This window comes from Streptomyces sp. NPDC090127, from assembly GCF_044746945.1.
In the GTDB taxonomy this organism is placed as follows: Bacteria; Actinomycetota; Actinomycetes; order Streptomycetales; family Streptomycetaceae; genus Streptomyces.
This window is the reverse complement of the sequence record NZ_JBIVDE010000002.1, coordinates 1042994-1098437: the sequence shown is the minus strand read 5'-3', so window position 1 is coordinate 1098437 and position 55444 is coordinate 1042994. Positions and strand designations below refer to the sequence as shown.

Genomic DNA, 55444 nt, shown 5'->3' with positions numbered 1-55444 from the left:
CGCAGCACGACGCCCGCGAGGTCGGAGCCGATCACGTGGTACGGCAGGTCGTGCCGCTTGCTGAGGTCGCTGAGCCGGCCGTAGCGCTCCAGGAAGCCGAAGGTCGACACCGGCTCGAAGATCGAGGTCCAGACCGAGTTGTAGTTCACGGAGCTGGCCATGACGGCGACCAGGGCCTCGCCCGGGCCGAGCTCGGGGAGCGGCACGTCGTCGAGGTGGAGCGACTTGCGCGGGTCCTTGTCGCGGCTCTCGAGCCCGGCGAAGATCTCCGTCTCGTCCTTGTGGACGGTCACGGCGCGGTACGACTCGGGGAGCTTGATGGCGGCGAAGTCCGAGGACGTGGAGTCCGGGGACTGGATCGCGTCCAGGATGTCCTTCACGGGGTGCCTCCGGCGGTGCGGTTATGTCAGGGGGAGATGCTGCGGTGGAGGTGTGCCGTCGGTTCGGCGGGTCGTGCGGTGGGGCCACGCCTGGTGGGCGTTGAGGTTGCCTGTGACGCAGGCGTCCGGGCGCACAATCACGATCGCTTGTGGGGACAGCCGGCGCACGAGGAGAACTCGGCGCGCCGGCCGCCCGGACACCTTCAACGTATGGCACCGCGTGTCACGTGACAAGGCACTGCGTGCCAACAATTTCACTCATATGCAATCTGCCGGTCACACATGAGCGATGATCGATCGAAGGGCGTCACAAAAGCGACAAAGGCCGCCCCCGTGTCGGGGGGCGGCCTTCGTCGTCCGTGGGTGGTGGTGCGGCCCTCAGCCCTTCAGGGCCTGCTGGATCGTCCGCATGACCTCGTCCAGCGGGGCGTCGGTGCGGGCCACGGCGATCACCACGTCGCCCTGGGCGGAGGCGATCGCCGGTGCCGCCGGGGCGGGTGCCTGGGCGGACGGCTGCGCGCCGCCCTGCGCGGCGGACGTGGCGGCCGAGGTGGCGGCCGACGCGGGCCGGGCGCCTATGCCGGACCCGAAGGTCTCCCGCACGATCGCGAAGGCGTGGTCGAGCTGCGCCTCCACGTCGCCCTGGCCGCCGGCCCGCAGCCAGCGCCGCAGCACGTGGTTGTGAGCCGTGACGACCGCCGAGGCCGCCACCTCGGCCAGCAGCGGGTCGTCGTTGCCGTCGTGGTGGTCCCGCTCGTCGAAGTGGCCCAGTAGGTAGCGGGTGAACAGCCGCTCGTAGCGGGCCACCGAGGCGATCTCGCGCTCCCGCAGGGTGGGTACCTCACGGGTGAGCCGGTAACGCTCCACCGAGACCGCGGGGGAGCCCGCGTACATCTTCATGACTTCCTTGATGCCCCGGCAGACGGTGTCCAGCGGGTGCTCGTGCGGCGGGGCGGCGTTCAGCACCGCCTCCGCCCGCACCAGGGTGTCGTCGTGGTCGGGGAAGATCGCCTCTTCCTTGGACCGGAAGTGGCGGAAGAAGGTCCTGCGGGCGACCCCGGCCGCCGCCGCGATCTCGTCGACCGTGGTGGCCTCGTACCCCTTGGTCGCGAAGAGCTCCATGGCCGCGGCCGCCAGCTCACGGCGCATCTTCAGGCGCTGCGCGGCCGCGCGCGTGCCTGCCGGGCTCTCCGTGTCGGAGGTGGACAGGGACGTGGCACGGGGTGACTTCGCGGCCTTGGACATGTCCTGAACGTACTGCATCAGTGCGGGAGTGTGCCCAGGTGGGGGAGGGTCGCCGGGGTCCGCGCCCGGGGTGCCGGAGGCGCTCCCGGGGCTCAGCAGCCCTCCCCAGCCCGCGGAGGGCTCAGCGTCGGGCATATTCGCGGAAGCCGCGCCCCGTCTTGCGGCCCAGGCAGCCCGCCGCCACCAGGTGCTCCAGCAGCGGCGCCGGGGCGAGGCCCGGGTCGCGGAACTCGCGGTGCAGCACCTGCTCGATCGCGAGCGAGACGTCCAGGCCGACGACGTCGAGGAGTTCGAACGGCCCCATCGGGTAGCCGCCGCCCAGCTTCATCGCCGCGTCGATGTCGTCCAGGGTCGCGTAGTGCTCCTGGACCATCTTGATCGCGTTGTTCAGGTACGGGAAGAGCAGCGCGTTCACGATGAAGCCGGCCCGGTCGCCGCAGTCCACCGGGTGCTTGCGGATCTTCGCTGTGACCTGGCGGACCGTGGCGTGCACGTCGTCGGCGGTCAGGACCGTACGGACGATCTCCACCAGCTTCATCGCGGGCGCCGGGTTGAAGAAGTGCATCCCGATCACGTCCTGCGGGCGCGAGGTCGCGCGGGCGCAGGCGACGACCGGCAGGGACGAGGTCGTGGTCGCGAGCACCGCCCCCGGCCTGCAGATCTTGTCGAGCCGGGCGAACAGCTCCTGCTTGACCCCCAGGTCCTCGGCGACCGCCTCCACGGCGAGGTCGACCTCGGCGAACGCGTCGAGCGAACCGGCCGTGGTGATCCGGGCCAGCGTCTCGTCCCGGGCCTCACCGGTCATCCGGCCCTTCTCGACCGAACGGGCGAGGGACTTCGCGATCCGGGTCTTCGCGGTGTCCGCCTTCTCCTGCGAGCGGGCGGCGAGCACGACCCCGTACCCGGCCTTGGCGAAGACCTCGGCGATCCCGGAGGCCATGGTGCCGGAGCCGGCCACGCCGACCGAGCGGACCTCGCGGACGGTGCGGCCCTCGGCGGTGTCGGCGCTCGCCGGCGGGGTCAGCGCGTCGCGGACGGTGGTGGCCGAGTCGGCCGCGTCGTACGTGTAGAAACCGCGCCCCGACTTGCGGCCGGTCAGGCCCGCCTCGCTGAGCTGCTTGAGGATCGGGGCCGGGGCGTGCAGCCGGTCGTGCGACTCGCTGTACATCGCCTCCAGGACCGTACGGGCGGTGTCGACGCCGATCAGGTCGAGCAGCTCCAGCGGGCCCATCGGCAGACCGCAGCCCAGCTTCATGGCGGCGTCGATGTCCTCGCGGGAGGCGTACTTCGCCTCGTACATGGCCGCGGCCTGGTTGAGGTAGCCGAAGAGCAGCCCGTCCGCGACGAAGCCGGGGCGGTCGCCGACGGCGACGGGCTCCTTGCCGAGGGCGTGCGCGAGATCGGTGACCGCCTCGACGGCCTGCGGCGCGGTGAGGACGCAGGAGACGACCTCGACCAGCTTCATGGCCTGGACGGGCGTGAAGAAGTGGAGTCCGAGCACGCGCTCCGGGTGCGCCGAGTCGGCCGCGAGGCGGGTCACGGACAGGGCGTTGGTGCCGGTGGCGATGATCGCGTCGGGCCGGACGATCGTGTCCAGGGCCCGGAAGACCTCCTGCTTGGCCTCGTACGACTCGGGCACGACCTCGATCACGAGGTCGGCGTCGGCCGCCGCCTGGAGGTCGGAGTAGGTACGGAAGCGGGCGAGGACGTCCCGCCGCTCCTCCTCGGTGATCCGCTCACGTTCCACCGCGCGGGCGGTGGACGCCTCCAGGGCGGCGACCGCCTGGCCGGCGGCGGCTTCGCTGATGTCGATACCGATGACCTCGCGGCCGGCCCGGGCGAGGACATCGGCGATGCCCTTGCCCATGGTGCCGAGACCGACGACGGCGATGGTGGAGAGAGGGGTGTCCATCAGGGGACTCCAGGAGGTGAAGAGTGACGACTGAAGGCGGCGATTGCGGGCGCGAAAGGCGGATCGCGAGAGCGAAACGGGTCGCGAGGGCGAAGCGGATCGCGGGAGCGAGAAACGGATCGCGTCCGAGCGAAGGGATCGCGTGCGGGCGAAACGGGTCGCGTGCGGGCGCGAAGGAGAACGCGCGAGAAAGGGCGACGGACTCTGTCCCGAAGTCACGTCTGAAACTGCCGAACCGACACACTCGAACTCACCACGGCTGCGTCACCAGGCCGTTGTGAGGGTGCGGGGGGTGACCCGCTCACCTGAGATTAACCGGCGGGTAACGAGCGCGCCAGTCCCGGGAAGTTCGGAAAATGTGATCTGGATCGCGGATACGCTCTGGGCCATGGATATCGCCCAGGATCCCGAATTCTGCTCGATGATCGATCGATTGCGGGACGAGATCCACGCCGACGGTGAAGCCGGTCGAAAGTCATTCGACGAACTCGTCGCCCTCGACGATCCCGAGGAGTTCGCCCGCGTCCTGACCGCGCCCGGCCGACCCCTCTGGGCGCGCGAGATCGCCGCCTTCCGGCTGGGCCTCGCGGGCGACCGGCGGGCCTTCGAGGCCCTGGTCCTGCTCCTCAACCACCGCGACCCCGAACGCTGCGTCTCCGCCGCGTACGCCCTGGCCCGGCTCGGCGACCCCCGCACGGCGCGGGCCGCCGCCGCCCTCGCCACCAACGAACTCCGCGTCGCCTACGCCCTCTTCCCGGTCCGGCTCCTGGCCGACCTGCGTGCCCCCGAGTCCGTACCGGCGCTCGTCGCCGTCCTCCAGCGGCGGCTGGCGGGCGACGACCCGCACTGGCGCGTGGGCCTCGCCTGTGTCGAGGGGCTCGGCACACTCGCCGACACCCGCGCCCGCCCGGCCCTGGAAGCCGCGCTGCCGCACCCCCGCCTCGGCCCCGCGGCCGCGGCGGCGCTCGCCCGGCTCCCCGGCTAGCGGGCGCCGTCCACCGCGAAGAGCCGCACCGGGGCGACGACCTCGGCCTCCTCGGTCTCCTCCTCCGGTACGAGCGCGAAGGCCTCGATCTCGATCAGCAGCTCGGGGCGGACCAGCGCGGCGACCTGGACCGCCGAGCTCGCCGGGAGCGGGGCCGGGCCGAAGGCCTCGTCCCGCGCCGCCCGGACGGCGCCGAGGTGGGCGACGTCCGTCAGGTAGTACGTCAGCTTCACCACGTCCGCGAAGCCCGCGCCCGCCGCGGCCAGGCAGCTGCGCAGGTTCGCGAAGACCTGACGGGCCTGGGCCGCCGGGTCGCCCGCCCCGACGACGGCCCCGGAGGCGTCGAGGGAGCACTGTCCGGATATCGCGACGAACCGGCCGGTGCCCCAGACGACGTGGCTGTACTGCGGGCTGGCGGCGACACCGTCGGGGGCGGACACGTGGGTCAGGTGCGAACTCATGACCGACATCCTCGCGCACCCCACTGACAGTCCGGGCCGGGCCCCCCGCGAGGGGCCCGGCCCGGTGCCGTCACCGCGCTCGCGCGCCCCTCAGCGCGCGTGGCCGAGGAGCGCGTGCAGCGCCGCGCCGCCCGTGGCGGGCGCCCCCGCCACCTCCGGCACGGCGCCGCTGCGCTGCTTGCCGCCCTGCGCCTCCACCTGCGCCGGTGCCGGCGCGGGCTTCAGCGTCTTGTGCGGCGTGGGGGCGGGTGCGGGGGTGGACGTCGGCTTCGGCGCCGGCTCGGCCGACTGCTTGGTCGACTCCTTCGCCGTCTGCTTCTTCGGCGCCGCCTTCGGCTCGGGGAGCGCCGCGCAGACCGCGTCGGCCTCCGCCTGGCCGTCGCCGCGCGGCACGGTCCCGGTGGCGAGGTAGGTCGCCAGGTGCTCGTCCATGCAGCCGTTGCCGCTCAGCGTCACCCCGTGGTTCCCGCCGCCCTCCTCGACCACCAGGCTGGAGCCCCGCACCATCCGGTGCAGTGCCACACCGCCCTCGTACGGCGTGGCCGCGTCGTCCGTCGCCTGGAGGATCAGCACCGGCGGCACCTCGTCGTTCGAGACGTCCGGCGGTGTCAGCGAGTCCACCGGCCAGAACGCGCACGGCGCGTTGTACCAGGCGTTGTTCCAGGTCGAGAAGGGCGCCTTGGCGTGCACGTCCCAGTTGTCCGCGCGCCAGGTGTTCCAGTCACGCGGCCACTTCGCGTCCCGGCACTGCACGCTCGTGTAGATCGAGTAGCTGTTGTCCGCCGCCTCGTCCGCCGCCCCGAAGTCCTCGTACGCCCGGATCAGCGGGACCGCGTCCTTGTCGTTGACGTAGGCCGAGAAGGCCTCGGCCAGCTTCGGCCAGTAGCCGTTGTAGTACCCGCCCGGCAGGTACGTGTCCTCCAGCTCGCCGGGGCCCACCTTGCCGCCCGCCGGGCTCTTCCGCAGCGCGTCCCGCATCCGGTACCAGGCGGCTTCGACCACCGCCGGGTCCTTCCCCAGTCCGTAGGCGGCGTCCTGGCGGGCCACCCATGCCATGAAGTCCTTGTGGCGGGTGTCGAAGGCGTAGTCCTGCGCGATGTTGTCCTCGTACCAGACGCCCTGCGGGTTGACGACGGAGTCGAGCGCCATGCGGCGCACCCGATCCGGGTAGAGCCGGGCGTACACCGCCCCGAGATACGTGCCGTAGGAGTAGCCCAGGTAGGTGAGGGTCGGCGCGCCGAGCGCGGCCCGGATCGCGTCCACGTCCCGGGCCGTGCTGACCGTGTCGATGTACGGCAGGACGTCGGCGTACTTCTCCCCGCAGGCCTTCGCGAAGGCCTGGGCCCGCTCGACGCCCAGCTGCTCGGCCTCCGCGCCGCTCGGCACCGAGTCGGGCCGCACCGGGTCGAAGTGGCCAGGCCGGCAGTTCAGCGCCGGTTCGCTCCGGCCGACGCCGCGCGGGTCGAAGCCGATGACGTCGTACTGCGCCGCCACCTTCGCGGGCAGGGAGCCGGCCACGAACCCGGCCATCGTCCGGCCGCTGCCGCCCGGTCCGCCGGGGTTGACGACCAGCGGCCCCTGGGACTCCTTCGCGGTGTGCGGGACCCGGGTGAGCGCGAGCGTGATGCTCCGGCCTGCCGGGTCGTCGTGGTTCAGCGGGACCTTGAGCGTGGCGCACTGGAGCTTCGGATACGCCGAGGTGGCACAGCCGCTCCAGACGAGCGGCGCGATCGGGCGGGGGGTCGGCTCGGGCCGGGACGTCGCGGACGCGGGCAGGACGGTGGTCGTCCCGGCCACCAGCGCCCCAGCGGCGATCAGCATTCCTGCGCGTGTGGTCATAGGGCGTCCGTGCCCCGATGGGAAGGCGAAGGGACCTGTTCCGCCCAGAGTTGACCCGAACAGACGATCCGTCAGATCGTCGGACGGGATCCGCGGCGACTGTTCGGCGGAGAGGATCGACCGGCCGCGATCAGCCGGGCCGGCCCGGTCGGACGCGTCAGATGAGGCTCAGCTGCTCGGGCGCCCCCGCGAGCCCGGGCTCCTCCGGTACGGGTATCCGGCGCGGCGCGCCCCGGCCCGCGGGTCCGATCCCGAACTCGGCGGCCAGCTCGTGCACCTGACGGGTGATCCGGCGCTGGTACCAGGTCGGCGCGTAGGCCCCGTCCGCGTACATCCGCTCGTACCGCCCCACGAGGCGCGGATGATGCTCCCGCAGCCAGCCGAAGTACCACTCTCGGGCCCCCGGCCGCAGGTGCAGGACGAGGGGGGTCACGGAGGTCGCGCCCGCCTCGGCGATGGCCCGCACGGTCTCCCGCAGCTGCTCGGGCCGGTCGCCCAGGAAGGGGATCACCGGGGCCATCAGCACCCCGCAGCCGATGCCGTGCTCGCCGAGTGTCCGTACGACGTCCAGGCGCCGCTGCGGGGAGGGTGTGCCCGGCTCGACCGTGCGCCACAGCTCCTGGTCGGTGAAGCCGACGGAGACGGAGATGCCGACCTCGGTCACCTCGGACGCCTGGACGAGCAGATCGAGGTCGCGCAGGATCAGGGTGCCCTTGGTGAGGATCGAGAACGGGTTCGCGTGGTCCCGCAGGGCCTCGATGATCCCCGGCATCAGCCGGTAGCGGCCCTCGGCGCGCTGGTAGCAGTCGACGTTCGTGCCCATCGCGATGTGTGCCCCCTGCCAGCGACGGGAGGAGAGCTGGCGGCGCACCAGCTCCGGCGCGTTGATCTTCACCACGATCTGGGAGTCGAAGCCGAGTCCGGTGTCGAGGTCCAGATAGCTGTGGGTCTTGCGGGCGAAGCAGTAGACGCACGCGTGCGTGCAGCCGCGGTACGGATTGACCGTCCACTCGAACGGCATGCGGGAGGCGCCCGGCACCCGGTTCACGATCGAGCGGGCCCGCACCTCGTGGAAGGTGATCCCGCGGAACTCCGGGGTGTCGAACGTGCGGGTGGTGACCGCGTCCGCACCGAACAGCGCGGTCTCGGCGGCGACGCCGTTGTCGCCCAGATTGTCCCAGCGCATGGACGCCTCCTCGTAGCAGTGTCCTCAGCCGTTCTCCAGAATAGAACACATGTTCCCTTGATCGCCGCACGCGACCGGAGGGTGCGTCGGGAGCCCGGATTTGGGGGGCCCGCGCCCAGATGGTTGGCTGGGCGCCACACCCTTGAGGAACCGAGTGCTGGAGGAAGTGCCATGGCGCAGGTCGAGGCCACGACGGAGCGGATCATCGCGGCGGACCCGGAGACGGTGTTCGACGCCCTCGCCGACTACAGCGGCACGCGCGCGAAGCTGCTGCCCGAGCACTTCAGCGAGTACGAGGTGTGCGAGGGCGGCGACGGCCAGGGCACCCTCGTCCACTGGAAGCTCCAGGCCACCAGCAAGCGCGTCCGCGACTGCCTTCTGGAGGTCACCGAGCCCACCGACGGGCAGCTCGTGGAGAAGGACCGCAACTCCTCCATGGTCACCACCTGGACCGTCACCCCCGCCGGCGAGGGCGCGTCCAAGGCCGTCGTCACCACCGTCTGGAACGGCGCCGGCGGCATCGGCGGCTTCTTCGAGAAGACCTTCGCGCCCAAGGGGCTTGGCCGGATCTACGACCTCGTGCTGGCCAACCTGGCCACCGAGGTGGAGAAGTAACGCCCGCGCGCTCACCGATTCGAGTGGTTCTCCCGCGACCCCCGCACGAGCGCCCCGCGCACTCGGGGGTCGCGCGGCTCCGCGTAAACGCGCTGATGAGCGCCCCAAGTGCGCCGGGTGGCAGGCCCGTTCACGATCATGGACGGGGCTGAGCCTCCGTACCGCCCGACTTGCTCCCGCTTCGCGCCCAATGCGAAGAATGGCGCGGCGCTGATGTCGTGACGAGGGGAGCAGCACGTGGGTGCGATCACGCTGGTGAAGGACGACGTACCGCGCGTCGCGGACGATCCGCCCGCCGGCCAGGCGCCGCCGGCCCCGCCCGAGGACGGCGCCCTCGATCCCCGCCGCGTCCGGCTCGTCTTCTTCGGCCTCATGCTCGCGCTGCTGCTCGCCGCGCTGGAGCAGATGATCGTCGCCACCGCGCTGCCGAAGATCGTCGGCGAACTCCAGGGCCTGGACCGGATGTCCTGGGCCATCACCGCCTATCTGCTCACCGCCACCATCGGCCTGCCCGTCTACGGCAAGCTCGGCGACCTCTTCGGCCGCAAGGGCGTCTTCCTCTTCGCCATCGTGGTCTTCGTCATCGGCTCGGCCCTGGCCGGCTGGTCACGGTCCATGGACGAACTCATCGCCTTCCGGGCCGTCCAGGGCGTCGGCGCGGGCGGCCTGATGATCGGCGTCCAGGCGATCATCGCGGACATCGTCCCGGCCCGGGAACGCGGCCGCTACATGGGCCTCATCGGCGCCGCCTTCGGCCTCGCCTCGGTCGCCGGGCCGCTGCTCGGCGGCTTCTTCACCGACCACGTCTCCTGGCGCTGGTGCTTCTACTTCAACGTGCCGTTCGGGCTCGTCACCCTCGCCGTCGTCGCCGTCGTGCTGAAACTCCCCAAGCCCGCGACCCGGGCCAAGCTCGACGTCCTCGGCGCGATCCTGCTGGCGGCCGCCTCCACCTGCCTGGTTCTGCTGACCAGTTGGGGCGGGACCGAGTACGCCTGGGACTCCAAGGTCATCATCGGTCTCGGCGCCGGCGCGGCCGGAACGACCCTGCTCTTCCTCGTCGTCGAGCACTTCGCGCCCGAACCCCTCATCCCGCTCCGGCTGTTCCGCGACTCGGTCTTCACCGTCACCAGCCTCGTCGGAGCGGTCGTCGGCATCGCGCTCTTCGGCGCCGCCAGCTATCTGCCGACCTTCCTGCAGATGGTCGAGGGCGCCACCGCCACCGAGTCCGGCCTCCTCATGCTGCCCCTGATGGGCGGGATCGTCCTCGCCTCCATCGTCTCCGGACAGCTCATCACCCGCACCGGCCACTACCGGATCTACCCCGTGGTCGGTGGCGCCGTCTCCGTCCTCGGCATGTGGCTGCTCTCCCGCATGGAGACCGACACCCCGCGCCTCCAGCACAGCCTCTGGCAGGCCGTCCTCGGCCTCGGCATCGGCCTGGTCATGCCCGTCCTGATCCTGGCCGTCCAGAACTCCGTCCGCCCCTCGGACCTCGGCACCGCCACCAGCGCCCACAACTACTTCCGCCAGATCGGCGGCAGCGTGGGCGCCGCCATCTTCGGCACCCTCTTCGCCGCCCGGCTCGACGACGCCCTCGCCGACTCCCTGCCCCGCACGGCGGGGGCCCCGCTGCCCGCCGAGTCGATCACCCCGCAGGCGGTGCACGCCCTGCCGCCCGCGCTGCGCGACGCCTACATCCAGGCGTACGCGGACGCGATGCCGCGCATCTTCCTCTACCTCGTGCCGGTCCTCGTGCTCGGCCTCGTCCTCGCCTTCTTCCTCAAGGAGAAACCGCTGGTGTCCCACCACACCCCCACCACCGAGGCCCCCGCCGCCGTGCCCCACGCCCGTGCGTCCGCCGCCCCCACCGGCGGGTACACCGCGGGACTCCCCGTCTGCGGCACCGTCCAGCACCACGACGGCAGCCGCGTCCCGCGGGCCGCCCTGACCCTGATCGACGTCCAGGGACAGCAGATCGGCCGGGGCGGCAGCGGCGAGGACGGGCGGTACGCGCTCAGCGTCCCCGGCCCGGGCGCGTACGTCCTGATCGCGGCGGCCGGCGGACACCAGCCGCAGGCCGTCTCCGTCACCGTCGGCGAGCGGCCCGTCGAGCTCGACGTCGTCCTCGGCGGCGCGGGCCGTCTCGCCGGCTGTGTCACGACCGCCGACGGAACTCCCGTACGGGACGCGGCGGTCACCCTGACCGACGTGCGCGGCGAGGTGGTCGCCTCCACGCGCAGCGGGCGCGAAGGCGGGTACGTGATCACGGAGCTGGTGGCGGGCGAGTACACGCTGGCCGCCAGCGCCCCCGCCTTCCGGCCCGCCGCGCTGCCGGTGAGCGTGCAGGCCTCCCGCGAGACCCGCCAGGACATCGAGCTGGCGGGCGGCGCGGTGCTGCGCGGGACGGTGCGCGCGGGCGGCGGCCGGCCGGTCGAGGACGCGCGGGTGACGCTCCTCGACGCGGCCGGGAACGTCGTCGACACCCTGACGACCGGACCGGACGGCACCTTCCGGTTCGTGGACCTGTCCTCCGGCGAGTACACGGTCATCGCGGCCGGCTACCCGCCGGTCGCCACCGTGCTCCAGGTCGCGGGCGGCGGACGCACCGAGCGTGACCTCCAGCTCGGCCACGCCGACTGAGAGGCGTTCTACGGGGCGGCGGTCGCCTTGCGCAGCGCGCTGACGCAGCTGTCGATCGCCGCCTGAAGGGCTTCGAGTCGCTGGAGCATGTCGGCCTCGACGACGTCCTCCTCCAGGACCTCGTCGAGGGTCAGCTCCTCGAAGACCCTGGTGGCCTTCTGCAGGCTGTTGTAGAACTTCGCGCGGCGCTCCTGGACGCGCAGCGCGGGGTCCGCCTCCACGGCCTCGGCGACCATGACCTTCACCGCGTCGTAGGCCTCGCCGGCCCACTCGCCGGCCTCCTCGGACTCGTCGAGCTCGTCGATGAGCGAGAGGTGCCGCTCGGCCTCGGCGCGGAGCGCGGCGGGTGCCTCGACCGTCTGCCCGGCGGGCGTCCTGATCTGGCCGTTCTCCACGATCTGCCGTACGTACCCGATCCGGTCGGCGGCCTTGGCCTCGTTCGCCACCGCCTTCTTCAGGTCGCCGGCCCTGGCGATCGCGCGGGCCATCTCGGTCTGCAGCGCCGGGTCCTCCTTCATCCGGTCGAGCAGCGCGCCGCGCGCGGCCTCCGCCGTGCCGGGGTCGGCGAGGATCGCGGCCCGCAGGGCGGTGGGGTTCTCGGCGACCTCCAGCGCCTTGGTCGGCCGGATGCCCTCGGCCTCGGCGGCGGCGGTGATGGCGTGCCCGCGCACGGAGGAGGCGCTGGAGCGGGAGGAGTAGTAGGAGAGCCAGACGTCGGCCTCCGGCAGCTCGATGTCCTCACCCGGGACGAGCGCCTCGAACTGCGGGACGACCCCGTCGTCGGCGGCCATGTCCCAGGCCTTGTAGAACCGCATGACCCGCTCGGGGGAGCACTCGGCCAGCTCGGCGAAGGCCTTCGCCGACACCTTCCCGGACCCGTCGGCGGCCTGCCCGCCGGGGCGGACGCTCCGTGCCACCTTCAACGCGAACGTCCAGCCGCCGGTCCGGGCGTAGCCGCCGAACTCCCGGGCGTCCCGCACCACGACGTCGGGCACGTCCTGGACCACGAAGTCCGTCGCCGCGGGGGCGGCCTCCGGGGCGGCCTCGGGGACGGCCTCCGGAACCTCGGGGGTGGCCTCGGGGACGGGGGCTTCTGCGGGGGCGGACACGGTGGTCACCGGGAGGTCTCCTGACGGTAGGGGGCGGCCGGGTGGGCAGGTGCAGCGGTCAGCCTATCCGTACGGGTTGACGGGAAATCGCCCGATTCGGCTCCGTCCCTGCCCGGGACCGAGCGTCCCCAGGGCCCTCTTAGAGGTCTAGACCACTAAACCTTTCCAGGGTTCTGGCCTGGCCGTTCCCCGGGGCGTAACGTGACGCCGCAGGAGCGTGGTCGTCACCGAACGTGAGGGGACAGGGTTTCGTGAAGATCCTGATCAGCGCCGACATGGAAGGCGCGACCGGCGTCACCTGGCCCGCCGACGTGCTGCCGGGGACACCGCAGTGGGAGCGGTGCCGGGCCCTGTTCACCTCCGACGTGAACGCCGCGGTCCTGGGCTTCTTCGACGGGGGCGCCGACGAGGTGCTGATCAACGAGGCGCACTGGACCATGCGCAACCTGCTGCTGGAACAGCTCGACGAGCGGGCCGAGATGCTCACCGGACGGCACAAGTCCCTCTCGATGGTGGAGGGGGTGCAGCACGGCGACGTCGACGGCATCGCCTTCGTCGGCTACCACACCGGGGCCGGGGCCGAGGGCGTCCTCGCCCACACCTACCTCGCCAACTCCATCACCGGCGTCTGGCTGAACGGCGTCAGGGCGAGCGAGGGCCTGCTCAACGCGCACGTCGTCGCGGAGTACGGCGTCCCCGTCGTCCTCGTCACGGGCGACGACCTGACCTGCGAGGACGCCCTCGGCTACGCGCCCGAGGCGCACAAGGTCGCCGTCAAGGACCACGTCTCGCGGTACGCGGCGGTGTGCCGGACCCCGCGGCGCACCGCGAGCGAGATCCGGGCCGCCGCGAAGGGCGCCGCCGCCCTCGCCGTACGACACGAGCCGGTGGCGGGCGGGCCCTTCACCGTCGAGCTGGAGTTCGACGCCGAGCACCTGGCCGCCGCCGCCACCGTCGTCCCGGGGGTGGCACGGAGCGGCGAGCGACGGGTCGCGTACACCAGCGAGACGATGTACGAGGGCATTCGGACGTTCAAGGCGGTCACCACGATCGTCTCCGCAGCGGTGGAGGAGCAGTATGGCTGAGCCTGCCCAGGGCCCGGACGCGACGGCGCTCGACGAGGTCGTGACCTTCACCTCCGAGCTGATCCGGATCGACACCACCAACCGGGGCGGCGGGGACTGCCGCGAGCGGCCTGCCGCCGAGTACGTCGCCGAGCGCCTGGCCGCCGCGGGCCTGGAGCCGACCCTCCTGGAGCGGACACCGGGGCGGACGAACGTGGTGGCCCGGATCGCGGGGACCGACCCGTCCGCCGACGCCCTCCTCGTCCACGGCCACCTGGACGTCGTCCCGGCCGAGCCCGCCGACTGGGCCGTCCACCCCTTCTCCGGCGAGGTCCGCGACGGAGTGGTGTGGGGGCGCGGCGCCGTCGACATGAAGAACATGGACGCGATGGTCCTCGCCGTCGTCCGCTCCTGGGCCCGTCAGGGCGTCCGGCCGCGACGGGACATCGTCCTCGCCTACACCGCCGACGAGGAGGCCAGTGCCGAGGACGGCTCCGGTTTCCTCGCCGACCGGCACGCCTCCCTCTTCGAGGGCTGCACGGAGGGCATCAGCGAGTCCGGGGCGTTCAGCTTCCATCCTTCGCCGGGCATGACGCTCTACCCCATCGCCGCCGGTGAGCGCGGCACCGCCTGGGTCAAGCTCACCGCGCACGGTCGTGCCGGCCACGGCTCCAAGGTCAACACCGCCAACGCGGTCACCCGCCTCGCCGGGGCCGTCGCCCGGATCGGCGCCCACACCTGGCCCGTCCGCCTCACCGCGACCGTACGCGCCGCGCTCACCGAACTCGCCGCCCTGTACGGCATCGAGACGGACGTGACCGCCGAAGGGTTCGACGTGGACCGGCTCCTGGAGAAGCTCGGGCCCGCCGCCGCCCTCGTCGAGCCCACCGTGCGCAACAGCGCCAACCCGACGATGCTGGACGCCGGTTACAAGGTCAACGTCATCCCCGGGCACGCCGTCGCGTACGTCGACGGCCGGATGCTGCCCGGCGGCGAGGAGGAGTTCGCCGCGACGATGGACCGGCTCACCGGGCCGGACGTGGAGTGGGAGTTCCACCACCGCGAGGTCCCCCTGGAGGCCCCCGTCGACTCGCCCACCTTCGCCCGACTGCGGGCCGCCGTCGAGCACGTCGACCCGGCCGGGCACGTCGTCCCGTTCGCCATGTCCGGCGGCACCGACGCCAAGCAGTTCTCGCGGCTCGGCATCACCGGTTACGGCTTCTCACCGCTGAAGCTGCCCCCGGAACTCGACTACGCGGCGCTGTTCCACGGCGTCGACGAGCGTGTGCCCGTCGACGCCCTGCACTTCGGGGTCCGCGTCCTCGACCGCTACCTGAAGTCCGCGTAACGCGGCCGACTTCCGCCGGAGTCGCGTAAGTTCGCTTCTGTCCACCCCCGTCCGCGCAAAGGAGGTCGCGATGGTACCCACGGGCGCCTACGGCACCTGGCCCTCACCGATCGACGCCGCGCTGGCCGCCCGCCACGACGGACGACCCGAGTACGTCGGGGTGGTCGGCGACGAGGTGTGGTGGACCGCGCCCCGCCCCACCGAGGGCGGCAGGCGCGCGCTCGTCAGGCGGCGCGCGGACGGCGCCGAGGAGTCGGTGCTCCCGGCCCCCTGGAACGTCCGCAGCCGCGTGATCGAGTACGGCGGACTGCCCTGGACGGGCCTGGCCCGCGCGGAGGGCGGGCCGCTCGTGGTGTTCGCGCACTTCGCCGACCAGCGGCTGTACGCCTACGAACCCGACGCCCGCGACGGCGCGCCGCCCCGCCCCCTCACCCCCCTCTCCGACATCGGCGGCGGACGGCGCTGGGTCGACCCGGTGCTCCACCCCGAGCGGTCCGAAGTCTGGTGCGTCCTGGAGGAGTTCACCGGCCCCCGGCCCACCGACGTGCGCCGCGTCCTCGTCGCCGTACCCCTCGACGGAACGGCCGCCGACGACCGGGGAGCGATCCGTGAACTCTCCGACGGCCGGCACCGGTTCGTCACCGGCCCCCGACTCTCCCCGGACGGCCGGCAGGCCGCCTGGATCGGCTGGGACCACCCCCGGATGCCCTGGGACGGTACGGAGGTCCTGCTCGCCGACGTCGGCTCCGACGGCGCCTTCGGCCCGGCGCGGACGGTGGCCGGCGGGCCCGGGGAGTCGGTGCCGCAGGTCGGCTGGACCGCCGGCGGACAGCTCCTCCACGTCAGCGACCGCAGCGGCTGGTGGAACCTCTACCGCACCGACCCGGCCGGCGGCGGCGAGCCGGTCGCCCTCTGCCCGCGCCCCGAGGAGTTCGGCGGACCGCTCTGGAAGATCGGCCTCACCTGGTTCCAGCCCTTGGAGAACGGCCTCGTCGCCGTCGTCCACGGCCGCGGGGCCACCGCGCTCGGCATACTCGACCCCGAGAGCGGTGAACTCGTCGACGCCGCGGGACCGTGGACCGAGTGGGCCGCCACCCTCGCCGCGCGCGGCACACGGGTCGTCGGCGTCGCCGCGAGCCCGCGCAGCGCGTACGAGGTCGTGGAGCTGGACACCCGCACGGGCAGGGCCCGGGTCATCGGCTCCGCCCATGAGGACCCGGTCGACCCGTCGTACTACCCCGAACCCCAGATCCGCACCTTCACCGGGCCCGACGACCGCGAGATCCACGCCCACGTCTACCCGCCGCACAGCCCCGACCGGACCCCGTCCGGCCAGGAACTGCCGCCCTACGTGGTGTGGGCGCACGGCGGACCCACCGGGCACGCGCCGCTCGTCCTCGACCTGGAGATCGCCTACTTCACCTCCCGGGGCATCGGCGTCGCCGAGGTCAACTACGGCGGCTCGACCGGCTACGGGCGGGAGTACCGCGAGCGGCTGCGCGAGCAGTGGGGCGTGGTCGACGTGGAGGACTGCGCCGCCGTCGCCGAGGCGCTCGCCGCCGAGGGCACCGCCGACCCGGCCCGGCTCGCCGTCCGGGGCGGCAGCGCGGGCGGCTGGACCGCCGCCGCCTCCCTCGTCTCCTCCGAGGTCTACGCCTGCGGCACGATCATCTACCCCATCCTCGACCTGCTCGGCTGGGCCACCGACGAGACCCACGACTTCGAGTCCCAGTACCTGGAGTCCCTGGTCGGCCCGCTCGCCGACGTGCCCGCCCGCTATCGCGAACGCTCGCCGATCGACCACGTCGAGCGGATCTCCGCCCCCTTCCTGCTGCTCCAGGGCCTCGACGACGTGATCTGCCCGCCCGCGCAGGCCGAGAGGTTCCTCGCCCGGACGGCCGGGCGGGGGATCCCGCACGCCTACCTCTCCTTCGACGGCGAGGGCCACGGCTTCCGCCGGGCCGAGACGATGGTCCGCTCCCTGGAGGCCGAACTCTCGCTGTACGCACAGACCTTCGGCATCCCGCGCCCCGACGTCCCCCTCCTGGAGCTGAAGACGTGACCGTGCCCCCACTCACCCGGCCCGCGCGCCTGCGCCCGGGCGCCCGGGTCGCCGTCGTCGCCACCAGCGGACCGGTCCCCGAGGACCGGCTCGCGGCGGGCCTGGACATCCTGCGCGGCTGGGACCTGGAACCGGTGGTCGCACCCCATGTCCTCGACACCCACGGTGCGTTCGGGTACCTCGCGGGGAGCGACGAGGACCGTGCCCGGGACCTCCAGGAGGCCTGGTGCGATCCCGGGGTGTCCGCCGTGCTCTGCGCCCGGGGCGGCTACGGCGCCCAGCGGATGGTGGACCTGGTCGACTGGGCGGCGATCCGCGCCGCCGGCCCCAAGGTCTTCGTCGGCTACAGCGACGTCACCGCGCTGCACGAGGCGTTCGCCGTACGCGTCGGACTCGCCACCCTCCACGGCCCGATGGTCGCGGCGGCCGGCTTCCTGAAGGACCCGCGCACCCAGGAGTCCCTGCGCGCCACCCTCTTCGCCCCGGAGTCGGTGCGGACCCTCGGCCTCGACTCCGCACGCCCGCTCGCCCCCGGCCGGGCCCACGGCGTCACCCTCGGCGGCTGCGTGAGCCTCCTCGCCGCCGAGCTCGGCACGCCGCACGCCCGCCCCTCGGCCCGTGGCGGCCTGCTGCTCCTGGAGGACGTGGGGGAGGAGCCGTACCGGGTCGACCGCATCCTGACCCAACTCCTGCGCTCCGGCTGGCTGGACGGCGTCGCGGGCGTCGCCCTGGGCTCCTGGGCGGAGTGCGGCCCCTACGCGGACGTCCGCGCGGTCCTCGCCGACCGGCTGGCCGGCCTCGGCGTTCCCGTGGTGGAGGAACTGGGCTTCGGCCACGGTGACACGGCGCTCACCGTCCCGCTCGGTCTGCCGGCGGTGCTGGACGCGGACGCGGCGACCCTCACCCTGGACGTACCGGCGCTGGTCTGAGACGCCGAGCTTCACTGAATCTCCGTCAACAAGGCCTGCCCGGCGCGTTGACGCGGGTATGACACGTGTCACACGATGGCCCCGCCCGGTACTTACCAGTCGGTAATCCTCAGTGTGGAGGCCCCCGTGTCCGTACTCCGTGCGCTGCCGCTGTCCCGCAAGGTCCTTGCCCTGGCCGCGAGTACGGCGATGGCGACCCCGCTCCTGCTCGCCGGACCGGCGAGCGGGGCCGAATCGGGGGCCTCGGCCGAGACCGGGTCCGGGGCCGCGGCGAAGGCCGCGTACACCGTCACCGCGCTGACGTTCACCGTCGAGGCGGGCGGGCGGACCTGCGCGGTCGACGCCGACCTCTACCGGCCGGCCGGGGTGGACGCGGAGCACCCCGCGCCCGCCGTGCTCGCCACCAACGGCTTCGGCGGGAGCAAGGCGGACGGCTCCACGGACGCCATCGGGAAGGCCTTCGCCGAGCGGGGCTACGTCGGACTCGTCTACTCCGGGCTCGGTTTCGGCGCGTCCGGCTGCCTGATCTCCCTCGACGACCCCCGCATCGACGGCCAGGCGGCCGCCCGGCTCCTCGACTTCCTCGGTGGCACCCGGGCCGCCGACGACGGCACCCGCGCGGACTTCGTCACCCGGGACGGCGCGGGCGACCCGCGCGTCGGCATGATCGGCGGCTCCTACGGCGGCGCCGTCCAGCTCGCCACCGCCTCCGTCGACCCCCGGCTCGACGCCCTCGTCCCGCTCATCACCTGGAACGACCTCGCCCACTCCCTCGCCCCCAACGCCGCCGACCGGGAGACCCCCGGTGTCTTCAAATGGCAGTGGGCCAACGGCTTCTACCTGATGGGGGAGGCCCAGCCGCTGCTCGTCCCGTCCCTGGACCCGTCCCGCATCAACAGCCTGCGCTGTCTGCACTTCGTCACCGACGCCTGCGACACCGTCCGGCTGCTCAACTCCGGCCGCTACCCCGCCGCCGACACCCGGAAGATGCTCGACTTCGCCCGGAGCGTCTCCCCGGTCTCGTACCTCGACCGCGTCGACGCCCCGACCCTGCTCGTCCAAGGGCAGTCCGACAGCCTCTTCACCCTCAACGAGGCCCAGGACACCTACGAACGGCTCCAGGCGCGCGGTGTCGAGACCAAGATGATCTGGCAGTCGTGGGGCCACAGCGGAGGGCAGGCGCCCGGCGAACTCGACCTGGGGCAGGGCAATCTGGAGACCAGCTACGTCGGTCGACGCGTCCTCGCCTGGTTCGACCGGTACCTGCGCCGCGACGCGAACGCCGACACCGGCGCGGAGTTCGCCTACTACCGCTCCTGGGAGAGCGGTTACGGCACCGCGCCCACCGTCCCGGCGCTCAGCCAGGAGCTCTACCTCTCCGGCGACGGCAAGCTCGTCGACAACCGCGCCAAGGTCGCCCGCGGATCGCGTACGTACGGCAACTGGCTGGTGCCCACGAGCCACTCCGAGTCCTCGCTCGCCGGCCTCATCGGCCTGCCCGACCCGCGGCCCCACGACGTCAAGGGCACGTACCTCGGCTGGACCGGCGAGCCGCTGACCGCCCCCGTCGACCTCGTCGGGTCCCCCAGGGCCACGCTCCGGGTCGTCTCCCCGCGGACCGAACGCGTCCAGGACTCCGGTGACGCGGCCGACAAGCTGGTGCTCTTCGCCAAGATGTACGACATCGCCCCGGACGGGACGAAGACCCTGGTCAACCGGCTCGTGGCGCCCGTACGCGTACCGGACGTGACCCGGCCCTTCACGGTGGAGCTGCCGGGCATCGCGCACCGTTACGCGACGGGCCACCGGCTGGAGTTCGTGATCGCCGCGAGCGACGACGCGTACTTCGGGAACCGGGGCGTCAAGCCGGTGACCGTGACCGCCGCGCCCGAGGACACCGGCGTCCTGGAGCTGCCCGTTGTCAAGGGCCAGGTGGGGTAGCAGCCAGAAGGGTGGATTCACGCGACCTTCGGGTGTTCTTTACCTGTTCTTTCCCCTCTCCGTGGGCGGCGGGACGGAGACTGTGCCACCGCCTTCGCGCCGTGACGTCGGTGCGGGGCAGCTCCCCCTCGCAGAAGGACCGAAGGCCCCGTGCCACTTCCCGTTGTGCTGTCCGGCCGCACCGTACGGCTGGAACCCCTCGCACCGCAGCACGCCGCCGCGATCGCCGCGGCCGGCACCGAGGACCGTACGACGTACGCGTTCACGCCCGTCCCCCACAGCCTGGACGCGGCGGAGATCTCCATCGAACGTGCCCTGGCCGAACAGGCCGCGGGCCGGGCGCTGCCCTTCGCCGTCGTCAGTACCGCCGAGGGCCGGGTCGTCGGGTCGACCCGGTTCCTGGAACTCGACTACTGGCAGGGGCCGCTGATCTGGCCCTCGGTCCCCGGGGTGCCCCATGGCGACCCGCTCACCGCGGTGCCGGACGCGGCCGAGATCGGCAACACCTGGCTCGTGCCCCGGGCCCAGGGCACCGGCGTCAACACCGAGGCCAAGCTGCTGATGCTGCGGCACGCCTTCGAGGCGTGGGGCGTCCGGCGCGTCTCGATGCGCGCGGACGCCCGCAACCTGCGGTCCCGGGCCGCCATCGAACGGCTCGGCGCCACCTGCGAGGGTGTGCGCCGGGCCCACTCGCGCGGCCTGGACGGCGCCGTGCGGAGCACCGCGTTCTACTCGATCCTCGACGAGGAGTGGCCGAGGGTGCGCGGCATCCTCGAGGCGCGGCTCGCGGCGACGGACACCCGCACGGTCGCCGGCCCCCGAGGGCCACTGGTGCCCGCGTAGGGGACGCCGGGCTCGGCGGGGCCGTCGGCTCGGCGGGGGACCGCAGGCTCGGCGGGGACACCGGTACAGCGGGACCGCCGGCTCGGCCGGGACACCGGGTCGGCGGGGACCCCGGGCCGGCGGGGCCGTCGGCTCGGCGGGGGCGCCGGGCCGGGCCCGCCGAGCGGCCCGGCCCCCCCGCTCCCGGAGCTAGGCAGCCTTGAGCGCCGTGTATCCCGGACGGACGACCTCGTCGATCAGTCGCTGCCGCTCCGGGAGCGGCAGGAAGGCGGCGTCGAGGGCGGCGATCGTGAACTCCTCGAAGACCTCCGGGCCGTAGCCGAAGGCGTCCACCATGTGCTGGAACTCCTCGCTCATGGTGGTGCCGGAGACCAGCCGGTTGTCCGTGTTCAGCGTGATGCGGAAGCCGAGGCGGCGCAGCTCGTCGATCGGGTGTGTGGCGTAGTCCTTGGCGGCGCCCGTCTGGAGGTTGGAGGTCGGGCAGACCTCCAGGGCGATCCGGTTGTCGCGGACGTACGCGGCGAGGTGGCCGAGCGTGCCGTCCTCGGCGATGTCGTCCGTGATCCGCACGCCGTGGCCGATCCGCTCGGTGCCGCAGACCTGCACGGCCTCGTGGATCGACTCGGCGCCGACTGCCTCGCCCGCGTGGATCGTGAAGTGGCAGTTGTGGTGCTTCAGATGCTGGAAGGCGGCCAGGTGGCGGGCGGGCGGGTTGCCTATCTCGCCGCCGGCGATGTCGAAGCCGGCCACCCCCGCGTCCCGGTGGGCGACCGTGAGCCGGGCGATCTCCAGCGAACGGTCGGTGTGACGCATGCCCGTGAGGAGGGCGCGCACGGTGATCCGGCCGCCGGAGCGGCGCTCGCCCTCGCGGAAGCCGTCGTTGACCGCCTCGACGACCTCGTCCAGGGTCAGCCCGGCCGCCAGGTGCTGCTCGGGGGCGTAGCGGATCTCGGCGTAGACGACGCCGTCGGCCGCCAGGTCCTCGGCGCACTCGGCCGCGATCCGGTGCAGCGCCGCGCGGGTCTGCATCACCGCGCAGGTGTGGGCGAAGGTCTCCAGGTACCGCTCCAGCGAACCGGAGTCGGCGGCGTCCCGGAACCAGACCGCGAGCGCGGCCGGGTCCTCGGTCGGGAGCGCGGTGTAGCCGCACTCCCGGGCCAGTTCGACGATCGTGGCGGGGCGCAGGCCGCCGTCCAGGTGGTCGTGGAGGACGGCCTTCGGGGCGCGGCGGATCCACTCGGCGACGGGCGTGGCGGCCGGAGTGCTGAGCGGGGCGGCGAGGTTGTCAGACAAGTGCATGGCGCGGAAGTGTACGCCACGACGGGGGCGGGGCGCTGTGACGCCGGTCGCCCCCTCTCGTGAGGGCTCAGTTCGACTGGAGGACGGGCAGCGCGGGCGCCCCCGTCGGGAGCATGTGCTTGGCGGCCAGGACCGGGATGTCCCCGACCCGCACCACCTGGGTGACGAGGACCGCCGGTGTGTCGGCGGGGCGGCCGAGCTGCTCGCCCCTGCGCTGCCCGACCAGGGTCGCCGTCACGCTGCTGTGCGCCCCGAGCGGCACCCCGCGCGAGGCTCCGGTGAGCACCGCCAGCATCGACGTCCGCTCGGCCGCCGGCTCGGTGCGCAGCGCCTCGGCGAAGGTCGGATGCGCCCGCTCCAGTACGTCGTCGGCCGCCGCCCACTCCTGGCTGAGCGCCGCCGCCGAACCCTCGCCAGCCAGCAGTGACTCCCAGAACCGCAGCTCCGCCCTGGCGGGGGCCAGCAGGTGCTGGGTGGTGAAGTCGGTCGGCTCCTCGACCGCCCGCAGCAGCGCCCGTACCCGCAGCGGCCCGCCCGTCCCGATGAGCTCCTCCAGCGGCTGGATGTGCTCGAAGCCCCGGCGCGGCGGGTGGTCGTTGACGGTCCGGCCGACCCCGCGCCGCACGGAGAGCAGGCCGTCCTCCTGGAGCAGGAGCAGGGCCTCGCGCAGCGCGGGGCGGCTGACGCCCAGCTCGCCGGCGAGCTTCGGCTCGGAGGGGAGGGTCGAGCCCGGGGGATAGGTGCCGTCGTGGATGGCGTCGGCGATCCGCTCGTAGAGCACCACGACCGGTCGTCGCTGCTGTCCGCTGACTGCCACTGCCCCTCCTTGGCCCACTTGTCGGCAAGTGAACGGTATTCCGAATCACAGGTCAAAGGGTCTTGACGTGTGACGCGCGTAGAACTCACTCTGTCTGAGCGCTGCTTGTCAGACAAGCAGTGTTCACTGCCATGACATCCACGACATCACATGACATCCACGGCAAAGGGGCCCACATGTCAGCCACGTCCGACCTCAAGGGCCGCGGGCCCATGCTTCTGGCGATGGTGCTCGCCGTCCTCGGGTACCAGATCAACGCCACGATGCTGAGCCCCGCACTGCCGGATGTCATCGAGCGCCTCGGCACCACCACGGCCGCCGCCGGTCTCTCCCAGACCCTCTTCTTCCTGATGGCGGCCATCGGCCAGGTCACCCTCGCCCGCCTCAGCGACCAGCGCGGCCGCAAGCCGATGATGATCGTCTGTGCCGTCGTCCTGATCGTCGGCAACCTGCTCTGCGTCGTCGCGCCGAACATCGAGATCTTCATCGCGGGACGCATCCTCCAGGGCATCTCGGCCGCGATGTTCACCCTCGCCTTCCTCACCCTGAACCAGCTGCTCACCCCGGCCGGCTTCGGCAAGGCCGCGGGCGTCATCACCGCCGTGAACGGCGGTCTCGCCGGTGTCGACGCCATCGCCGGCGGCCAGATCGCCGACACCATCGGCTTCCGTGGCATCTTCGTCTGCTCGACCGTGATCGCCGTCGCGGGCCTGATCGGCGTACGGAAGTACGTCCCCGACGTCCCGCCCACCGCCACCGACGGCCGCTTCGACTCCCGGGGCATCGCCGCCCTCGCGCTCGGCCTCACCGGCATCCTCGTCGGGCTCGCCCAGGGCGCCGCCTGGGGCTGGACCTCCGTCCTCACCCTCGGCTTCCTGCTGGGCGGCCTGGCCTCGCTCGTCTTCTTCGTCGTCTCGCAGAAGAGCGCGGCCAACCCGGTCATCGACCTCGACGTGCTGGCCTCCCGCCGCGCCTGGCCGCTGCTGCTCACCACCGTCTGCACCCTGGGCGGCGCCTTCGGCGCCATCGCGCTGACCATCCCGCTCTTCTCGCAGGACGCCCGCGTGGGCCTCGGGCTCACCGCGGTGGCCGCCGCCGTCCTCTTCCTCACCCCGATCCAGCTGATCGGGGTGGTCTCCGCCCCGCTGACCGGGCGCCTCGGCCCGAGGATCGGCTGGCGGAAGATCGTGGTGACCGGTGCGATCGCCAACTTCGCGATCTTCCTCCTGGCCACCTTCTTCCTCCATAACGAGTGGATCCTGGTCGCCGCGCTCGCCGCGCTCGGCATCACGTACGGCGGCTTCATGCTCACCGGCCTCAACGGCCTCGCCGTCACCACCGCCCCCAAGGACAAGCCGGGTTCGCTCTCCGGCCTCAACGGTGCCTGCTTCGGCATCGGGGCCTCCCTCGGCATCGCCCTCGCCTCCGCGATGATCACGGCGGGCAGCGACGCGGCCGGCCCGACCGAGGCGGGCTACCAGCACGCCATGTACGCGGCCCTCGCGCTGCTCGGCGTCGGCGTCCTGACCGCGCTGCTCATCCAGCGCCCCGACCCGGCCGAGGCCTCGGACGACGCGCCGCGGCTGGTCCTCGCCCACCACTGAACCGGGGCGGCGCCGCGCCGGAGGCCCGGTCCGTCCGGAGCCACCGACCGGGCACGCCGACGACCGGGCACGCCGACGACCGGGGACGACGGGGAGGCCGCACCCTCACTCGTACGGCCCCTCCCACCGCCCCCGTGCGGGCCGGATCCCGCCATCCTGGTCCCACGGGGGCGGTCGCGTACGACGGAGGAGAGGTCCGGGCATGGGTCCCAAGGGAACATCGAGCGGAGGCCCGGTCTCGATGCGGCTCCATCCGGCTCTCCTCGCCACGACGCCGCGCGACGCGGTCCACGGCTCCCGCGCGGCGACCCGGCGGCGCTCGTGAGGCGGGCGGCGGTCCTGGGAGCCGGCGCCCTCCTCGCCCTCGCGGCGGTGGCGGTCACCTCGGCGGAGGACGCGGTCGCGGCCGAGGGCTCCGCGCCGGCGCCCGTCCGTCCGATGCCCGGCCTCCTGGGCAAGGGCCTCTGGCGGGTCTTCACCGGCCTCGCCCCGCGTACCCGCCTCGACGTCCACGACGTCGGCGGAGGCGACCGGCGGGTGCTCTGGCCGCCGCACTGGCGGGTGTGCACCCAGTACCCGGCCGAGGGCACGGTCCTCGACGGCCGGACGACCGTCGTGGTCGGCGTGGTGAAGCACGGCGAGGACTGCCCACCTCGAGTCCGCTCGGCCCGCCGCTGACGGGGGCTCCGCGACCGCGTCCGGCCCGTACGCCGCCGACCGCGTCCGGCCCGTACGCCGCCGACCGCGTCCGGCCCGTACGGCCGCGGACCGCGTCCGGCCCCGCGCCCGCCCGACCGTAAGGCCGCGGACCGCGTCCGGGCCCGCCCAGCGCGTGGGGTCGCGCGGATCGGCCCCGCTCCCGTCCGCGCCGTAGCCTGGGCGTCATGTCCGACGATCTTGGTCAGTACCTCACCGCCGGTCCCCGCGTCGCTCTGCGCGGCTACCGCCTCGACGACGCCGAGGAGTTCACCGCGCGGGCCCGCGAGAGCCGGGCCGGTCACCGGCCGTGGCTGTTCCCGCCCGACCGGACCGAGGCCTTCGTGCCCTACGCCCGGGCACTCACCGAGGACCCGGCGAGGGCGGGCTTCCTGGTCTGCGAGCGGGGCCGGCGGGGCCGGATCGCCGGGTTCCTGAACATCAACAACATCGTCCGGGGCGCCTTCCGCAGCGGCGCCCTCGGCTACGGCGCCTTCGCGCACGCGGCAGGGCGTGGGCTGATGGGCGAGGCGCTCGGGCTGCTCCTCCCGTACGCCTTCGGCCCCTTGGGGCTGCACCGGCTCGAAGCCAACATCCAGCCGGGCAACGCCGCCTCCCGCGCGCTCGTGCGTCGGGCCGGCTTCCGCCTCGAAGGGTTCTCGCCCGCCATGCTGCACATCGACGGCGCCTGGCGGGACCACGAGCGCTGGGCGATCACCGCGCCGGAGCCGGAGCCGGAGTCGGAGCCGGAGTCGGAGCCGGAGGCGCAGCCGGAGCTGTAGCCGCAGCCGGATCCGGAGCCCGAACCGGAGCCCGAACCGGACCCGACGCCCGCGCCGGACCCGACGCCCCCGTCGGCCGGTGCTCAGCGCTTGTAGTTGATCTTCATTGTGTCCAGGTCGGTCACCGTCGACCTCAGCTCCCCATGGGCGTACCCCAGCTCCGCGAGCGCCGTCTCCACCCGGTCCTCGGCGATCGCGCCCGCCATCTCCTCGCCGTCCGCCGCGTCCGAGACGACGACCAGGCGGTACGAGAAGTGCTTCAGGGTCCTGTCGTAGGAGAGGGAGCCCTCCTCGGTGAACCGCATCGTCTCCAGGCCGTGCGCGTCGACCTCGGCGAGCAGCCGGGTCCGGCTCGGCGCCGACAGAGCCTCGAACGTGCCGCGCACGATCACCCGGTAGGTGTGCTGCGTGCTCATCTCTCTCCGTACTCCCGTCACCGTTGAAGATCCAGAGTACGGCGGCGAGGATGGGCCGCATGCGGAATATCGTGGTGCTCGACGCCCCGTCCAACCTCGGCCTGCGACCGCCGGTCCCCGGCGCCGTCCCCGGTTGCCACAAGCTCGCCGGAGCCCTCCGCGAGAACCGGATCGTGGCCCGGCTCGGCGCGCTGGAGGGCGGTGTCGTCGTCCCGCCGCGCTACGACCGGGGAGACTGGCAGGAGGGCGACGGCGTCTTCAACGCGGCCGCCCTCGCGACGTACACGCGTACCCTCGCCGACCGGATCGAGCGCCACGTACGGGCCGGCGAGTTCCCCGTCGTCCTCGGCGGCGACTGCTCGATCCAGCTCGGCGCCTCCCTCGCGCTGCGCCGGATCGGCCGATACGGACTCGCCGTGATCGACGCCTCCCCGGACTTCCGCCACCCCGGCAACTCCGACCGGGTCGGCGCCGCGGGCGGCGAGGAACTGGCGCTCGCCACCGGGCGCGGCCAGCGGGACCTCACCGACCTGGACGGCCTCGGCCCCTACCTCCTGGAGGAGGACGTCCGGCTCTTCGGCATCCGCGACGCCTACCACGACGATCCCGAACTCGTGGAGTTGCGCGCCCTGAAGGTCCCCGTCGTCACCGTCGCCGACCTGCGCGCCTGGGGTCCGGCCGACCTCGCCGCCGCCACGGTCACCGCCTTCGGGGCCCCGGCCCTCGACGGCTTCTGGGTGCATCTGGACGCCGACGTCCTCGACCCGTCGGTGATGCCGGCCGTCGACAGCCCCGACCCCGACGGCCTGCTGCCCGACGAACTCGCGCCCCTGCTGCGGACCTTGCTCCGCTCCGAGCGCTGCGTCGGCCTCAACGTCACGATCTACGACCCCGATCTCGACCCGGACGGCACCGCCGGGGCGCTCCTCACGGACCTCGTCGTCGCCGCCTTTGCCGAAGCCTGACGGAGAGACCCCCTGGTCAGACGCGCGCCCGCCGTGTTCCATGGGCGCCATGACGACCGTACGACGTGCCGTACTGACCCTGCCCGCGGCCCCGTTGGGCCCGGACAACCCGCTGCCCGCCCTGCGGGGCCTCGACGGAACCCCGACGGTCGACCCACGCGCCACCGAGGAGCTGCCGCGTGACATGGCCCGGCAGCTCGGGTACGCGCCGCTGCGCACCGTGCTGCCCGCCCCGGTGCGCGACGGCTACGGACGCGACCGTGTGCCCACCGAGCTGGACGCCCTCGTCATCGAGAACGACCGGGTGCGGGCGACCGTGCTGCCCGGCCTCGGCGGGCGCGTCCACTCCCTGCACCACAAGCCCACCGGCCGTGAACTCGTGCACCGCAACCCGGTGTTCCAGCCCGCCGCGTTCGCGCTCAACGGCGCCTGGTTCGCCGGCGGCATCGAGTGGAACATCGGCGCCACCGGCCACACCACCCTCTCCTGCTCCCCGGTGCACGCGGCGGTCGTCCCGGCGCCCGGTGGCGGCGAGATGCTGCGGTTGTGGGAGTGGGAGCGGCTGCGCGACCTGCCGTTCCAGGTCGACCTGTGGCTGCCCGAGGGCAGCGACTTCCTCCACGTCGGTGTACGGATCCGCAATCCGCACGAGCGGACCGTGCCCGTCTACTGGTGGTCCAACACCGCCGTCCCCGAGGACCGCCGGATCCTCGCCCCCGCCGACACGGCCTGGTTGCACGGCTACGAGCGCGGGCTGCGCCGCGTCCCCGTCCCGGTCGCCGAGGACGGCACGGGCGTGGCCGAGGACCGCACGTACCCGCGGCGCAGCGTCCTGCCCGCCGACTACTTCTACGACGTCCCGGACGCGGACCGGCGCTGGATCGCCGCGCTCGACGAGCACGGCACGGGCCTCGTGCAGACCTCGACGGATCTGCTGCGCGGGCGGAAGCTCTTCCTCTGGGGCACCGCGCGCGGCGGCCGCCGCTGGCAGGAGTGGCTCACCGCCCCCGGCGCCCCCGGATACGCCGAGATCCAGGCGGGACTCGCCCGGACCCAGCTGGAGCACCTGAGGCTGGAGGGCGGCGCGGAGTTCAGCTGGCTGGAGGCGTACGGTCCGCTGGCCGCCGCGCCCGCGACCGTGCACGGCGCGGACTGGTCGGCGGCCCGTACGGAGGTCGGGCAGGCCCTGGAGGCGGCCCTGCCGCGCACCGCCGTCGACGCGGCGTACGAGGCCTGGCGGGCCGGTCCGGCCGACGCCGAACCGGTCACCGTCCTCGCGACGGGTTCCGGCTGGGGCGCCCTCGAAGTCCTCGCCCAGGGGCACGAGTTGCCCGGGACACCGTTCCCCGCGTCGACCCTGGGGGAGGAGCAGGAGCCCTGGCTCGAACTGCTGCGCACGGGCGTCCTGCCGCCGCTGCCCGACGGCGTCCCGCCCGGCCCGCCGGTCGTCGCCGGCCACTGGCGGGACATGCTGGAGACCGCGCCCGCCGACCCGCTCACCGAGTACCACCTCGGGATCGCCCAGTGGCACGCGGGCGACCTCGCACAGGCGGTACGGAGCTGGGAACGCGGGCTCCAGCAGGAGGGCGTGCGCTGGCCGCTGCTGTACTGCCTGGCCGTCGCCGACCAGGAGGGCGGTCACCGGGCGCGCGCCGCCGAACGGTTCGCCGAGGCCTTCGACGACCTGGCCGCCGACTCGGTGGTGGCCGTCGACTCGGTGGTGGCCGCCGCGCTCGGCCGCGGGGCCGTCGCCGCGCTCCTGGCGGCCGGGTGCGTGGCGCAGGCCCGCGCGCTCCTGGACCGGCTGCCGGAGGAGGTGCGCGCCCGTGGCGCCTTCCGCTTCCTGGCGGCCCGCCTGCTGCTCGCCGAGGGGCGGAAGGCGGAGGCCCGGGCCGTCTTCGACGCGGGCTTCGAGGTCGCGGACCTGCGCGAGGGCGCGGAGGTCGTCGGCGAGGTCTGGTCGGCGCTGACCGACGACCCGCTGCCGGACGCGTACGAGTTCCGGATGCGCCCTTAGGCCGTGTCCGGGCTCTGCTCCCGACAACCTCCCGACACCTCTCCTCTGTCAACCGTGGTTGACAGAGGAGAGGTGTCAACGTAGGTTGACATCATGACCGATGCAACCGATCTCGCCGCGCGGGCCGGGGACCGTGATCCCCGGGTGGGCCTTCGGGCCGTCACCGCCCTGCGGCGGCTCCTTGAGCAGGTGGAGGCCGTCCAGGTGCGCAGCGCCCGCGCCCAGGGCTGGTCGTGGCAGGAGATCGCGGCGGAGTTGGGCGTGAGCCGTCAGGCCGTGCACAAGAAGTACGGGAGGCATTGATGTTCGAGCGATTCACGCGGGGGGCCCGTGCGGTGGTGACCGGCGCGGTGGACCGGGCCCGGGAGCAGGGCGTCCAGCTGGTCACCGAGGAGCACCTGCTGCTCGCGCTGCTGGACGCGCGCGGCACCAAGGCGTCCTTCGCCCTGCGGGCGTTGGGGGCGGCCGACGCGCGGGTCTCCCTGGAGACCGCGCTCGCCGACGCGCGCAGGCGGGGCGGACTGTCGAAGGCCGACACCGAGGCGCTGGCGGGGCTCGGCATCGACGTGCCGGAGATCGTCGCCCGCGTCGAGGAGGCCCACGGGCCGGGCGCGCTCGCCGACGACCGGCGGGAGAGCGCCCGCCGTGCCGGGCGGCCCGCGTTCAGCCGCGAGTCCAAGAGCGTCCTGGAGCGTTCCCTGCGGATCTGCCTCGGCCGCCGCGAGAAGACGATCGGTGACGAGCACCTGCTGCTGGCCCTGACCGCCCGCCCCGGAGTCGTCGCCGAGGCGCTGGCGGACCACGGCGTCACGTACGAGACCGTGGAGCGGACCCTCGGCCGGGACGCTTCCGTCGCCTGAGCGGGCTCAGGCCTGCGCCTGTGGGGCTCAGAGCCGAGCCTGAGCGGGCTCAGGCCTGCGCCTGCGCGGGCTCAGAGCCGCGCCTGCGCGGGCTCAGGCCTGCGCCTGTGGGGCTCAGAGCCGAGCCTGAGCGGGCTCAGACCCGGCGGTCGACGTACTCGAAGACCGAACCGTCCGGGTGGACCGCGATCAGATTGCGGCCCACCGGCGTCGGGACCGGGCCCGCCACGATCTTTGCGCCGGCCTCGGTCAGCGCGGTGAACGCCACCTCCACATCCTGGACGGAGATGGTCGCGGCGACCTTGCGCAGCACCTCCAGCTCCGCTTCCGGCCCACTCGTCAGCAGGAAGCAGCCGACGGCCGCCGCCGACACCCCGCCCCGCTCGAAACGCTGGGCGGGGGCGCCGGTGAGCCGCTCGTAGAACCGCACCGCGGGTTCGAGGTCGTCGACGCAGATACGCAGAGTGGTCCCCAGAATCACCATACGGACGAGCCTAGTTGAGGATCACCGGACCCGGCAGAGGATCTCCCCGTGCGGGACCATGAACCAGCCGTCCTCCCGCTCGCCCCACTCCCGCCACGCGCTCGCGATCCCGGCGAGCGTCTCCGGCGTCGCATGGCCGCCGTCCACCGCCAGCCGCGCGTAGACGGACGCCGTCGTCCGGTCCGCCCACAGTCCGCTCCACCAGGCCCGCTCGTCCGGCGTCGCGAAACACCAGGTGCCCGCCGTCGTCGTGATGTCCGTGAACCCGGCCCGCCGCGCCCAGGCGAACAGCCGTCGCCCCGCGTCCGGTTCGCCGCCGTTGGCGCGCGCCACCCGTTGGTACAGCTCCTGCCAGCGGTCCAGCGCGGGCGAGGCCGGGTACCAGGTGAAGGAGCCGTAGTCGCTGTCGCGTGCCGCGACGACCCCGCCCGGGCGGCAGACCCGCCGCATCTCGTGGAGCGCCCGCACCGGGTCGCCCACGTGCTGGAGCACCTGATGCGCGTGGACCACGTCGAAGGAGTCGTCGGGGAAGTCCAGGGCGTGGACGTCGGCGACCGCGAACTCCACGTTCGTCAGGCCCCGTTCGGCGGCGACCGCTCGCGCCTTGTCCAGGACGTCCTCGGCGGCGTCGACCGCCGTCACCCGCCCCGGCGCGACCAGCGCCGCCAGGTCGGCGGTGATCGTCCCCGGGCCGCAGCCCACGTCCAGGACGTCCAGGCCGGACTTCAGTTCGGGCAGCAGGTACGCCGCCGAGTTCGCGGCGGTGCGCCAGCTGTGCGAGCGCAGCACCGACTCGTGGTGGCCATGGGTGTAGACGGCGGTCTCGTGCGGCCTGGACTCGTCGGAGGCATGCGTCATGACCGGACTCCCTCGGTATGGATGGGTAGGGCAACGCTACGCCCGACCGACGCATGGTGAGACGGGTATCTCGCCATACGGACCACGCGACGAGGAGCGTCGCGAGCGCGGGGCGTGGGCGAACCGGCGTCGGCGGACGCCCGCCCGGTCGCGCGAGCCGGGTCGCGTCCGTCCGCCCGGCCGGAAGGCGGCGGGCATACGGGCCGGTGGCCTGGGTACCCGGGCGGTAGGAAGCCAGGGGCACACGGTCGTCGCCGTCGGCGGCGGCACCGCTTCGGCTCTGGTTCCGCGCGGGTGCGTCGCCCGGATCCGGGCAGGGACCGGGCGACGCCCCCGGTCGAACCGGGCAAGACGCCCCGCCGTACACGTCCGCTCGTCGCCCCAGCGCGCGGGCCCGTGGAGGAAGGATCTCGATGCAGTACGAAACGATGTCCTCGCTCGCCCGGCAGCTGCGCGTCGACGCCGTACGCGCCACCGACGCCGCCGGGTCGGGCCACGCCACCTCTTCCATGTCGGCCGCCGAGATCGGCGCCGTCCTCCTCGCCGGTCACCTCCGCTACGACTTCGACCGCCCCGACCATCCGGGCAACGACCGGCTCGTCCTCTCCAAGGGGCACGCCTCACCGCTGCTCTACGCCATGTACCGGGCCGCGGGCGTCGTCGGTGACCGCGAGCTGCTGACCTTCCGTCGCGCGGGCAGCCTCCTGGAGGGCCACCCCACGCCCCGGCTGCCCTGGGTCGACGTCGCCACCGGCTCGCTCGGCCAGGGACTGCCCATCGGCGTCGGCATGGCGCTCGCGGGGAAGTTCCTCGACCGCGTCCCGTACCAGGTCTGGGTGGTCTGCGGAGACAGCGAGATGGCCGAGGGGTCGATCTGGGAGGCCGCCGAGCACGCCTCGTACAACCACCTCGACAACCTCACCCTGATCGTCGACGTCAACCGGCTCGGCCAGCGTGGCCCCACCCGCCACCAGCACGACCTGGGCGCCTACGCGGAACGCCTGGAGGCCTTCGGCTGGCACACCGTACGGATCGACGGGCACGACGTCGAGGCCGTCGACCAGGCCCTGCGCGAGGCCCGCGCGACCGTGGGCCGGCCCACCGCCGTGCTCGCCGCCACCCGCAAGGGCCGCGGCGTGGCCGCCGTCGAGAACCGCGAGGGCATGCACGGCAAGCCCCTCAAGGACGCCGACGCGGCCATCGCCGAACTCGGCGGCTACAGCGATCTGCGGGTCCAGGTCACCGAGCCGCCCGCCGCACTCCCGCCCCGCCCGGAGCGCGGCGGCCCGCCGGAGCTTCCCCGCTACGAGCTGGGGGAGGAGGTCCCGACCCGTGACGCCTACGGAGCCGCCCTCGCCGCCCTCGGGGAGGCACGCGGCGACGTCGTCGCGCTCGACGGCGAGGTGAGCGACTCCACCCGCACCGAGAAGTTCGCGAAGGCGCACCCCGACCGCTACTTCGAGTGCTGGATCGCGGAACAGCAGCTCGTCGGGGCCGCCGTCGGCCTCCAGGCGCGCGGCTACGTCCCGTACGCCTCGACCTTCGCCGCCTTCCTCACCCGCGCCTACGACTTCATCCGGATGGCGGCCGTCAGTCGGGCCGGGATCAACCTCGTCGGCTCGCACGCGGGCGTCTCGATCGGCCAGGACGGGCCGAGCCAGATGGGCCTGGAGGACCTCGCCATGATGCGGGCCGTGCACGGCTCCACCGTCCTCTACCCGTGCGACGCCCACCAGACGGCCCGGCTCGTCGCGACCATGGCCGACCTGGACGGGGTCCGCTATCTGCGCACCACGCGTGGCGCGTCGCCCGTGCTGTACGGCCCGGACGAGGAGTTCCCGGTCGGCGGGAGCAAGGTGCTCCGCGACCACGGAGAGGACGACCGGGCGACGATCGTCGCCGCGGGGGTCACCGTCCACGAGGCCCTGAAGGCCGCCGACCGTCTGGAGAGCGAGGGCATGCCGGTCCGGGTCATCGACCTGTACTCGGTCAAGCCCGTCGACACCGCCACCCTCGACCGGGCCGCCGGGACCACCGGCTGCGTCCTGACCGTGGAGGACCACCGCCCGGAGGGCGGGATCGGCGACGCGGTCGCCGAGGCGTTCGCCAACGGCCACGGCGGGATGCCGCGGCTGGCCCGGCTCGCCGTCCGCTCCATGCCCGGCTCCGCGACCCCGGAGGAACAGCTCCACGAAGCGGGGATCGACGCGGACGCGATCGTCTCGGCGGTCGAACTGATGCTGGAACGCGTCCTGGTCCGCTGAGCCGGTCACGGGACGCCCCCTCCGGGGCGCGCCCACCCCGGCCCGTTCACCCGGACGGCCCTGGCCGGACGGGCCCCGGACGGCGGGCGGACCCGCCGAGCACCACGCCCCGGAACCCCGTACCGGAGGCGCGGCCGCCGCACCGCTGGAGCGGCGAAGCGCGGCCAACCTTCGTATAAAGGCAGGGAGGCGCCGTGCGGGGCGGCGGCCGGTGTTCCGGGAGGTGCGGAGGATGCGGCGGACGGCCCCCGAAGGGCGTGGCCCGGTGAGCTACGGACCACCCGCCCCGGAGCCCGGCCTGCCCGTGCTGCCCGGACTGGCCGCGATCCTCGCCGCCGCCGCCGACCGCAGCGCGGTCGAGCCCCCCGGCGGCGGGCCCGTGCTCCGCGAGGCGGCGAGCGGCTACTGGTGGCGGCGCGGCCTGCGCACCCACGCCGAGGACGTGGTCGCCGCCCCCGGCGCCCGCCCGCTCCTGCTGGCCCTGATCGCCGCCCACGGCGGCGACATCCTGATGCCCCGGCCCTGCCCGGCCTGGTGGACCCCGCAGGCCCGGCTCCTGGGCCGCCCCGCCTACCACGTGCCCACCCCCGCCGAGTGCGGCGGCGTCCCCGACCCGTACGCCCTGCTCGAAACCGTCCGCCGGGTCCGCGCCGAGGGCGGCCACCCCCGCCTGCTGCTGCTCTCCGTCGCCGACGACCCCACCGCCACCGTCGCCCCGCCCGAACTGGTCCGCGAGGCCTGCGAGGCCGCCGTCGCCGAGGGCCTGCACATCATCAGCGACGAGACCTGGCGCGACACCCTGCACCGGCGCGCCGACACCGTCCTGGTGAGCCCCGCCGAGATGTGCCCCGACGACGTCACCGTCCTGCACGACCTGGCGGCCGCCCTCACCCCGCCCGCCTGGCCCTGCGCCGTGGCCCGCTTCCCACCCACCGGACCCGACCGGGCCGACCGCTACACCGACCCCCGCGCCCGCACCCTCGACGTCCTCACCGCGCTCGGCGCCTTCGTCGCGGGGCCGATCGCCCCCGCCGCCGCGCACGCCCTCGACGAGCCGGAGGACGTCACCGTACGGGCGGCCCGCGCCGCCACCCTGCACGGGCACGTCGCCGCCGCCGTCCACCGGACGGTGCTCACCGCCGGCGGCCTCGCCCGGCCGCCCCAGGCGGGCCGCCACCTCTACGCGGACCTCGGGCCGCTGCGGGCCGGGCTCGCCGCACGGGGCGTCACCGACTCCATGGAGCTGGAGAACCACCTCGGCCGGCGCCTCGGCACGCCCGTCCCCGGTGGGCACCGCTTCGGCGACGAACTCGGCGCCCTGCGCGTGCAGTTCGACACCGGCGCCTTCCTCGGCGCCGACGAGGAGGAACGGACGGAGTCCCTCGCCTCCGCCGACCCGGTGCGACTTCCGCACGTGGCACGCGCGTTGAGCGCGTTCGGCGCAGCCCTGGAGGAACTCCGGTGACCGCGGAGGAACGTCGGCCGGGCCGCCGCCCGAACGCCCACCGTCCCTCCCGCCGACGCCCTCGAGACCGTCCCGACGAACCGCGTGGAAACGGAGCCCGCAGATGACGGAACAGACGGCACGGCCGACGCAGGCCCCGCACCCCGTACGCGACGGCCGGACCGCCCCCGCCCCGTCGCCCGTCCTCCAGCCCATCGGCCGGACCAGGACCGACTGGCCCCGCTCCTTCGTCGACCGCCTCACCGCCCCGCTGCCCGGCGTCCGCGCCATGGCCCGGCTCGCCCGCGAGGGGGCCGTGCGCCCCGGCGCCGACGGCCTGCGCGACATCCCGCTGCTGCCCTTCGCGCCCGGCCCGCTGCCCGACGCCGGACCCGACACCCTCGCCGTCACCTGGGCGGGGCACGCCAGCTGGATCCTCCGCCTCGGCGGCCTCGCCGTCCTCACCGACCCCGTCTGGTCCCGCCGCATCTTCGGCACCCCCGCCCGGGTCACGCCCGTCGGAGTCCGCTGGGAGGACCTGCCGCCGGTGGACGCCGTCGTCATCAGCCACAACCACTTCGACCACCTCGACGCGCCGACCCTCAAGCGGCTGCCCAAGGACACCCCGGTCTTCGTCCCCGCCGGACTCGGCCGCTGGTTCACCCGCCGCCGCTTCAGCCGCGTCACCGAGCTCGACTGGTGGGAGGCGGCCGAACTCGACCGCGTGCGCTTCGAGTTCGTCCCCGCACACCACTGGTCCAAGCGGACCCTCCTCGACACCTGTCGCTCCCTCTGGGGCGGCTGGATCCTCACCGACCGGGCGGGCGGCGTCGGCGGCACCGACAGACCCGACGGAGCCGGCCGCCAGGTGTACTTCGCCGGCGACACCGGCTACGGCCACTGGTTCGCCGAGATCGGCGCCCGCCACCCCGGCATCGACCTCGCACTGCTCCCGATCGGCGCCTACGAACCCCGCTGGTGGCTCAGCGACGTCCACACCGACCCCGAGGAGGCGGTCCGCGCCTTCCAGGACCTCGGGGCGCGCCGGATGGCCCCCATGCACTGGGCGACGTTCGTGCTCTCCTCCGAGCCGGTCCTCGAACCCCTCACCCGCGTCAGGGCCGCCTGGGAGCGGGCCGGGCTGCCCCGCGAGAACCTCTGGGACCTCCCGGTCGGCGGCTCACGCGTGCTCGCCCCCTGACCGGCCCGCCCGCCCGCCGCGGCCCTCCCCCCGGACCCGGCGCCACAGCGCCGGAGCCGCACTGATCAGGAGTGCCAGGCCCACCGCCGCCACCACGCCCTGCCAGGGCTCCGGGAAGAGCGAGCCGCCCAGGATCCCGATCAGCTGGTACGTCGCCGCCCAGGCCAGGCACGCCCACACGTCCCCGCGCACGAACCGCCGCAGCGGCACCTCCGCGAGGAGGCACGCCAGCATCACCGGGATCCGCCCGGCCGGCACCAGACGGGACAGCACCAGCACCGACACCTGATGCGTCTCCAGCTTCTCCTGCGCCTGCGCGAGCCGGTCGGGCGCGGCCCGTCGGCGCAGCACCTCCAGCCACCGCGAGCCGTTCTTCGAACGGACCCCGCGCCGCCCCAGCCAGTACAGCGCGATGTCCCCCAGCAGCGCGGCGAAGGCGGCCACCAGGAAGACGAGGAGCAGGGCGAGCGGAGCCGCCTGGTGGAAGGCGACGACGGCCGCCGAGCTGACGATCGCCCCGGTCGGCACCACGGGCACCAGCGAGCCGAGGGCCACGAGCAGGAACAGCGAGGGGTACCCCGCCTGCTGCGTCGGCGCCGTCGGCAGATCCCCGGCCACCCCCATCAGGCCATGGATCACCGGGCGACCTCGGGCCGCACCCGCGCACCGTGAGCCAGCAGGTGCACCGCCACCTTCGGCGCGAGCCGCGCCGCCTGCCGGACGAACTCCTCGCCCGGCGCGTGGAACTCGTGCGGCCGCACCGCGTCCATCCCGATCGGCCAGTACGTGCCGTAGTGCACCGGCACCGCCGCCGCCGGGGAGAGCGCCGCGAGCGCCTGGGCCGCCCGGCCCGCGTCGAGATGACCGTGCCCCAGGTACGGCCCCCAGCCGCCGACCGGAAGCAGCGCCACGTCCACCGGGCCGACCTCCTCCGCCATGCCGTCGAAGAGCCCGGTGTCACCGGCGAAGTACGTCCGCGCCTCGCCCTCGACGACATACCCGAGCGCGGGGGAGCGGTGCGGCCCCACCGGCAGCCGCCGCCCGTCGTGCAGCGCCGGGACGGCCCGTACCCGCACGCCCTCCACCGTCACCGTGTCGCCCGGGCCGACCTCCGTCAGCCGCAGCCCGCGCCCGCCCAGCCGACGCAGCCCCGGTACGGCGGCGGGCGCGCCGCGCGGCACCACGAGCCGGGTGCCGGGCGCGAGCCGGGCCAGCGAGGGCAGGTGGAGATGGTCGGCGTGCAGATGGGAGACGAGCACCGCGTCGGCGCGCGCGGCCTCGGGCGGTGGCGCCGCGCCGCGCCGCCGCCGCAGATGCGCCAGCCTGCGGGCGAAGAGCGGATCGGTGAGGAACCTGACCCCCGAGTCCTCGACCGTGCAGGTGGCATGACCCCACCAGGTGACCTCCACCGTCCCGCCGCCTTCCGTTCGGTACTCCGGCGTCCCTCGGTACTCCACTGGTCACGAGGGTAGATGTCCGGAGCGGGTGACGCGGGGCGTCTACGGTGGGACGAGGGGGTAGCCATCCGTCAGCGAGGGGATGGGAGTCGCGGTGAGCACGAGAGGGACGACCTGTCGTTCGGCGCGGTGTCCGCGCTGCGGGGGCGTCCTGGCCGTCACCCAGGACGGCTGGAAGATCTGCCACACCTGCGGCTGGTCTGCGCCGCCGTGAAGCCCGCGCCCGCCGCCGGGACGCGGCCTCCTCGGGCGTCCGGGTTCGGAGTAGGGTCGGTCCATGGACGACGTTCGGGTGGCGGCGATCGCCAGCCTCACCCCGCTCGAGGAACTCGACAGCGACCCCTTCCTGGTCGACACACGCAGCCAGCACGCCATGTGTGCCCGCTGGGCCCGGGACAAGGGCTATGTCGTGACCAGACACCTGCTCTTCTACGGGATCCGGCCGGACCACGACGCGCTCTGGGTGGACGTGGAGGCCGGGCAGGCCGACCTCTTCGTCGCCCCCAACGAACGCGTGCTGACACGGGCGTTGACCGACGTGGCCGGCTTCCGTGCCGAGTGCGAGCGGCGCGGCGTACGGCTGGAGACCGCGGGTCTCGACGAGCCGTCCTACGACTCCGCCGCCAAGGCCGACGTCCACCGCAGGCTCTCCATGCCCACGGCCGGCTACGACGGTTGCTGACCCGGTCCCGCCCCGGGGACCGCCCCGCCCCGCCTCACCTGGGTGATGTGCCACGCTTGAGGCAGGTGACGGGTGAAAGGTGAACCAGGCGTGGGTGGCGGGCGATGGCGTACCGGCGGGCGCTGGCGGACGGCGGGCAGCGCCCTGGTGCGGGTGATCGTGGTCTGGGCGGTGTCCACGCTGACCATGCTCGCCCTGGCCGGACTGCTGCCCGACTTCCAACTCCAGCTCGCCGACGGCGACAGCATCACCCGCACCGCCCTCACCGCCGTGTGGGGCGCGGGCGCGTTCGGTCTGCTGAGCGCGCTGGTCTGGCCCGTCGTCGTCCGCGCGCTGCTGCTCGTACCGGCCCTGGTCCTCGGCCTGTTGGTGTTCTTCCTCAACGGCTCGCTGCTGCTCATCGCGCTCTGGCTGGTCCCCGACGGGCGCGGCGCCGCCGACCCCTCGACGGCCGTCGTGGTCGCCGCCGTCATGTCGGCCGTCGCCTCGGCCACCTCCACCGCCCTCGCGGTCCGCGACGACGACGCCTACCGCCGCCGCCTCTACCGGCTCGCGGACCGCAAGCGGCCCCGGGCCGCCGTGACCGGAGGACCGCGGAGCGTGCCGGGGACGCTCTTCCTGCAACTCGACGGCGTCGGGCACCGGGTGCTCCGCGACGCGGTCGCCGACGGGCTGATGCCGACCGTCGCCGGCTGGCTCGACACCAGCCACCGGCTCACCCCCTGGCGCACCGACTGGTCCAGCCAGACCGGCGCCAGCCAGCTCGGCATCCTGCACGGCTCCAACGAGGACGTGCCCGCCTTCCGCTGGTACGAGAAGGACACCGGCCGGCTGATGGTCTCCAACCGGCCCGCGAGCGCCGTCGAGCTCCAGCGCCGCGCCATCGCCCGCACCGGCGACGGCGGGCTGCTCACCGTCGACGGGGCCTCGCGCGGCAACCTCTTCAGCGGCGGCGCCGACCAGCTCGCCCTGGTCCTGTCGATGGCCGCCCGCAGAGGCCGGAGCAACCGCTCCCGCGCCGGGTACTTCGCGTACTTCTCCGACCCCGCCAACGCCGTCCGCACCGCGGGCTCCTTCGTCGCCGAGACCGTCCGCGAGGTGGCCCAGTCGATCCGGGCACGGCTGCGCAAGGAGACGCGGAGGGTGTCGCGCGGCGGCACCTATCCCTTCGTACGGGCCTTCGCCACCGTCGTCGAGCGGGACGTGGTGGTGGCCGCGGTGATCGGCGACCTGCTGGCCGGACGGACCGCCGTCTACGCCGACCTGGTCGCGTACGACGAGGTGGCGCACCACTCCGGGCCGCACAGCCACGACACCGACCGGGTGCTGGCCCGGCTCGACCGGTCGGTCGCGCTGCTCGCCAAGGTCGCCGAGCACGCGCCCCGCCCGTACCGGATCGTGCTCCTTTCCGACCACGGCCAGAGCCCCGGCGAGACCTTCGAGGGCGCCTACGGGCTGACCCTGCGGGATCTCGTACGGGCCGGCTGCGGGCTGCCCGTGTCGCGCCGGGTCCGGCGGACCCGCAGCGGCTCGGAGGCGCGGGACGCGGCCCGGGACGCGCTGCGCAACGCGCTGCACCGGCCGGTGGACGAGGTCGGCGAGCAGATGGGGGAGGCGTCCGACCCCGTCGTGCTGGCCTCCGGGAACCTGGGTCTGGTGTCCTTCCCCGGAGTGCCGCACCGGATGACCCGCGAGGAGATCGACCGCCGCCACCCCGCTCTGCTGCACACCCTCGCCAACCATCCGGGCATCGGCTTCCTGCTGGTCGCGAGCGAGGAGCACGGGTCGGTCGTGCTGGGGCGGGCCGGGGCGGAGGTGCCGGTCGCCGAGCTCGCCGACGACGGCCCCCTCGCGGTCTTCGGGCGGGGCGCGGCGGAAGCGGTCCGGCGCACGGACGGCTTCCGGCACGTCGCCGACATCATGGTCAACTCGATGTACGACCCGGCGACCGGGAACGTGCACGCCTTCGAGGAGCAGATCGGCTCGCACGGCGGCCTCGGCGGCGAGCAGGCCCACGCCTTCCTGCTGTCGCCGGTGGACCTCTCGGAGCCGGTCGCGGACGGGGCCGAGCTGGTGGGCGCCGAACAGGTCCACCAGGTGCTGCGGCGCTGGCTGCGGGAGTGCGCGGGCCCGCAGGTGCCCCTGGAGAATTCCCCGTCCACGAGTGAAACGGAAGAGCTTCTTCCGGTTGACGGGCCGGTCGTACCGGAGAAAAAGAGCTGATTTGGCGGGGCGTCTCACCTCCCGGACCATGGTCGGGTTTGCACGACGAGAGGCGCACCACCCCCCATGAGCACGGCCACCCCCGACCCGTCCGCGTCCACCGAGGAGAGCAGGCACGCCCGCCGGTTCGGACTCCCGATCGCCACCGCCCTGGTCATGGGCAACATCATCGGCGGCGGGATCTTCCTGCTCCCCGCCTCCGTCGCCCCCTTCGGCACCATCAGCCTGGTCGCCTTCGGCATCCTCACCCTCGGCGCGATCGCCCTCGCCCTCGTCTTCGGCCGGCTCGCCCACCGCCACCCGCAGACCGGCGGCCCGTACGTCTACGCCCGCGCGGCCTTCGGCGACTTCGCCGGCTTCCTGGCGGCCTGGTCGTACTGGATCACCGCCTGGGTCTCGAACGCCGCCCTCGCCGTGGCCGCCGTCGGCTACCTCGACGTCCTGATCCCGGTCCACGAGTCGAAGCTCGCCACCATCGCCGCCGCGCTGACCCTCCAGTGGCTGCCGGCCCTCGCCAACCTCGCCGGCACCCGTTACGTCGGCGCGGTGCAGCTGATCGCGACGGTCCTGAAGTTCGTCCCGCTGCTCCTGGTCGCCGTCGGTGGCCTGTTCTTCTTCGACAGCGCCAACCTCGGGCCCTTCCGGGCGGGCGACGGCGACGCGCTCGGCGCGGTCTCCGCCTCCGCCGCGATCCTGCTCTTCAGCTACCTGGGCGTCGAGTCGGCCGCCGTCAGCGCGGGCGAGGTGCGCGATCCCCGGCGCAACGTCGGCCGCGCGACCGTCCTCGGCACCCTGGGCGCCGCCGCGATCTACCTCCTCGGCACCGTCGCCGTCTTCGGCACCGTCGCCCACGACCGGCTCGTGGAGTCCTCCGCGCCCTTCTCGGACGCCGTCAACGCGATGTTCGGCGGCTCGTGGGGCGGCGTCGCCATCGCCTGCATGGCCCTGGTCTCCATGGTCGGCGCGCTCAACGGCTGGACGCTGCTCAGCGCCCAGACCCCGTACGCCGCCGCCCGCGACGGGCTCTTCCCGCAGGTCTTCGCCCGCAAGCGGCGGGGCGTGCCGACGGTCGGCGTCCTCGTGACCGTCGTCCTCGCCTCGCTCCTGACGGTCTACAACTACACGCTCGGCACCGAGGGCGTCTTCGAGGTCCTGGTCCTCGTCACCACCTTCACCGCCACCGTCCCGTACCTGCTGTCCACCGCCGCGCAGATCTACTTCCTGCTCTCCGGCCGCTCCGACCGCGTCGACCGCGCCCGGCTGATCCGCGACGGCGTCCTGGCCGCCGCCGCGTTCGGCTTCTCCATGTGGCTGGTGGCGGGCTCCGGCCACGCGGCCGTCTACCAGGGCGTCCTGTTCCTCTTCGCGGGCGTGCTCGTCCACGCCTGGATGTCGGCCCGCACGGCACGACGGACCGGGGCGGGAGCGGCCCCGGACTCGGCCTCGGTCTCGGATCCGGCCTCGGTCTCGGCCCCCGCCCTGGACTCGGGCCCCGCTGGGGACTCGGCCCCGGACTCGGTCCCGGCCCCGGACTCGGGCCCCGCTGGGGACTCGGACCCGGCCCCGGCCCGAGTGCCCTCCTCCGACGGCGCCGCCGAGCGCGTGAATTCGGGCGTGCCGGCGTAGGCCGCCCGGGCGGATCCGCCGCCCTTCTCGGCACGTCGGGCGTGTCTTGGGGCAGTACGCATGTCCATGAGCCCCGGCAGCACGCCCCACCCCGCGCCCGCCGCTCCGGCGGGCGCGGCGCGGCGTGCCCTGCTCGTCCTGACGCTCGTGCTCGCCGCGCTGCTCGGCGTGGGCGCCGGCGCCGTCGGACCGACGGGTGCGGAGGCCAGGCCGCCGCTGTCCACGAGCCAGTCGCCGCCCGACCCCGGCAGTGAGACGTACGAAGTCGCCGAGGGCACGGCCGCCGCCCCCGGGCGGCTGCGCGCCCGGCGCACGGGCGTCCGCCCCCGTGACGCGGGCCAAGCCCCGGGCGATGCCCCGTCCGCCGCCGCCCCCGGCTCCCCGCCCGCGCTCCGTCCCCACGGCGACGCCCTGCGGTGCGTGGTGATGCGCTGCTGAGAGGCCCGTACCTCTCCCGGCACACCACCCCCCACCGCAAGGAGTACCCATGCCCGTCGACCCCTTCGCCGTCCTGCGCGCCCTGCTGCGCGCCGAGGCCGCCCGCGCCGAACGCGGCGCGCCCGCCGAACCGGAACGGTCCCCGGCCCGCACGGCCGAGCCCGCCCCCGGCCCGGCCCGGGAGGAACGCGCCTAGGTCGTCTCCGGCCCCCGAGGCAGTGCCGGCGGACCGGTTGCGCGGGCCGTGCGCGGTGGACGAGGCTGACCCGATGACCTCGACCGACCGGCACCCCACCACCGATCGGTCCGCCGGCCCCGCCGACCGCCCCACCACGCCCGCCGACCGCCCCACCACGCCCGCCGACCGCCCCACCACGCCCGCCGACCGCCCCACCACGCCCGCCGACCGCCCCACCGCGCCCGCCGACCGGCTCAGGGCACTCGGCGGACGGCTCCCGGCCCTCGCGCGCCGCCCCTACTGGGACCGCCCCGACCCCTCGTACCTGATCCGCCGCTGGCCCGACCTGACCGCCCTCTGCGCCGCCACGCTCTTCTTCTGGGCCTCCCTCACCCCCTCGCTCGTCCCGCGCCCCTGGTACCTCCAGGGCGTCGTCGGCGGCATCACCGCCGTCATCGGGTACGCGCTCGGCTCCTCGGCCGCCTGGCTGTTCCGGGCGCTCGTGCCCCGCCGACCCGGTGAGCGCGTGCGGGCCCGGTGCTGGCAGGCGTACTGGCTGAGCACCCCGGTCCTGTCGGTGTGGCTGATCTCCGAGAGCGCCCGGATGCAGCGTCAGCTCCGGGTCCTGCAGGGCCTGGAGCCCGCCCTCACCTGGCACACGCCGATGATCGCGCTGATGACGCTCGGGCTCCTGCTCGCGCTGCTCCTCGTCGCCCGGACCGTCCGGCTCGGCTCCGCCCGGCTGATCCGGCTGCTCGGCCGGCTCCTGCCCCGGCCCGCCGCCTTCGCCGTCGGGGCGCTGCTCTCCGCCCTCGCCGTCCTCGTCGGCGTCCGGGACGTGGTCTTCGACCGGGGGATCGTCGACATCGCCGACCGGATCGCCGAGGCGACCAACGACGGGACGAAGGACGGCATTCACCGGCCCCTCTCGCGGTACGTCTCCGGCGGTCCCGGCTCCCTCATCCCCTGGCGGGACCTCGGCTACCAGGGCCGCAACTTCACCGGCTCGGTCCCCACCCGGGCCCAGGTCACCGCCGTGAGTGGCGCCCCCGCCGAGGACCCGGTCCGCGTCTACATACCCTCGGCGCTGCCGGCCGCCTTCACCGACGAGCGCCCCTTCGCGGCCCAGGCCCGCCTCGCCGTACGCGAACTGGAGCGCACCGGCGCCTTCGACCGCCAGGTCCTCGTCGTCGCCGGCACCACCGGCACCGGCTGGGTCGACCCGAACGTGGCCGAGCCGCTGGAGTTCATGTACCGGGGCGACACCGCGATCGTCGCCGTGCAGTACTCGTACCTGCCGAGCTGGGTCTCCTTCCTCGTCGACAAGGAGAAGGCCGGCCAGGCCACCCGGGCACTCGTCCAGGCCGTGCGCGCCAGGATCGACGCGCTCCCCGCCGAGCGGCGGCCCCGGTTCCTGGTCACCGGCGAGAGTCTCGGGGCGTACGCCGTGGAGGCCTCCTTCGACGGCCCCGACGACCTGCTCGCCCGCACCGACGGGGCCCTGCTGCTCGGCACCCCGAACTTCTCCCCGACGTCGCAGCGGATCCGCCGCGACCGGGACCCCGGCAGCCCGGTGTGGCGTCCGCAGTACGAGGGCGGGGCGCGGGTGCGCTTCGCCCAGTTCCCGGCGGCGGACCTCGCCCGGCCTCCCGCCCGCTGGCAGTTCCCCCGCGCGGTCTATCTGCAGAACGCCTCGGACCCGGTCGTCTGGTGGTCGCCGGACCTCCTCCTGGAGCGGCCCGAGTGGCTGGGCGACCCGCTCGGCCCGGACATCACGCCCGAGATCGACTGGTTCCCGTTCGTCGCCTTCTGGCAGACCTCGATCGACATGGCCGTCTCGTACGGAGTGCAGGCCCCGCACGGCCATCGCTACGGCGCCGGCGCCGTGGACGGCTGGGCGGCCGTGGCCCCGCCGAAGGGCTGGACGGCGGCCGACACGACCCGGCTGCGCGCCTACATCCAGCACCGCGACGCCGCGTACTGACGGGACGTCGGCGGAGCGGGCAGGCCCCGTGCGGACAGGCTCACGCCCTCCCCTTACCCCGGACGTAATCGACCCGTGCCGGGCGTCGCGGCATCGTGGGGGTCACCGGGACTCGGCCGGCGCACTCCGGCCGAGCCCCGGTGTCACGACCAGCAGAAACGTCCCCGATGGAGGCTGATCCACCATGTCCCAGGCCCTGCTCGCCGGTCTCTCCCGCACCACCCGGCCGCAGTCCGCGGTGCGCCGGTTCCTCGCGCTCGACGCCGTCGTCACCGGGGCCAACGGGCTCGCCTACCTCGCCGCCTCCGGGCCGCTCGGCGAACTCTTCGGCGTCGACCCGGCGGTCCTCCTCGAACTGGGCGTCTTCCTCGCCGTGTACGCGGTGGGCGTCGCCTGGGTGGCGCGCCGCGCCGAGCCCCCGGCCCTCGGCGTCAAGCTCGTCGTCGACATCAACGTCCTCTGGACCGTGCTCAGCGTCGTCGCGCTCGTCGCCTGGCTGGAGCCCACCACCGCCGGCGTGGTGTGGACCCTCGTCCAGGCCGCCACCGTCGGTGGGTTCGCCGCCCTGCAGTGGTCCGCCCTGCGGGCGGCCACTAGGCCCTGAACGACCGGAGGTACGCGACCGTCTCCGGGTCGGCCGGGAGCAGCGTCTCGATGGCCAGCTCGGCGACGGTCACGTCCATCGGGGTGTTGAACGTCGAGATCGACGACACGAACGACAGGACCCGGCCGTCGTGCTCGATCCGCAGCGGCAGCGCGAAGTACGGATACGGCTCCGGGTCCTCCCGGTCGTCCGGGTCCGCCGCGCCGCCCTCCGGCAGCGGGTAGGCCGCCACCTCCTCGTACAGCGCGCGCAGCGGCTGCGAGCGGGACAGCGCGATCTGCCGCTCCATCTGCGCCAGCAGATGACCCCGCCACTCCCGCAGGTTCCGGATCCGGGGCGCGAGCCCCTCCGGGTGCAGGGTGATGCGCATCGCGTTCAGAGGCGGGGTGAGCAGGTGCTCCGGCAGCCCGGCCAGCAGCATCCCGATGCTCTCGTTCGCCGCCACCACCGTGTACGCGCCGTCCACGACGAGCGCCGGATACGGGTCGTACCCCCGCAGCAGCTGCGCGATGCCCTCGCGCAGGGTCTCCAGCTGCGGGTCGTCGAGCGTCGACTCCCGGTAGCGCGGGGCGTAACCGGCGGCGAGCAGCAGCGCGTTCCGCTCCCGCACGGGCACGTCCAGGTGCTCCGCGAGGCGCAGGATCATCTGCTCGCTCGGCCGCGACCTGCCCGTCTCGATGAAGGAGATGTGCCGGGCCGAGGAATCGGCCCGCAGCGCCAGCTCCAGCTGGCTCAGCCGCCGCTCCTCGCGCCAGCCGCGCAGCAGCGGCCCCACCGCGGTGCCCACCTCGGAGCCCGTCGCCCTGCCCGTCGCCCTGCCCGTCCCGACCGATGTCATGCCCCGACGCTATCCCAGGTGTCGGCCCGGGTATCGAGTCCCCGGGACCGTATCGTCACGGTCAGCGAACCCGACCGGAGGGAGTACGGACATGGCCCCAGAGCCGCTGTCGCAGAAGGAGATCGAGGACCGGTTGCGCGAGCTCCCCGGGTGGTCCCTTCAGGACGACCGGATCACCCGCACCTACCGTCTCGACGACCACTTCGCGGCCACCGCGATGGTCGTCCACGTCGCGCAGATCCAGCAGGAGCTGAACCACCACTCCGACCTGACGCTCGGTTACAACACCGTCGCGGTCTCCGTGAACACCCACTCCGCCGGACCCGCGGTCACCGAGAAGGACGTCGAACTGGCCGCCCGCATCGAGGACATCGCCCCCGGCCACGGAGCGGCCCGACCCGGCGACTAGGGTCTCCCCGCATGGGGGACACCGTGCTCGACTACGACGCCGAAGCGGACCGCTACGACGAGACGCGCGGCGGGGTGCCGCGCGCCGAGGCGGCCGCCTCGGCCGTCCTGCGCCTCGTCCCGGCCGGCGCCCGCACGCTCCTCGACCTGGCCTGCGGCACCGGCCTCGTCACCGGGCGGCTGACCCGCCCGGGGCTGCGCGTGTACGGCGCCGACGCCGCGCCCGCCATGGCCCGCAAGGCCGTGGAACGCGTCCCGGGCGGGGTCGTGCTCGCCGACGCCCGCGCGCTGCCCCTGCCGGACGGCCGCGTCGACGCCGTCAGCGCGGTCTGGCTGCTCCACCTGGTCCCGTTCGCCGCCGAGATCGTCGCCGAGGCGGCCCGGGTGCTGCGCCCCGGCGGGGTGTTCATCGCCACCGTCGACAAGGACGCGGCCCACGACGTCGGCAGCGACATCGACCGCGTCCTCGCCCCGTACCGCTCCCACGGACGGGCCCGCGACCGGCACGACCGGATCACCGCGACCGCCGGCGCCCACGGTCTCGTCCCGGCGGGCGCCACCCGCTTCACCGGCCACGGCCAGGGCGCCACCCCGCGCCGCACGGCGGAGAAACTGCGACGCGGGTACTACGCCTCGTGGTTCGACGGCGCCGAGGCGACGACGGACCGGCTCGTCGCCGAGCTCGCCGCACTCCCGGATCAGGACCGGCCCCGTGCCGACCCGGCCTACCCCCTCGTGGCGTTCCGCCGCGGTGTCACCGGGGACTGAACTCCATCACCCAGTTCGTCACCCACTCCCGGCCGGGCGGCGCGAACGCCTGCTCCCAGCGGGCGGTGTCGGCCGAGATACCGGCGTGCCCGAGCCGGACGGCCGGCTCCGCGCCACCCTCCCGATCGAGACGCTCGCCCACGCCCACGACGCGTTCCTCGCCCTGGGGGCGGAGGTGGAGGTCCTGGAACCGGCGGAGCTCCGCTACCGCCTCACGGAGACCGTCCACCGGCTGGCGGCCCGGTACGGAGCTACGCCCTCCTCGCCCCGAACGCCCGGTCCGCGAACTCCCTGAAGTCGCGCGGCTCGCGGCCCAGGACCCGCTTCACCCCGTCCGTCACGGCGGCGTTGTGCCCGTCGAGCAGCATGGTGAAGAGTTCCGAGAGCCACAGCGCCTCCGCCTCGGGAAGCCCGAACTCCTGGAGCAGGGCGGCGTACGCCGCCTCGTCCATCGGCAGATAGGTGACCTCGCGGCCCGAGGCGGCGGACATGGCAGCGGCCGCCTCCGCGAAGGTCAGCAGCCGGGGGCCCGTCACCTCGTGCACCAGCCCCGCCTGGCCGTCCTGGACCAGCGTCTCCACGATCACGTCCGCCAGGTCGTCGACGTCGATGAACGGCTCGGCCGTCCCGCCCGCCGGGAAGGGCAGGGCGCCCTCGGCGACGCCCTCGGCCAGCACCCCTTCGCTGAAGTTCTGCGCGAAGAACGCGGCCCGTACGACGCTCAGTTCGGCGCCGGAGCCGGCGAGGGCCGCCCGCAGCGCCTCCTCCGCGTGGACCGCCTGCGGCTCGCCGCGCCCCGACAGCAGCGTCAGCCGCCGCACCCCGTTCGCCGCGGCGAGTGCGCCGAAGGCGCGCATCGCCTCGATGGCGCCGGGTGCGGCGAGGTCCGGGTAGTAGTTCACGTACGCGTGGTCCACGCCCCGGAGCGCGGGGGCCCAGGTGGACACGGCCTCCCAGTCGAAGGGCGTCGTACCGGACCGGGAGCCCGCCCTGACGGTCGCGCCCCGGGCGGTCAGCCGCTCGGCGACCCGTCGGCCCGTCTTGCCGGTCGCGCTCGTCACCAGGACCGTCCGCGCGGTCGTGGTCGAGCCGGTCGAGCCGGTCGAGCCGGTCGAGCCGGTCGAGCCGGTGGCGTCGGTCGCGTCGGTGTTCGTGTGGGTGCTCTCGTTCGTCGTCATGGTGCAAGGTTCGCGGGATCCGGCCGCGCTTCCCATGCTCCACGGACTCACTCCCATACGCGTGCGTCTACGCCTCGCTTCGGCCCCCGCATACCCTGTGGCCATGGACGCTCTCGCCGGACTCCTCGACGGGCCACGGGCCAAAGGCGCCTTCCTGCTCCGGATGATCATGGATGCGCCGTGGGCCGTGCGGATCGAGGACCACGCGCCGCTCTGCCTGATGTGCGTCACCGAGGGCGAGGCCTGGATCGTCCCCGACCGGGGAGACCCCGTCCTGCTCCGCCCCGGCGACATCGCGATCGTGCGCGGCCCGGAGCCGTACACCGTCGCGGACGCGCCCGACGCCCCGCCCCGCGCGCGGATCGGCCCCGGCGGCGCCTGCTCCACCCTGAGCGGGGAGCCGCTCGCCCAGTCCATGCACCTGGGGGTACGGACCTGGGGCAACGCGCTCGACGGCACGAACACCGTCCTCGTCGGCACCTACCAGCTGGGCGGCGAGGTGAGCCGGAGCCTCCTCGACGCCCTGCCGCACCTGCTGCACCTGCCCGCCGACGTGTGGAACTGCCCGCTCATGCCGTTCCTCGACGAGGAGATCTCCCGCGACGAACCCGGCCAGAGCGTCGTCCTCGACCGGGTCCTCGACCTGCTCCTCATCGCCGCCGTCCGCGCCTGGTTCTCCCGCCCCGGCGCCCAGGCCCCCGGCTGGTACCGCGCCATGGCCGACCCCGTCGTCGGCCGCGCCCTGCGCCTCCTCCAGGACGACCCGGCCCACCCCTGGACGGTCTCCTCGCTCGCCGCGAAGGCGGGCGTCTCGCGCGCCGGGCTGGCCCGGCGGTTCGCCGAGCTGGTCGGCGAGCCGCCGATGGCGTACCTCACCGGCTGGCGGCTCGCCCGCGCCGCCGACCTGCTGCGGCAGACGGACGCCACGGTCGAGGCGGTGGCCCGCCAGGTCGGCTACAGCAGCGCCTTCGCGCTCAGCGCCGCGTTCAAGCGGGTGCGGGGGGGTCAGCCCGCAGGAGTTCCGCCGGCGGGAGTGAACCCCTTTGCCGGAACGGCAACATTTCTCGCGTTTCTCGCGTGCTCCCCGCACGCTGTCACCATGACACACGACCACGACCACGACCGCGAGCACCACGACGGCCACCGGCACCACGCCACCCCCCTCGACTGGGCCGCGATGGCGCCGCTCCTGGAGCGTCAGGCCGAGACCCACAGCCCCCTCTACACCCGGGCCGCCGCCTGGCTCGGCGAACTCGTGCCGGCCGCGGGGGTCCGCCGGGCCCTCGACGTCGGCAGCGGCCCCGGGGTGATCACCACGCTGCTCGCCGAGGCCTTCCCGTTCGCCGAGGTCGTCGCCGTGGACGGGGCGCCGGAACTCCTGGAGCGGGCCCGCGCTCGCGCCGAGGCCCAGGGTCTGGGCGGCCGCGTCGCCACACTGCACGCCGAACTCCCCGCGGACTTCGAGGCCTTGGGCGAGGCCGACCTGATCTGGGCCGGCAACTCCACGCACCACATCGGCGACCAGCGCGGCGCCCTCGCCTCCTTCGCCGGGCTGCTGCGGCCCGGCGGTCTGATCGCCCTCGTCGAGGGCGGCCTCTACGCCCGCCACCTGCCCGCGAACATCGGCTTCGGCCGACCCGGCCTGGAGACCAGGATCGAGGCCGCGCACGCCGACTGGTTCGCCCGGATGCGGGCCGAACTCCCGGACAGCAAGGACGAGGCGGACGACTGGCGGGCGCTGCTCGCCTCCACCGGCCTCACCCCCAGCGGCACCCGCACCTTCCTCACGGACATCCCGGCGCCGGTCCCCGTCGTCGTCCGCGAGCAGATCGTCGCCCACTTCACGCGGCTGCGGGACCCGCTCGACGAGCGGCTCGACGCCGACGACCGGGCGAGCCTCGCCCGGCTGCTCGACCCGGCGGACCCGCTCTCCGTGCACCGGCGTTCGGACCTCTTCATGCTCTCCGCCTCCACGGTCCACACCGCCCGCAAGGGCTGAGCGGCACGCGGCGAGGCGGCAGGTCGGCGGCGCGCGGCGGGGCTGCGGCACACGGCGGGTCAGTGGCACACGCGCCGGGGCTGCGACACGGCGGGTCAGCGGGGCCCGACCGTTCAGCCGCCCCGGTGGGTCAGGTCACCGGCTCCAACTGCCACCACTGGGAGGGGGAGTCGGTGTCCTCCCACTGCCGTACGTTCCCGCCGTCGTCCATCGAGCCTTCCTCGACCTCCAGCAGCAGCCCGCTGATGAAGCTCACCAGTGCGACCGTGCCGGGAGACTCCAGGTCCTGCTCGATGATCCACTCCTGCGCGCCGAAGTTGTTCGCCTTCCACTGCTGGATGTTGGCGCCGTTCTCCGTGGAGGCGTTCGCCACGTCGAGCCGCTTGCCGCTCGCCGCGTTCACCAGGTGGTGCAGGCCGCCGCCGTTCTCCACGGGGATGATGTGCCAGTGCTGGCCCGGCGTGCCGTTCTCCTTGCCCTGCTGGACGTTGGCGCCGCTGCGGCTCGACCCTTGGTACACCTCCAGGAGCAGCCCGCTGGCCACGTTCCGGACCCGGTAGAGACCCTCGTGGACCGGAGTGGGTGAACCGCTCGAACCGCTCACTGGGCGAACTCCTTTTCCTTGACCGTGATCTCCACGACCGTAAGTTCTCCGGACGTCCGATGGAAAGCGCGCCGGTAGGCGGCCGGGGAGATGCCGACCAGGGCGCGCATGTGCTGGCGCAGCGAGTTCCCGCTGCCGAACCCGGCCCGGTCCGCGATGTGGTCCACCGACAGATCGCTGGTCTCCAGCAACTGCTTGGCCAGCTCGACCCGTTGGGCGGTCAGCCACTGTCCGGGCGTCGTCCCCGCCTCGTCCCGGAACCTGCGCGTGAAGGTCCGTACGCTCATGCGCGCGTGGTCCGCCAGCTCGGTCAGGGTCAGCGGCCGCTCCAGGCGTTCCAGTGCCCACGCGCGGGTGGGGGCGGTGGTGGCCGTCGTCGGCTCCGGGACCGGACGCTCGATGTACTGGGCCTGGCCGCCGTCCCGCCACGGCGGGACGACACAGCGCCGCGCCACCGCGTTGGCGGTGGCGCTGCCGTGGTCCCGCCGTACCAGGTGCAGGCAGAGGTCCACCCCGGCCGCCGCGCCCGCCGAGGTCAGGACGTCCCCGTCGTCCACGAAGAGCACGTCCTCGTCGAGCCGGACCTCGGGGAAGAGCGACCGGAAGTGGGCGGCCTCCCACCAGTGCGTGGTGGCCGGCCGTCCGTCGAGGAGCCCGGCCGCCGCGAGCGCGTACGCTCCGGTGCAGATGGACACCACCCGCGCGCCGGGCCTGATCCGCGCCAGCGCGCCGCCCACCGTGCCGGCCAGGCTGCCGTCGTCGGCGAGGGCCCGCAGCTCGTGCGTGGGCGGCACGACGACGGTGTCCGCCGTGGCCAGTTCCTCGGGCCCGTGCTCGACGACGATCGAGAAACCGTCGGAGGTGCGGACCGGGCCGCCGTCGAGGGTGCACACGCGTACGTCGTAGAGGGGCCACCCGTCCTCGGTGTGCGCCCCGCCGAGGATCCGGGCCGGGATGCCCAGCTCGAACGGGATCACCCCGTCCAGGGCGAGCACGGCGACGCGGTGGACCGGCGGCAGGGCCGCCGGCCGTGGCGCCGGTGGGGGTGACACGCAGGAGGTCATGGCCAGATTCTGTCACATCATGGCTATCCGGCCAGTACCGCTCGGCGTCCCGGGGCCGGAGTCTGGTGTCACCAGGAAGCACCGGAACCAGGAGCCCCCTTCATGAACGACACCGCCACCGCAGCCCCCGTCACCATGCGTGCGATCACCGCCACCGAGTGGGGCGGCCCGGAGGTCCTCACCGAGACCCGGGCCGCCCGGCCCGAGCCGGGTCCGACCGAGATCCTCGTCCGGGTCCACGCGGCCGGCATCAACCCCGTCGACTGGAAGTCCCGCGCCACCGGCGGCTTCGGCCAGTGGGGCGAGACCCCGATCCTCGGCTACGACGTCTCCGGCGTCGTCGAGGCCGTCGGCCTCGGCGTCACCCTCTACGCGCCCGGTGACGAGGTCTTCGGGATGCCGCAGTTCCCGCGGCAGGCGGGCGGCTACGCGGAGTACGTCGCCGCGCCGGCCCGTCACTTCGCCCGCAAGCCCGCCGCACTCACCCACGTGGAGGCCGCGGCGCTGCCCCTCGCCGGGCTGACCGCCTGGCAGGCGCTCGTCGAGACCGCAGGCCTGCGCGGCGGCCAGCGGGTCCTGGTCCACGCGGCGGCCGGGGGCGTCGGCCACCTCGCCGTGCAGATCGCCAAGGCGCGCGGCGCGTACGTCATCGGCACGGCGAGCGCCGCCAAGCACGACTTCCTGCGCTCCCTCGGCGTGGACGAGCCGATCGACTACACGACGACCGACTTCGCCGAGGCCGTACGGGACGTGGACGTCGTCCTCGACTGCTACGGCGGCGACTACAGCACGCGCTCGCTGCCCGTGCTGCGCGACGGCGGCGCGCTGGTGACGCTGCCCGGGCCCGACACCGTACCGGCGCCCGAGCGGGGCATCCGTACCGGCTTCACGCTCGTCGAGCCGGACTACGCCGGTCTGCTGGGCCTCGCCGAGCTGGTGGCGTCGGGCAGGCTGCGGCCGGAGGTCGACACGGTCCTGCCGCTGGCGGAGGCGGCCAAGGCGCACGAACTCGGCGAGTCGGGCCGCACGCGCGGCAAGCTGGTCCTGACCGTCTGACCGTCCGCCTGACTGTCTGACCGCGTGAGCGTCTGACCGCCTGACTGTCTGACCGCCTGACTGTCTGACCGCCTGACCGCCTGAGCGTCTGACCGCCTGACCGCCTGAGCGTCTGACCGCCTGAGCGCCTGGCCGTCCACCTTCTGGTCGCACGACGCGGAAGGTGGGCGCCGGTCTTCCGGCGCCCACCTTCGTCTCGCGTCCGCTCAGGCGCCGACGTTGAACTCGGCCGGGTTCGGACCCAGCCGCCGGTTCTCGTCGAGGACCGCGATGGCCGCCATGTCCTCGTCGTCCAGCGTGAAGCCGAAGACGTCGATGTTCTCGCGGATACGGGACGGGGTCACCGACTTCGGGATGACCACGTTCCCCGTCTGAAGGTGCCAGCGCAGCACGACCTGGGCCGGGGTGCGGCCGTGCTTCTGCGCGACGGCGACGATCGCCGGAACGTCGAGGAGCCCCTTGCCCTGGCCCAGCGGCGACCAGGCCTCGGTCGCGATGCCGTGCCGGGCGTGCGCCTCGCGGGAGGCGTGCTGCTGCAGATGCGGGTGCAGCTCGATCTGGTTGACGGCGGGGACGACCGACGTCTCGCCGATCAGTCGCTCCAGGTGCTCCGGAAGGAAGTTGGAGACACCGATCGCCTTCGCCCGGCCGTCGGCCAGGATCTTCTCGAACGCCCGGTAGGTGTCGACATAGGCGTCCTTCGCCGGCACCGGCCAGTGGATCAGGTACAGATCCACGTAGTCGAGGCCCAGCTTCTCCAGGGAGGCGTCGAAGGCGCGCAGCGTCGAGTCGTGGCCCTGCTCGCTGTTCCACAGCTTGGTGGTGACGAACAGGTCCTCACGGGGAACGTCGGACGCGGCGATCGCCCGGCCGGTGCCCGTCTCGTTCTCGTAGATCGCGGCCGTGTCGATCGAGCGGTAGCCCGCCTCCAGGGCGGTCGACACCGCCCGGGTCGCCTCGTCGTCCGGCACCTGCCAGACACCGAAGCCGAGCTGCGGCATCTCGACGCCGTTGTTCAGGGTGAGGGAAGGGACCTTGTTGTCCGTGCTCACGTGCGGTCGATCCTTACGTGTCGGGGGGTGGTACTCGCGGCGTCAACACTCTCAGGGACGATCTCATTCCCCGAGACCGGGGTGTCGTGCGCACTCGGGCCCCCGGAGGCGGCTTGCCTGGGCACCGAAGCGCCCGGAGGCGGCTTTGCCTGGGCACCGAAGCGCCCGGAGGCGGCTCACCCGGTGGCCGCTCCGCCCGGCGCCGTGCCCAGGTACGCCTCCCGTACGGCCGGATCGGCCCGTACCTCGGCCGCCGTCCCCTCGGCGAGGACCCGGCCGAGGTCGAGCACGACGACCCGCGCGCACAGCTCCATCACGAAGGCCACGTTGTGCTCGACCAGCAGCACCGCGCAGTTCTCCTCGTCCGCCATGTGACGGATGACGGCGGCCAGTTGGCGTCGCTCCTCGGCGGTCGTCCCGGACGCGGGCTCGTCCAGCAGCAGGACCCGGGGCGGATCGGCGAGGGCCCGGGCGAGTTCGACCATGCGGGCCTGCCCGACGGGCAGGGCGCCCGCGTACGCGCCGGCGAGCGCGTCGAGCCCGCACTCGTGGAGCACGGCGGCCGCCCGCTCCCGGTGGCGTGCGCCCCGGCGCGGACCGCCCCGCCAGTCCTGGGCCACGACCAGGTTGTCCGTCACCGTCAACTGCCCGAAGAGCTGCTGGCGTTGAAAGGTGCGGCGGATGCCGTGCCGGGCCCGCCAGACGGGGGAGCGGCGGGTGATGTCCGCCCCCGCGTACGTGATCCCGCCGGCGTCCGGCCTGCGGATCCCGGACAGGACGTCGAAGAGCGTCGTCTTGCCGGCGCCGTTGGGCCCGATGAGGCCGCAGACCTCGCCCGGCCGGACGTCGAGAGTCACGTCGCGCAGGGCGTGGACGCCGCCGAAGCGGACGTCGATCCCGCTCGCACGGAGCATGGCGGCGGTCATCGGCGGACTCCCGTCCCCAGGTAGGCCTCGGCGAGCCGGTCCTGATCCACCTCGGACCTCGGCCCCGACCATGCGGTCTCGCCCTGGGCGAGG

General features: G+C 73.9%; 53 protein-coding genes and 1 pseudogene (2 of these 54 cut by a window edge). 33 read left to right on the top strand and 21 right to left on the bottom strand.

The window, feature by feature from the left end:
- The 3 genes from ccrA to ACIPPS_RS10435 all read right to left on the bottom strand — a co-directional run.
- Window positions 1–380, bottom strand: the 5' end (the start) of a protein-coding gene (gene ccrA, locus ACIPPS_RS10445; protein ID WP_401429242.1) for a crotonyl-CoA carboxylase/reductase. 958 nt of this gene lie to the left of the window's left edge; the window shows 380 of its 1338 coding nt (coding positions 1–380); its start codon is at window positions 378–380; its stop codon lies off the left edge, out of view.
- 378 nt (window positions 381–758) lie between these two features.
- Entirely contained in the window at window positions 759–1625 is an 867-nt protein-coding gene (locus ACIPPS_RS10440) for a TetR family transcriptional regulator (RefSeq protein ID WP_401429239.1), read from the bottom strand.
- Window positions 1626–1746: 121 nt separating this feature from the next.
- Window positions 1747–3537: a 3-hydroxyacyl-CoA dehydrogenase family protein gene (locus ACIPPS_RS10435; RefSeq protein WP_401429236.1), complete on the bottom strand. Its 1791-nt coding sequence runs from the start codon at window positions 3535–3537 to the stop codon at window positions 1747–1749.
- A 388-nt stretch (window positions 3538–3925) separates the two neighbouring features.
- Here ACIPPS_RS10435 and ACIPPS_RS10430 point away from each other — a divergent pair, with 388 nt between their 5' ends.
- On the top strand, window positions 3926–4522 hold the full coding sequence (locus ACIPPS_RS10430) for a HEAT repeat domain-containing protein (protein WP_401429234.1): 597 nt from the start codon (window positions 3926–3928) through the stop codon (window positions 4520–4522).
- On the opposite strand, the gene ACIPPS_RS10425 is transcribed toward ACIPPS_RS10430, so the two are convergent.
- The 3 genes from ACIPPS_RS10425 to ACIPPS_RS10415 all read right to left on the bottom strand — a co-directional run bounded on the left by ACIPPS_RS10425 (window position 4519) and on the right by ACIPPS_RS10415 (window position 8008).
- The gene (locus tag ACIPPS_RS10425; protein WP_401429231.1) at window positions 4519–4983 is read right to left on the bottom strand and encodes a RidA family protein; all 465 of its coding nucleotides are present in this window, start codon (window positions 4981–4983) and stop codon (window positions 4519–4521) included. The two genes, ACIPPS_RS10430 and ACIPPS_RS10425, sit on opposite strands and share 4 nt — an antisense overlap.
- A 90-nt stretch (window positions 4984–5073) precedes the next feature.
- The gene (locus tag ACIPPS_RS10420) at window positions 5074–6822 is read right to left on the bottom strand and encodes an alpha/beta fold hydrolase (RefSeq protein ID WP_401429229.1); all 1749 of its coding nucleotides are present in this window, start codon (window positions 6820–6822) and stop codon (window positions 5074–5076) included.
- A gap of 157 nt (window positions 6823–6979) precedes the next feature.
- Window positions 6980–8008: an Rv2578c family radical SAM protein gene (locus ACIPPS_RS10415; RefSeq protein WP_401429226.1), complete on the bottom strand. Its 1029-nt coding sequence runs from the start codon at window positions 8006–8008 to the stop codon at window positions 6980–6982.
- Between the two features lie 171 nt (window positions 8009–8179).
- Here ACIPPS_RS10415 and ACIPPS_RS10410 point away from each other — a divergent pair, with 171 nt between their 5' ends.
- Window positions 8180–8623, top strand: coding sequence for an SRPBCC family protein (locus ACIPPS_RS10410; protein ID WP_401429224.1), 444 nt, complete (start codon window positions 8180–8182; stop codon window positions 8621–8623).
- Between the two features lie 237 nt (window positions 8624–8860).
- The gene (locus tag ACIPPS_RS10405; protein WP_401429222.1) at window positions 8861–11263 is read left to right on the top strand and encodes an MFS transporter; all 2403 of its coding nucleotides are present in this window, start codon (window positions 8861–8863) and stop codon (window positions 11261–11263) included.
- 8 nt (window positions 11264–11271) lie between these two features.
- Here ACIPPS_RS10405 and ACIPPS_RS10400 read toward each other — a convergent pair whose 3' ends face one another.
- The gene (locus ACIPPS_RS10400) at window positions 11272–12381 is read right to left on the bottom strand and encodes a hypothetical protein (RefSeq protein ID WP_401429219.1); all 1110 of its coding nucleotides are present in this window, start codon (window positions 12379–12381) and stop codon (window positions 11272–11274) included.
- Window positions 12382–12623: 242 nt separating this feature from the next.
- On the opposite strand from ACIPPS_RS10400, the gene ACIPPS_RS10395 reads away from it, so the two are divergent.
- The 6 genes from ACIPPS_RS10395 (at window position 12624) to ACIPPS_RS10370 (ending at window position 20559) form a co-directional block, all read left to right on the top strand.
- Window positions 12624–13457, top strand: coding sequence for a M55 family metallopeptidase (locus ACIPPS_RS10395; RefSeq protein ID WP_401429217.1), 834 nt, complete (start codon window positions 12624–12626; stop codon window positions 13455–13457).
- Window positions 13450–14784, top strand: a complete 1335-nt coding sequence (locus ACIPPS_RS10390) for a M20/M25/M40 family metallo-hydrolase (protein WP_401429215.1) — start codon at window positions 13450–13452, stop codon at window positions 14782–14784. The genes ACIPPS_RS10395 and ACIPPS_RS10390 overlap by 8 nt, the downstream gene beginning before the upstream one ends.
- Window positions 14785–14854: 70 nt before the next feature.
- Window positions 14855–16846 (top strand): prolyl oligopeptidase family serine peptidase, encoded by a 1992-nt coding sequence (locus ACIPPS_RS10385; protein ID WP_401429213.1) that lies wholly within the window; start codon window positions 14855–14857, stop codon window positions 16844–16846.
- Window positions 16843–17775 carry an LD-carboxypeptidase gene (locus ACIPPS_RS10380; protein WP_401429211.1) on the top strand — a complete coding sequence of 311 codons (933 nt, stop codon included), beginning with the start codon at window positions 16843–16845 and terminating at the stop codon, window positions 17773–17775. The genes ACIPPS_RS10385 and ACIPPS_RS10380 overlap by 4 nt, the downstream gene beginning before the upstream one ends.
- Before the next feature lie 189 nt (window positions 17776–17964).
- Window positions 17965–19716 (top strand): CocE/NonD family hydrolase, encoded by a 1752-nt coding sequence (locus ACIPPS_RS10375; RefSeq protein WP_401429585.1) that lies wholly within the window; start codon window positions 17965–17967, stop codon window positions 19714–19716.
- Window positions 19717–19866: 150 nt separating this feature from the next.
- Window positions 19867–20559, top strand: coding sequence for a GNAT family N-acetyltransferase (locus ACIPPS_RS10370; protein ID WP_401429208.1), 693 nt, complete (start codon window positions 19867–19869; stop codon window positions 20557–20559).
- A 189-nt stretch (window positions 20560–20748) separates the two neighbouring features.
- On the opposite strand, the gene ACIPPS_RS10365 is transcribed toward ACIPPS_RS10370, so the two are convergent.
- Both ACIPPS_RS10365 and ACIPPS_RS10360 read right to left on the bottom strand, forming a co-directional pair.
- On the bottom strand, window positions 20749–21858 hold the full coding sequence (locus ACIPPS_RS10365) for an adenosine deaminase (protein ID WP_401429205.1): 1110 nt from the start codon (window positions 21856–21858) through the stop codon (window positions 20749–20751).
- 67 nt (window positions 21859–21925) lie between these two features.
- Window positions 21926–22675 (bottom strand): GntR family transcriptional regulator, encoded by a 750-nt coding sequence (locus ACIPPS_RS10360; RefSeq protein ID WP_401429203.1) that lies wholly within the window; start codon window positions 22673–22675, stop codon window positions 21926–21928.
- 176 nt (window positions 22676–22851) lie between these two features.
- Between ACIPPS_RS10360 and ACIPPS_RS10355 the strand changes: the two genes are divergently transcribed.
- From ACIPPS_RS10355 to ACIPPS_RS10340, 4 genes are all read left to right on the top strand, one after another.
- The gene (locus ACIPPS_RS10355) at window positions 22852–24279 is read left to right on the top strand and encodes an MFS transporter (RefSeq protein WP_401429201.1); all 1428 of its coding nucleotides are present in this window, start codon (window positions 22852–22854) and stop codon (window positions 24277–24279) included.
- Between the two features lie 202 nt (window positions 24280–24481).
- Entirely contained in the window at window positions 24482–24604 is a 123-nt protein-coding gene (locus ACIPPS_RS10350) for a hypothetical protein (RefSeq protein ID WP_401429199.1), read from the top strand.
- On the top strand, window positions 24601–24957 hold the full coding sequence (locus ACIPPS_RS10345; RefSeq protein ID WP_401429196.1) for a hypothetical protein: 357 nt from the start codon (window positions 24601–24603) through the stop codon (window positions 24955–24957). The genes ACIPPS_RS10350 and ACIPPS_RS10345 overlap by 4 nt, the downstream gene beginning before the upstream one ends.
- 206 nt (window positions 24958–25163) lie before the next feature.
- A complete protein-coding gene (locus tag ACIPPS_RS10340) occupies window positions 25164–25757 on the top strand; it encodes a GNAT family N-acetyltransferase (protein ID WP_401429194.1) in 594 nt (197 codons plus the stop codon).
- 83 nt (window positions 25758–25840) lie between these two features.
- Here ACIPPS_RS10340 and ACIPPS_RS10335 read toward each other — a convergent pair whose 3' ends face one another.
- A complete protein-coding gene (locus tag ACIPPS_RS10335; RefSeq protein ID WP_401429192.1) occupies window positions 25841–26173 on the bottom strand; it encodes a DUF6204 family protein in 333 nt (110 codons plus the stop codon).
- Between the two features lie 59 nt (window positions 26174–26232).
- On the opposite strand from ACIPPS_RS10335, the gene ACIPPS_RS10330 reads away from it, so the two are divergent.
- The 4 genes from ACIPPS_RS10330 (at window position 26233) to ACIPPS_RS10315 (ending at window position 30015) form a co-directional block, all read left to right on the top strand.
- Window positions 26233–27138, top strand: coding sequence for an arginase family protein (locus ACIPPS_RS10330; protein WP_401429190.1), 906 nt, complete (start codon window positions 26233–26235; stop codon window positions 27136–27138).
- 49 nt (window positions 27139–27187) lie between these two features.
- Window positions 27188–29155, top strand: coding sequence for a DUF5107 domain-containing protein (locus ACIPPS_RS10325; protein WP_401429188.1), 1968 nt, complete (start codon window positions 27188–27190; stop codon window positions 29153–29155).
- A 93-nt stretch (window positions 29156–29248) separates the two neighbouring features.
- A complete protein-coding gene (locus ACIPPS_RS10320; protein ID WP_401429186.1) occupies window positions 29249–29458 on the top strand; it encodes a helix-turn-helix domain-containing protein in 210 nt (69 codons plus the stop codon).
- Window positions 29458–30015: a Clp protease N-terminal domain-containing protein gene (locus ACIPPS_RS10315; protein WP_401429184.1), complete on the top strand. Its 558-nt coding sequence runs from the start codon at window positions 29458–29460 to the stop codon at window positions 30013–30015. Before ACIPPS_RS10320 ends, ACIPPS_RS10315 begins: the two co-directional genes overlap by 1 nt.
- A 136-nt stretch (window positions 30016–30151) precedes the next feature.
- Here the strand turns inward: ACIPPS_RS10315 and ACIPPS_RS10310 are convergent, their stop codons facing one another.
- Together ACIPPS_RS10310 and ACIPPS_RS10305 are read right to left on the bottom strand one after the other, a co-directional pair.
- On the bottom strand, window positions 30152–30499 hold the full coding sequence (locus tag ACIPPS_RS10310; protein WP_401429182.1) for a VOC family protein: 348 nt from the start codon (window positions 30497–30499) through the stop codon (window positions 30152–30154).
- Window positions 30500–30520: 21 nt separating this feature from the next.
- Entirely contained in the window at window positions 30521–31357 is an 837-nt protein-coding gene (locus ACIPPS_RS10305) for a methyltransferase domain-containing protein (protein WP_401429180.1), read from the bottom strand.
- 413 nt (window positions 31358–31770) lie between these two features.
- On the opposite strand from ACIPPS_RS10305, the gene ACIPPS_RS10300 reads away from it, so the two are divergent.
- From ACIPPS_RS10300 to ACIPPS_RS10290, 3 genes are all read left to right on the top strand, one after another.
- Window positions 31771–33621, top strand: coding sequence for a transketolase (locus ACIPPS_RS10300; protein ID WP_401429178.1), 1851 nt, complete (start codon window positions 31771–31773; stop codon window positions 33619–33621).
- A 232-nt stretch (window positions 33622–33853) separates the two neighbouring features.
- A complete protein-coding gene (locus ACIPPS_RS10295; protein WP_401429176.1) occupies window positions 33854–35086 on the top strand; it encodes an aminotransferase class I/II-fold pyridoxal phosphate-dependent enzyme in 1233 nt (410 codons plus the stop codon).
- Window positions 35087–35189: 103 nt separating this feature from the next.
- Complete coding sequence (locus ACIPPS_RS10290) at window positions 35190–36266, top strand: MBL fold metallo-hydrolase (protein WP_401429173.1); 1077 nt, start codon at window positions 35190–35192, stop codon at window positions 36264–36266.
- On the opposite strand, the gene ACIPPS_RS10285 is transcribed toward ACIPPS_RS10290, so the two are convergent.
- The gene (locus ACIPPS_RS10285; protein WP_401429583.1) at window positions 36246–36890 is read right to left on the bottom strand and encodes a DedA family protein; all 645 of its coding nucleotides are present in this window, start codon (window positions 36888–36890) and stop codon (window positions 36246–36248) included. The two genes, ACIPPS_RS10290 and ACIPPS_RS10285, sit on opposite strands and share 21 nt — an antisense overlap.
- 11 nt (window positions 36891–36901) lie before the next feature.
- Entirely contained in the window at window positions 36902–37675 is a 774-nt protein-coding gene (locus tag ACIPPS_RS10280) for an MBL fold metallo-hydrolase (protein WP_401429581.1), read from the bottom strand.
- A gap of 325 nt (window positions 37676–38000) precedes the next feature.
- Between ACIPPS_RS10280 and ACIPPS_RS10275 the strand changes: the two genes are divergently transcribed.
- The 7 genes from ACIPPS_RS10275 (at window position 38001) to ACIPPS_RS10245 (ending at window position 45458) form a co-directional block, all read left to right on the top strand.
- On the top strand, window positions 38001–38405 hold the full coding sequence (locus tag ACIPPS_RS10275; RefSeq protein ID WP_401429171.1) for a recombinase family protein: 405 nt from the start codon (window positions 38001–38003) through the stop codon (window positions 38403–38405).
- Window positions 38406–38495: 90 nt separating this feature from the next.
- Window positions 38496–40628 (top strand): phage holin family protein, encoded by a 2133-nt coding sequence (locus ACIPPS_RS10270; RefSeq protein WP_401429169.1) that lies wholly within the window; start codon window positions 38496–38498, stop codon window positions 40626–40628.
- 66 nt (window positions 40629–40694) lie between these two features.
- Window positions 40695–42254 carry an amino acid permease gene (locus ACIPPS_RS10265; protein WP_401429167.1) on the top strand — a complete coding sequence of 520 codons (1560 nt, stop codon included), beginning with the start codon at window positions 40695–40697 and terminating at the stop codon, window positions 42252–42254.
- 60 nt (window positions 42255–42314) lie between these two features.
- Window positions 42315–42692 carry a hypothetical protein gene (locus ACIPPS_RS10260; protein ID WP_401429165.1) on the top strand — a complete coding sequence of 126 codons (378 nt, stop codon included), beginning with the start codon at window positions 42315–42317 and terminating at the stop codon, window positions 42690–42692.
- 49 nt (window positions 42693–42741) lie between these two features.
- The gene (locus ACIPPS_RS10255) at window positions 42742–42888 is read left to right on the top strand and encodes a hypothetical protein (RefSeq protein WP_401429163.1); all 147 of its coding nucleotides are present in this window, start codon (window positions 42742–42744) and stop codon (window positions 42886–42888) included.
- A gap of 73 nt (window positions 42889–42961) precedes the next feature.
- The gene (locus ACIPPS_RS10250; protein WP_401429161.1) at window positions 42962–44854 is read left to right on the top strand and encodes an alpha/beta hydrolase; all 1893 of its coding nucleotides are present in this window, start codon (window positions 42962–42964) and stop codon (window positions 44852–44854) included.
- 184 nt (window positions 44855–45038) lie between these two features.
- Entirely contained in the window at window positions 45039–45458 is a 420-nt protein-coding gene (locus ACIPPS_RS10245; protein WP_401429159.1) for a hypothetical protein, read from the top strand.
- Here the strand turns inward: ACIPPS_RS10245 and ACIPPS_RS10240 are convergent.
- The gene (locus ACIPPS_RS10240; protein ID WP_401429156.1) at window positions 45448–46296 is read right to left on the bottom strand and encodes a helix-turn-helix domain-containing protein; all 849 of its coding nucleotides are present in this window, start codon (window positions 46294–46296) and stop codon (window positions 45448–45450) included. The two genes, ACIPPS_RS10245 and ACIPPS_RS10240, sit on opposite strands and share 11 nt — an antisense overlap.
- 91 nt (window positions 46297–46387) lie before the next feature.
- Here ACIPPS_RS10240 and ACIPPS_RS10235 point away from each other — a divergent pair, with 91 nt between their 5' ends.
- The 3 genes from ACIPPS_RS10235 (at window position 46388) to ACIPPS_RS10225 (ending at window position 47767) form a co-directional block, all read left to right on the top strand.
- Window positions 46388–46705, top strand: coding sequence for a 4a-hydroxytetrahydrobiopterin dehydratase (locus ACIPPS_RS10235; protein ID WP_401429154.1), 318 nt, complete (start codon window positions 46388–46390; stop codon window positions 46703–46705).
- Between the two features lie 23 nt (window positions 46706–46728).
- On the top strand, window positions 46729–47472 hold the full coding sequence (locus tag ACIPPS_RS10230) for a class I SAM-dependent methyltransferase (RefSeq protein ID WP_401429579.1): 744 nt from the start codon (window positions 46729–46731) through the stop codon (window positions 47470–47472).
- A gap of 85 nt (window positions 47473–47557) precedes the next feature.
- Window positions 47558–47767: a WYL domain-containing protein gene (locus ACIPPS_RS10225; RefSeq protein WP_401429151.1), complete on the top strand. Its 210-nt coding sequence runs from the start codon at window positions 47558–47560 to the stop codon at window positions 47765–47767.
- Here the strand turns inward: ACIPPS_RS10225 and ACIPPS_RS10220 are convergent.
- Entirely contained in the window at window positions 47724–48650 is a 927-nt protein-coding gene (locus ACIPPS_RS10220) for an NmrA family transcriptional regulator (protein ID WP_401429149.1), read from the bottom strand. The two genes, ACIPPS_RS10225 and ACIPPS_RS10220, sit on opposite strands and share 44 nt — an antisense overlap.
- Window positions 48651–48753: 103 nt before the next feature.
- Between ACIPPS_RS10220 and ACIPPS_RS10215 the strand changes: the two are divergent.
- Window positions 48754–49687 (top strand): annotated as a pseudogene (locus ACIPPS_RS10215) (cupin domain-containing protein).
- Between the two features lie 62 nt (window positions 49688–49749).
- Complete coding sequence (locus ACIPPS_RS10210; RefSeq protein WP_401429147.1) at window positions 49750–50649, top strand: class I SAM-dependent methyltransferase; 900 nt, start codon at window positions 49750–49752, stop codon at window positions 50647–50649.
- A 130-nt stretch (window positions 50650–50779) separates the two neighbouring features.
- On the opposite strand, the gene ACIPPS_RS10205 is transcribed toward ACIPPS_RS10210, so the two are convergent.
- Both ACIPPS_RS10205 and ACIPPS_RS10200 read right to left on the bottom strand, forming a co-directional pair.
- Window positions 50780–51253 (bottom strand): RICIN domain-containing protein, encoded by a 474-nt coding sequence (locus tag ACIPPS_RS10205; RefSeq protein ID WP_401429145.1) that lies wholly within the window; start codon window positions 51251–51253, stop codon window positions 50780–50782.
- Window positions 51250–52317 (bottom strand): GlxA family transcriptional regulator, encoded by a 1068-nt coding sequence (locus ACIPPS_RS10200; protein ID WP_401429143.1) that lies wholly within the window; start codon window positions 52315–52317, stop codon window positions 51250–51252. The genes ACIPPS_RS10205 and ACIPPS_RS10200 overlap by 4 nt, the downstream gene beginning before the upstream one ends.
- A 102-nt stretch (window positions 52318–52419) precedes the next feature.
- Between ACIPPS_RS10200 and ACIPPS_RS10195 the strand changes: the two genes are divergently transcribed.
- A complete protein-coding gene (locus tag ACIPPS_RS10195) occupies window positions 52420–53373 on the top strand; it encodes an NADP-dependent oxidoreductase (RefSeq protein WP_401429141.1) in 954 nt (317 codons plus the stop codon).
- A 206-nt stretch (window positions 53374–53579) separates the two neighbouring features.
- Here ACIPPS_RS10195 and ACIPPS_RS10190 read toward each other — a convergent pair whose 3' ends face one another.
- The 3 genes from ACIPPS_RS10190 to ACIPPS_RS10180 form a co-directional block, all read right to left on the bottom strand.
- Entirely contained in the window at window positions 53580–54374 is a 795-nt protein-coding gene (locus ACIPPS_RS10190) for an aldo/keto reductase (protein ID WP_401429576.1), read from the bottom strand.
- Between the two features lie 227 nt (window positions 54375–54601).
- On the bottom strand, window positions 54602–55351 hold the full coding sequence (locus ACIPPS_RS10185; RefSeq protein WP_401429139.1) for an ABC transporter ATP-binding protein: 750 nt from the start codon (window positions 55349–55351) through the stop codon (window positions 54602–54604).
- Window positions 55348–55444, bottom strand: partial view of an ATP-binding cassette domain-containing protein gene (locus tag ACIPPS_RS10180; RefSeq protein ID WP_401429137.1) — the 3' portion only. It continues 2828 nt past the right edge of the window; the window shows 97 of its 2925 coding nt (coding positions 2829–2925); its start codon lies off the right edge, out of view; it ends in the stop codon at window positions 55348–55350. The genes ACIPPS_RS10185 and ACIPPS_RS10180 overlap by 4 nt, the downstream gene beginning before the upstream one ends.

Bases quoted from the DNA above. Each gene is read 5' to 3' on its own strand.
- ACIPPS_RS10440 (WP_401429239.1), bottom strand. From the start codon at position 1,625: ATGTCCAAGGCCGCGAAGTCACCCCGTGCCACGTCCCTGTCCACCTCC.
- ACIPPS_RS10435 (WP_401429236.1), bottom strand. From the start codon at position 3,537: ATGGACACCCCTCTCTCCACCATCGCCGTCGTCGGTCTCGGCACCATG.
- ACIPPS_RS10430 (WP_401429234.1), top strand. From the start codon at position 3,926: ATGGATATCGCCCAGGATCCCGAATTCTGCTCGATGATCGATCGATTG.
- ACIPPS_RS10425 (WP_401429231.1), bottom strand. From the start codon at position 4,983: ATGAGTTCGCACCTGACCCACGTGTCCGCCCCCGACGGTGTCGCCGCC.
- ACIPPS_RS10420 (WP_401429229.1), bottom strand. From the start codon at position 6,822: ATGACCACACGCGCAGGAATGCTGATCGCCGCTGGGGCGCTGGTGGCC.
- ACIPPS_RS10415 (WP_401429226.1), bottom strand. From the start codon at position 8,008: ATGCGCTGGGACAATCTGGGCGACAACGGCGTCGCCGCCGAGACCGCG.
- ACIPPS_RS10410 (WP_401429224.1), top strand. From the start codon at position 8,180: ATGGCGCAGGTCGAGGCCACGACGGAGCGGATCATCGCGGCGGACCCG.
- ACIPPS_RS10390 (WP_401429215.1), top strand. From the start codon at position 13,450: ATGGCTGAGCCTGCCCAGGGCCCGGACGCGACGGCGCTCGACGAGGTC.
- ACIPPS_RS10385 (WP_401429213.1), top strand. From the start codon at position 14,855: ATGGTACCCACGGGCGCCTACGGCACCTGGCCCTCACCGATCGACGCC.
- ACIPPS_RS10375 (WP_401429585.1), top strand. From the start codon at position 17,965: ATGGCGACCCCGCTCCTGCTCGCCGGACCGGCGAGCGGGGCCGAATCG.
- ACIPPS_RS10365 (WP_401429205.1), bottom strand. From the start codon at position 21,858: ATGCACTTGTCTGACAACCTCGCCGCCCCGCTCAGCACTCCGGCCGCC.
- ACIPPS_RS10355 (WP_401429201.1), top strand. From the start codon at position 22,852: ATGTCAGCCACGTCCGACCTCAAGGGCCGCGGGCCCATGCTTCTGGCG.
- ACIPPS_RS10350 (WP_401429199.1), top strand. From the start codon at position 24,482: ATGGGTCCCAAGGGAACATCGAGCGGAGGCCCGGTCTCGATGCGGCTC.
- ACIPPS_RS10340 (WP_401429194.1), top strand. From the start codon at position 25,164: ATGTCCGACGATCTTGGTCAGTACCTCACCGCCGGTCCCCGCGTCGCT.
- ACIPPS_RS10335 (WP_401429192.1), bottom strand. From the start codon at position 26,173: ATGAGCACGCAGCACACCTACCGGGTGATCGTGCGCGGCACGTTCGAG.
- ACIPPS_RS10330 (WP_401429190.1), top strand. From the start codon at position 26,233: ATGCGGAATATCGTGGTGCTCGACGCCCCGTCCAACCTCGGCCTGCGA.
- ACIPPS_RS10325 (WP_401429188.1), top strand. From the start codon at position 27,188: ATGACGACCGTACGACGTGCCGTACTGACCCTGCCCGCGGCCCCGTTG.
- ACIPPS_RS10320 (WP_401429186.1), top strand. From the start codon at position 29,249: ATGACCGATGCAACCGATCTCGCCGCGCGGGCCGGGGACCGTGATCCC.
- ACIPPS_RS10315 (WP_401429184.1), top strand. From the start codon at position 29,458: ATGTTCGAGCGATTCACGCGGGGGGCCCGTGCGGTGGTGACCGGCGCG.
- ACIPPS_RS10310 (WP_401429182.1), bottom strand. From the start codon at position 30,499: ATGGTGATTCTGGGGACCACTCTGCGTATCTGCGTCGACGACCTCGAA.
- ACIPPS_RS10305 (WP_401429180.1), bottom strand. From the start codon at position 31,357: ATGACGCATGCCTCCGACGAGTCCAGGCCGCACGAGACCGCCGTCTAC.
- ACIPPS_RS10300 (WP_401429178.1), top strand. From the start codon at position 31,771: ATGCAGTACGAAACGATGTCCTCGCTCGCCCGGCAGCTGCGCGTCGAC.
- ACIPPS_RS10295 (WP_401429176.1), top strand. From the start codon at position 33,854: ATGCGGCGGACGGCCCCCGAAGGGCGTGGCCCGGTGAGCTACGGACCA.
- ACIPPS_RS10290 (WP_401429173.1), top strand. From the start codon at position 35,190: ATGACGGAACAGACGGCACGGCCGACGCAGGCCCCGCACCCCGTACGC.
- ACIPPS_RS10285 (WP_401429583.1), bottom strand. From the start codon at position 36,890: ATGGGGGTGGCCGGGGATCTGCCGACGGCGCCGACGCAGCAGGCGGGG.
- ACIPPS_RS10275 (WP_401429171.1), top strand. From the start codon at position 38,001: ATGGACGACGTTCGGGTGGCGGCGATCGCCAGCCTCACCCCGCTCGAG.
- ACIPPS_RS10265 (WP_401429167.1), top strand. From the start codon at position 40,695: ATGAGCACGGCCACCCCCGACCCGTCCGCGTCCACCGAGGAGAGCAGG.
- ACIPPS_RS10260 (WP_401429165.1), top strand. From the start codon at position 42,315: ATGTCCATGAGCCCCGGCAGCACGCCCCACCCCGCGCCCGCCGCTCCG.
- ACIPPS_RS10255 (WP_401429163.1), top strand. From the start codon at position 42,742: ATGCCCGTCGACCCCTTCGCCGTCCTGCGCGCCCTGCTGCGCGCCGAG.
- ACIPPS_RS10250 (WP_401429161.1), top strand. From the start codon at position 42,962: ATGACCTCGACCGACCGGCACCCCACCACCGATCGGTCCGCCGGCCCC.
- ACIPPS_RS10245 (WP_401429159.1), top strand. From the start codon at position 45,039: ATGTCCCAGGCCCTGCTCGCCGGTCTCTCCCGCACCACCCGGCCGCAG.
- ACIPPS_RS10240 (WP_401429156.1), bottom strand. From the start codon at position 46,296: ATGACATCGGTCGGGACGGGCAGGGCGACGGGCAGGGCGACGGGCTCC.
- ACIPPS_RS10235 (WP_401429154.1), top strand. From the start codon at position 46,388: ATGGCCCCAGAGCCGCTGTCGCAGAAGGAGATCGAGGACCGGTTGCGC.
- ACIPPS_RS10220 (WP_401429149.1), bottom strand. From the start codon at position 48,650: ATGACGACGAACGAGAGCACCCACACGAACACCGACGCGACCGACGCC.
- ACIPPS_RS10210 (WP_401429147.1), top strand. From the start codon at position 49,750: ATGACACACGACCACGACCACGACCGCGAGCACCACGACGGCCACCGG.
- ACIPPS_RS10200 (WP_401429143.1), bottom strand. From the start codon at position 52,317: ATGACCTCCTGCGTGTCACCCCCACCGGCGCCACGGCCGGCGGCCCTG.
- ACIPPS_RS10195 (WP_401429141.1), top strand. From the start codon at position 52,420: ATGAACGACACCGCCACCGCAGCCCCCGTCACCATGCGTGCGATCACC.
- ACIPPS_RS10190 (WP_401429576.1), bottom strand. From the start codon at position 54,374: ATGCCGCAGCTCGGCTTCGGTGTCTGGCAGGTGCCGGACGACGAGGCG.
- ACIPPS_RS10185 (WP_401429139.1), bottom strand. From the start codon at position 55,351: ATGACCGCCGCCATGCTCCGTGCGAGCGGGATCGACGTCCGCTTCGGC.